A 57,671-nucleotide genomic window follows, 5' to 3' on the forward strand; every position below is an offset into this window, starting at 1 on the left:
AGTACCACCAACTCTTGATCAAACCGCCGCTAAGTACACCCAACTGCCCCGGAACCGCCGCCGCGCGGCGTGGGGCCGGGCGAGTTGGTAGTGGGTAAGTGCTGGATGATCTTGGGTTGGTGGTACTTGCAGACGCCGTGACAAACAGTCCACAGAGGACTGTTGTCGAACGGCGAGGTCTCCGTTCGACAACGGCGTTCGACGCCGTTCGACACCCTTGCTTGACGCTCGGGAAGCCGCCGATGCAGACTCCGGAAAGCGTTTTCCAGCCGACGGGGTCAGGGGTTCATGAGCGCGTTAGACGAACTGCGTCAGCTGCGCCATGGCGGTGCCCAGGTGCGCAAGCGCGACAACAAGGCGGCCTTCTGGTTCCTGGCGCCGTGGTTCGCCGGACTGGTCTTCATCACGGTCGGCCCGGTGCTCGCGTCCTTCGGGCTGGGCTTCACGAAGTACAACCTGATCCAGCCGCCGAAGTTCATCGGGTTCGACAACTTCGCCCGCATCTTCAGCGACGAGCGGCTGCACAACGCGCTCGGCGTCACGTTCACCTACGTGCTCGTGTCGGTGCCGCTGCAGCTGGCGTGCGCGCTGGGGGTGGCGCTGCTGCTCGACCGCGGGCTGCGCGGCCTGGCGTTCTACCGCTCGGCCTTCTACCTGCCCTCACTGCTCGGCTCGAGCGTGGCGATCGCGGTGCTGTGGACCCAGGTCTTCGGCGCCGAAGGGTTGCTGAACCGCGTGCTGGGCTTCTTCGGCATCGAGGGCAGGGGCTGGATCTCCGACCCGGACACCGCGCTGTCGACGCTCATCGTGCTGAACGTGTGGACGTTCGGCTCACCGATGATCATCTTTCTGGCCGGGCTGCGGCAGATCCCGGCGGTCTACTACGAGGCCGCGGCGATCGACGGCGCGAGCAAGTGGTCGCAGTTCTGGCGGATCACCCTGCCGCTGCTGTCGCCGATCCTGTTCTTCAACCTGGTGCTGCAGATCATCCACGCGTTCCAGTCGTTCACACAGGCGTTCGTCGTCTCCGGCGGCACGGGCGGTCCGTCCGACTCGACCATGTTCTACACGCTCTACCTGTACCAGCAGGGATTCAGCCGGTTCGACATGGGTTACGCGTCCGCGCTGGCGTGGTTCCTGCTGCTGATCATCGCGGCGTTCACCGCGATCAACTTCTGGGCGGCGAAGTACTGGGTGTTCTATGACGACTGATCTGCACCGAGCAACGACGTCCCCGCGCCCCGCACCGCCGGTGACGCCACCACCGGCCCGAATCTCTCTGCGGCGGCGCCTGGTCGTGCCGGCCAAACACGCCGGCCTGATCCTCATCGGGTTCGTGATGCTGTACCCGGTGCTGTGGATGATCGCGAGCTCGCTGCGTCCCGGCGACGAGATCTTCCGCAGCCCCGGCCTGATCCTCGACACCCTGAAGACCGAGAACTACACCGAGGGCTGGTACGCGCTCAGCCCGTCGTTCGGCACCTACCTGCTCAACTCCGCGATCCTGGTGCTGGGCTGCATCGTCGGCAACCTGGTGTCGTGCTCGATGGCGGCCTACGCGTTCGCCCGCCTGCACTTCAGCGGCAAGCGGTGGTGGTTCGGCATCATGCTCGGCACGATCATGCTGCCGGTGCACGTGATCATCGTGCCGCAGTACGTGCTGTTCTCCCAGATCGGCTGGGTGAACACGTTCCTGCCGCTGATCGTGCCGAAGATCCTCGCCACGGACGCGTTCTTCGTGTTCCTGATGGTGCAGTTCATCCGCGGGCTGCCCCGCGAGCTCGACGAGGCGGCGCGCATCGACGGCTGCGGCCACCCGCGGATCTTCGCGCAGATCATCCTGCCGCTGATGAAACCCGCGCTCGCGACCACCACGATCTTCACGTTCATCTGGACGTGGAACGACTTCTTCACCCAGCTGATCTATTTGACGGACCCGGACATGTACACGGTGCCCGTCGCGCTGCGCTCGTTCGTCGACTCGACGGTCGCCACGTCCTGGGGTTCCCAGTTCGCGATGAGCGTCGTGTCGATCATCCCGATCTTCCTCGCCTTCCTCATCGGCCAGCGGTACCTCGTCAAGGGGATCGCCACGACCGGTGGCAAGTAGCCGAAAGGAACGGACATGCCTGTTCGCCGCCGCACCGCGTTAACGGTTCTGGTGTCGCTCACCGCGTCCCTGCTCGCCGCCTGCGGTTCCGGTTCGGACGCGGGTGGTGATCTCACCGCGGAACCGGTGACGCTGCGGTTCACCTGGTGGGGCGCGGACGACCGGCACAAGCGGACCCAGCAGGTCATCGAGATGTTCCAGAAGAAGCACCCGAACATCACCGTCAAAGGTGAGTTCAAGGAGTGGAACGGCTACTGGGACAGCCTCGCCACGACCATGGCGGCGAACGACGCGCCGGACATCATGCAGATGGACGAGCTGTACATCGCTTCTTACGCCGAACGCGGCGCGTTGCTGGACCTGAACGAGGCCAAGAAACACCTGGACACGGCCGACTTCGACCAGAAGGCGCTCGCGACCGGTGCGGTCGACGGCAAGCAGTACGGGCTCCCGGTCGGTCTCGGCATGTACTCGATCATGGTCAACACGGATCTGCTGGCGAAGTACAACATCCCGCTGCCCGACGACACGAAGTGGTCGTGGGACGACCTGAAGGCGATCGGCGAGCAGGTGTCGAAGGCGGGCGGCGGTCAGGTGTTCGGCGTGCAGTCGCCGGGCATCAACGACACCGCGGGGCTGAGCATCCGGGCGCGGCAGCAGGGCAAGGCGCTGTTCGACGCGGCCGGCAAGGTCGTGCTGCCGCCCGAGATCGCGACGCAGTACTGGCAGTACATCTCCGACCTCGCGAAGACCGGGATCGCGGCGCCGCCGTCGGTGACCGTGGAGAAGGCTTCCGCGGGGCTGAACCAGTCGGCGACCGCGACCAACACCGCGGTGTTCGGCTTCTGGTGGAACACCCAGCTGACCGCGCTGACCGCCGCGAGCGGTGCGAAGTTGAAGCTGTTGCGCCTGCCCGGTGAGTCGCAGGGCAAGCCCGGCGCGTACTACAAGCCGTCGATGTTCTGGTCCGTGTCGGCCCGGTCGAAGCACCCCGCGGAGGCGGCGGCGTTCGTGAACTTCCTCGCCAACGACGAGGAAGCCGCGAAGATCCTGCTGACCGAACGCGGTGTGCCCGCGAACCAGAAGATCCGCGCGGCGATCTCCGGGCAGCTCAAGGAGACCGACAAGGCAGCCAAGGAGTATCTCGACACCGTGCCGGTCGGCGACCCGCCCCGGATCACGCCGAACGGTGCCAGCACGATCGACGCGATCCTCAAGCGGCACACCGAGGACGTCCTGTTCGGACGGGCCACGCCCGAGCAGGCCGCCGCCTCGTACATCAAGGAAGTACAGGCCGAAGTGGACGCGGCGAAGTGAGGCGCGCGGCCATTGTCGGCACCGGCGCGATCGCCTCTGCCCACGCCGAGGCGTTGCGAGCCGCGGGAGACCGGATCGAACTGGTCGCCGTCGTGGACGTCGACGAGCAACGTGCCCGGGAGTTCGCCGCGGAGTGGGGTGTGCCGCGCGTGCACTCCAGGCTGGCGGCGTTGCTCGACACCGAAGACCTGGACGTCGTGCACATCTGCACTCCGCCGCGGGCGCACGTGCCGTTGGCGCTCGAGTGCCTCGCCGCGGATGTGAACGTGCTCGTGGAGAAGCCGCCCGCGTTGTCGTTGAGCGAGGTCGACACGTTGATCGCGGCGGAACGCGGGTCGGCCGGGCGGGTGGCCACAGTGTTCCAGCACCGCTTCGGCCCGGCGGCGATCCGGTTGCGGCGCATGGTCTCCGAGGGCGTGCTGGGCAGGTCTTTCGTGGCGAAGTGCGACACGCTCTGGTACCGGGGTGACGCCTACTTCGACGTGCCGTGGCGGGGTTCCTGGGACAGCGAGGGCGGTGGCCCGACGATGGGCCACGGGATCCACCAGTTCGACCTGCTGCTGTCGGTGCTGGGGCCCTGGCAGGAGGTCCGGGCGGTGGCGGCCCGGCAGGCGCGGGACGTCGCGACCGAGGACGTGTCGATGGCGCTGGTGACGTTCGCGGACGGCACGGTGGCCTCGGTGATCAACTCGGTGCTGTCGCCGCGCGAAACTTCGGAGCTGCGGTTCGACTTCGAGCGTGCCACGGTGGAGGTCGAGCACCTCTACGGCTACACCGACGCGCATTGGACCGTGACGCCTGCACCGGGCCACGACGAGGTGGCGGCGCTGTGGCGGGAGGAGCAGTCGGCGGTGGTGAGCGGTCACGGGTGCCAGCTGACGGCGTTCCTCGACGCCCTCGATTCCGGCGAGATGCCACCGGTGACGCTGGCGGACACCCGCAACACCATGGAGTTCATCGCCGCGCTGTACGCCTCGGCGTTCACCGGCACCGTGGTGAAGGCCGGCCAGATCGGCCCGGACAGCCCGTTCTACGCGACGATGGAAGGAATCGGTGCCCCATGGGCGAACGCCCGGTGATCACGCGGCAGGACGACGAGGCGCTCGTCGTGTCGGTGGGCGACGTCGAGCTCTTCACCTACGTGCACCAGCCGGCGACACCCGCGTTCGAGGGCCCGAAGCCGTACCTGCATCCCGTGCGGACGCTGGCCGGTGACGTGGTGACGGCGTTCCGGCCGCACGACCACCGGTGGCACAAGGGCGTGCAGATGACCGCGACCGACGTGTCCGGCGAGAACTTCTGGGGCGGCGTCACGTACGTGCGCGACCAGGGGTACGTGGTGCTGCCGAACGTCGGCACCATGCGGCACGAGGACTTCGCCGTCAACGAGTCCGACGGTGAGGTGCGCGTCGGTGAGCTGCTGTCGTGGTTCACCGAGGCCGGGCAGCACTGGGTGCACGAGATGCGCGAGCTCACCGTGCGCGACGTCGAGTCCGGCGCGTGGACGCTGGAGTTCGCCACGACGCTGACGAACCTGCGCTCGGAGCCGCTGATCTTCGGCAGCCCGACGACGAACGGCCGTGAGCTCGCGGGCTACACGGGGTTCTTCTGGCGTGGCCCGCGTTCGTTCACCGAGGGCACGGTCATCGCGGCCGACGGCGGATCGGGCCAGGAGATGATGGGCAAGGCCGCGCGGTGGCTCGCGTTCGTCGGCCAGCACGACGAGGTGGACAGGTCGTCGACGCTGCTGTTCGTCGATCATCCGGACAACAAGGGCACGCACTGGTTCGTGCGCAGCACCCCGTTCGCGGCGGTGAACCCGTCGTTCGCCTTCCACGACACGGTCGAAGTGGCGCCGGGCGAGTCGCTGAGCCTGCGCTACCGGCTCGTCGTCGCTGACGGCGCGTGGGACCGGGACCAGCTGGAGTCCTATGTGGAGGCTCACCCGTGGTGACGCCGTTTCCCGGCGGCGTGGGCATCTCCGGCCTGCGTGTGTACGACTGGCCTACCGTGGACGGAGTGTGCGGAGGCTCGCCGCACGTCCACCTCACCTGCGCGGAGTGCTACTACGTGATCGGCGGGCAGGGCAGCGTGCAGACCCTGACCCGCCGCGGGTTCGCCTCGACACCGTTGCGCGAGGGCACCGTCGCGTGGTTCACGCCCGGCACGATCCACCGCCTGGTCAACGACGGCGACCTGCGGATCCTCGTCGTGATGCAGAACAGCGGCCTGCCCGAGGCGGGAGACGCGGTGTTCACCTTCCCGCCCGCCGTTCTGTCCGACGCGGACTCCTATGCCGCGCACGCTCAGGCTTCCGACGAGTCCTCGGCCCGCCAGCGTCGTGACCTCGCCCTCGAAGGGTTTCTGGAGCTGCGGAAGCGCGTCGAGGCGGGCGAGGACGCGCTGGACGGCTTCTACCGGTCCGCCGTGCGCCTGAAGCAGGGCGTGCTGGACGACTGGGAGAAGCGGTGGCGTTCCGGTGCGCTGGCGTCGGCCGAACGCACCGGCGAGCACCTGGACCTGTTGCGGGGTGGCGACATCGGGCACCTGGCCGACGCGGACATCCACGTGATGCGTGCGGAGGGGCCGCAACGGTTCGGCATGTGCGGTCGGCTGGACGTGCACGACCCGGCCGACGGGCAGTCACCGCACTAAGGACAGAGGCAGAACGCAACTACGGCGCCGATCAGGGCGGCGACGAGCACCGTCGTCGCCATGACGAGCAGGCGCCGGCGCCGTGCCGCCCGCGCCAGGCGGGGCAGCACCGTGGCCGGCAGGGCGGCGCCGGGTTCGAGCGACTCCACCGCCCACTCGGCGGGCACGCGGGACAGGAGACCCGCCGTGCCCGCCAGCCGGCCCACCTCGTGTTCGCACGGAGGGCATGCGGACAGATGGCGTTCGTAGGCCTGACGGTCGCCGGGGGACAGCGACCCCAGCACGTAGGCCACGTCCCACTCGCGGAACGGGCATGTCACCGCCCGGTCACCCCGTTCTCCTCCAGCGCCAGCCGCAGCGCGCGCAGGCCGTAGTGCAGGCGCGACTTCACCGTTCCCGGCGGGACGCCCAGCGCCTCGGCCAGTTCCGGGATGGACTCACCGCGGTAGTAGGCGCGCACGATCACCACTCTGTGCTCGGGTTTGAGCTGGGACAACGCGTCGGCGATCAGCCAGGTGTCCAGCGTCTTGTCGGTGTGATCGCACCGGGAGCGTTCTGGCAGGCTGGCTGACCCGATCTCCCAGCGGGCGCGGGCGCTGCGGGCCTCGTCGATGGCGAAGTTGCGGGCCACCGCGTAGAGCCACGCCTTCGAGGCCGTGATGCCCTGTTCGAGGATGTCCGGATGGCGCCAGGCCCGCAGCAACGCCTCCTGGACGACGTCCTGGGCCAGCTCCTTGTCGCCGGTGAGGCGCAGGGCATAGCGCCAGAGCGCCTCGGCGTGGCCGTCGTGCAGGGCGCGGAGCAGGGTGCTGTGGTCGGCGTTGATGGTGCACCCCTAGGTCCGGAAATCGGGCGTCCGCTTGGCCAGGAACGCCGCTGTGCCCTCGCGCATGTCGGCGGTCGTGAACGCCTGGCGAAACGCTTCGAGTTCCACTCGCAGGCCGTCTTCGACACCAAGGCCGTCGACGGTGTTGATCACGGACTTGCAGATCGTGACCGCGGTGGGGGAGTTGGCGGCGATGTCGGCGAGCACGAGCCGGGCGGCGGCGAACATCTCCTCGCGGCTGTCGAACACCTCGTTCACGAGCCCGAGTCGATGCGCCTCGACGGCGTCCACGCGGCGGCCGGAGTAGATCAGCTCGCGTGCCTTGGCCACGCCGACCCGGCGGAACAACCGGACGCACCCGCCGAAGCCCGGGATGAGACCCAGCAACACCTCGGGCTGGCCGAACACGGCCTTGCGGGTGGCGTAGATGAAGTCGCACGCCATGGCCATCTCGCAGCCGCCGCCGAGCGCGTAGCCGTCGACGCAGGCGATGACGGGCACGGGCAGCTGTTCGAGCAGCCTGGTCACCTCCTGGCCCAGCGCCCCGAACCTCTCACCCTCGTCCGGAGACATCGCCGCCATCTCGCGGATGTCCGCCCCGGCGATGAACGCGGGACCCTCCGAACCCGTGAGGAGGATGGCGCGCGGTCCCGTGACATGGGTGAGGAGGTGGCGCAGTTCGATGAGTGTCTGCTGGGACAACGCATTTCGTGCGGGCGGCCGGTGCACTGTCACCGTGAGGACGCCGTCGTGCTCGTCGAGTACGAGTGTCTGATAGTCCATCGTGGTCTCCTCACGAGTCCCAGATCGCGCCGTAGGCCGGAATACCCCGGGATTCCATCTCCTCGACCACCTGCCAGGTGGTGGGCTTGTTCGAGATGCAGATGACCGCCTCCGCGTCGAAGCGCTTCCACGCGTCGTACGCGAGCGCGACCAGATCCGGTTTGCCCCGGCTCTCGGTGTCCCAGACGACGGCGTCGGGCTGCACGCCGAGGATCTCGTCGACCAGCGCGTCCCCATAGGTGCGACGCGGGTTGCGGGTCGACCACACCAGCACCGAGGGCGTGTCCCCGGCCAGCAGGTGGGGCAGGCACGGGCCGATGCCGCTGCCGGTCGCGACCCACACCACCCTGGTGAACAGCTTGTCGATGTTGCCGACGCCGGCGGTCGGGATGCCCTTGACCCACACGTGACTCGGCTGGTCCGCGATGAACTTCGCGGTCCAGTCACCCGCGCGGGAGATCGTGAGCCGGAAGCCGCTGCGGCCCGGCGCCGGGACGTTGGCGAAGGAATGCCACTCCAGCAACGGGTTGCGGCTCACCGTCGTCGACGAGCCCGCGAACGGCGTGACGCCGTGGTCGAACGACACGAGCGCGACGTGCGGTGACGGGCTGACGATGTGCACCGGAACCCGCCGCAGCCTCAGCCACGGCAACGCCACGCTGGCCACCACGAGGGCGAGGGGCCAGAGGAAGACGGGGTTCTGGACGGCGGAGAGCACGCCGAAGAGCACGAGCACGGACCACCCGCCGAACCGGTGCGTGCGCTCGAACAGGTCGTGGTGCTTGGCGCGCAGACGGGGGAGCGCGAGCACGATGAGGGCACCGAGCAGAGCCATGATCGTCCAGGTCAGCGCCAGGACGAGCGGAGGTCCGGTGGTCGTGGTGGCGAGCACGAGGAACCACGCGGTGGCGCAGATCGCGGCACCGACGTGCAGTCCGCCGAAGTGGTAGACCTTGCCCAGCGTCCAGCGGACTTTCAGCGGCCAGTGAGTCGGGACGCTGGTGGCGAGCCGGAAGAGCAGGTTGATCACGAGCTGCTGGCGGATGAGGGCGGCCAGCGTGAGGTTGGCGACGACCAGGGCGGTCAGCCTGTCGGCGTCGAACGAGCCCACGAAGCAGAGGTTCGCCAGCACGACGGCGGCGACCAGCCGGTTGTGGTGGTGGAACGGCCTGCGCCGCAGGACCGTGCGCCAGGAGCGGTCGGCGGGCGGCAGCTGGACGGCGTGAACTGAGGTCATGCCACGGTTTCCTTCTGTCCGTCCAAACGCGACAGCAGCGCCCGGCGGTCGACCTTGCCGCGATCTGTGGTCGGCAGCGTGTCGACCGGCACGATCAACGTGGGCACGCAGTAGTAGGGCAGCCGCTCCGCCACGGCCCGGCGTGCCTGCTCCGGTGCGGCGCACGCCGGGCTGATGAACCCGACGAGCTTGCCGTTGTGCAGCAACGTGGTGGCCCGTTCGCAGTCCATCGCGCGTTCCAGCGCCGATGTTACGGCGTCCAGCTCCACCCGGAACCCGCGCACCTTGACCTGGTCGTCGGTGCGGCCGTGGTGTTCCAGCTGGCCGTCGCGCGTCCACCGCCCGAGGTCGCGGGTGCGGAACATCAGGTGATCGCCGCCCAGGAACGGGTCGGGGCGGTAGCGCTCGGCCGTCAGCTCCGGATCACCCAGATAGCCCGCCGTCACGCACTCGCCGCCCGCCCACATCTCGCCGACCTCACCGATCCGGCACGGCCGCAGGTCCGCGTCGAGCACGTACACGGTCGTGTTGGGCACGGGCCTGCCGATGGTCAGCGGACCACCGCGTTCGTAGCGCTGCACGGTGTTGACGATGGTGACCTCGGTGGGCCCGCACGAGTTGTGGAAGACGGCCTGGCGGGCCCAGGCGTCGGCCAGCGGCTGCGGGCAGCGTTCACCGGCGACCGCGACCGTGCGAACCCCGTGGCACACCTCGGGATCCAGTCCTGCCAGCACACTCGGCGTGGCGATGACGACGTCCACCGTGCTCGCGGTCTGCTCGATGTCGCTGCCGCGGATCACGAGCGTGCCGCCGTGCGCCAGCGTGCCGAGGATCTCCCACATCGCCATGTCGAAGGCGATGTTGAGCAGCTGCGACACCCTGGTTCCCGGTGTCACGCCGAGACATCCGGGGGCGGTCAGCAGGACGTTGCACAGGTTGGCGTGCGAGACCTGCACTCCGTTGGGACGCCCGGTGGTGCCGGAGGTGAAGATGACGGCCGCGATGTCGGAGTCCGCGGCCGGGGTGCGGCAGAACGACGTGGCGTCCGGCACCTCGTCGATCGCGATGACCGTGCCGAGGTGGCCGGGCAACCGGTGTTCGCTCGTGGTGAGCACGAAGTTGATGCGAGCGGTGCGGACGATGTGTCGCAAGTGGACTTCGGGTGCGATGCGCACGTCCTGCGGCACATAAGCCGCGCCTGCTTTGAGGACGCCGAGAATGCCGACGACCATCGAGAGCGACCGGGTCAGGAACAGCCCGACGCGTTCGCCGGGACGTACTCCCGCGCGGGTCAGGAACTCGGCCAGCAGTTCCGCCCTGCGGTTCAGCTCGGCGTAGGTCATCGACTCGCCGAGATGCTCCAGCGCGACGAGGTCCGGATGGCGCGCGGCCTGTTTCTCGACCGCGTGGTGGATGTGGTGGAACGGCGGGACCCTGGTCGGCCCGGCGCCGAACGACTGGAACAACGCGCGGTCCAGCGGTGGCAGGTCGCGCAGGGCGGAATCGTGGAACACGGCTTTCACTGCAGGGCGCCCTTTCGGCAGCGTTGCGCGGTCACCCGTTCCTAACGAGACGGACCCTCACATCGTTCACGTCGAATCGAACTCGCTGTCGAATCGACGAAGCCGTTGCACCACAGCAACTTTGTGCTTCACAGTGTGAAAAATGAGAATCGCAGTGACTGTACTCGCCCTCTTGACGGCCTTCGCGAACACCGCGTATGCGGCGACTTGGGAGGACGTTGTCGGTACCGGCTCCTTCGGCAGTTACGGAGCCCTGGAGTCGGAGTGGAACTACCGCTACCCGTGGGGTTCGGACCACAAGGGCTCGGCCCGCGTGTACGCGAGCTCCAGCGACCACAACCACGTCTCGCTGTCGGGCGGCGTGCTGACGGTGAAGGCGACCCGCATCTCGTGGGACGAGGGCAACAGCGGCGCCAGCCCGCACCTGCCGATCCGCTACCACTCCGGCGCGATCCACGCCAAGGAACACGTCGTGGTCACCGACCAGTTCCCCAACTGGGAGGTGAAGGGCGACTTCCAAGCCCCTTCTACCCGCGGCACCTGGCCCGCGTTCTGGCTGACCGGCGTGAACAGCTGGCCGCCGGAAAGCGACATCCTGGAGTTCAAGGGGGACAACCGGAACTGGTTCAACACCTTCCGGACGTCCAGTGACGTCTCGACCAGCACGGTCGCGGTGTCCTCGCCCGGCTCGTGGCACACCTACCGGGCCTGGATGACCAAGGTGAACAACACCGACGTCGACATCCACTACTACCTCGACGGCAAGTGGATCGCCAAGCACAGCGCGAGGAACTTCGTCGGAAGACCGCTGTGGGTGATCACCAACCTGCGGATGGAGGGTTCGTCCGGCAGCCCGGGGCCGACCGCGGACACCGTCTACCGGGCTCGCAACGTCTACATCGGACGGACGCGCGCGTGAAAAAGAGGGGGCCCCGGACGACGCCGGGGCCACCTCCTCCGGTCAGGCTCCCGCCGGTTTGCCCGACCAGGCCTCCTGCGACGTCAGCGGCCGCAGCGTGAGGGTGTACTCGTAGGTGCTGTCAGGACGTACCTGGCTGCGCGGCCGCACCGGGTTCGGCGTGTCACCGACACCGGTCACCGCGTGGTCCGCGTGCAGCGTGAAGTAACCCTTGTTGCGCTGCAGCATGAACGGGTACGCGGCCCGCTCGAGGTCGTCGTACTGCGTGACGCTGACCTCGGGGACGCCCGACACCAGCAGACCGGACGTGCGGCCGTCGGTGAGCAGCGCCCACCGGGTGTCGGTGTGGTTGCCGTGGTCCTGCGGACGGTGGTACTCGACGTACTGGTCGGCCACCGAGCTGGAGTGCACCCCGATCGGCGTGCCGTCCTTGCGGTCGACGTAGCTCTCCGCCTTCCTGCCGTACCAGGAGAACTCGGAGTACCGGTCGGGCACGGACAGCTGGACGCCGATGCGCGGCAGGTACGGCAGCGTCCGCATCGAGCCCTGCGGCGTCACGCGATGTCCGAGCCGCAGCACACCGGACGAGTCGACCGCGTAGACCATCGTCTGGTCGAACCACGCCCCGCTGACACCGGGAGCGGCGACCTTGCTGTCCACGACGATCCGGGTGGCCTTCAGACCGTCCTTCTCGACGCGCACGCCGGTCACGGTCGTCTCCAGCCGGTCGAGGCCCGCCCTGCGCCAGTCCTCGCCCTCTGCGCGGCCCCACGTGTAGGTCTCGTTGCTGATCGGCGCGCGCCACGCGTCCAGCTTCGGCCCGCTGGCGAGCAGCTCCCGGCCCCACGACTTGATCGACGTCAGCGCACCGGACTTCTTGTCGACCGTGTAGGTGGCACCGGCCGCGGTCGCGGTGACCTTGGCGGCGTCGTCCTGGGTGAAGACCAGACCCCAGTCGAGAGGCGCCTTGTCCAGACCCGGCACCCGGCTGCCGCCTAGCGAGAACTGGTCATGGGCAAGCACGTGGTCGGACGTAACCGCTTCGACGGTCAGGAACCGTTCACGGTCGGCGGCGTTGACCGGCACGGGCAGCGTGATCTGCGCGGTCGAAGCGCTTGCGACCCGCAACGGCTGCTCGCCGCTCTTCACCGTCCGCGAGCCCTCGGTGACCTTCCACCGCAGCGTGAGGTCGTCGGTGCCGGTGAACTGCCGCTCGTTGGTCACCGACAGCACGCCACCGGAGTAGGCGTACCGGATCGGCTGGTGCACCCACGCCAGCTGCGTGGTCTCGGGCTGGAGCGTCCGGTCGGTGTTGATCAGACCGTCCACACCGGACAAGGTGGATCCGTACGCGAAGTGCGTGCCCTTCTCCTGCACGCGGTCGAAGTCCAGCGCCAGTACGGCTCCACCGGCCGGCGTCGAAGCGTTCAACTCGGCGGCCGACAGCGCGCGGTCGTAGATCCGCACGTCGTCGACATCCCCGCTGGCGAGCCGCCCGACGGTCGACGGGTCGTTCCACGACATCTCGAAGTCACGGCCGATGTTCACGTCCGCTGCCGAGTAGTCGATCGCGCCGGTGAACGGCAGGCCGGCGACCTCGGCGCCGTCGATGTACAGCTTCACCGCGGTGCCGTCGTACGTACCGCTGACCCGGTGCCACTTGCCGTAGAAGTCGGCGGGCACCTTCGCCTGCACCGCGCGCCACGTGCCGCTGTAGATGAAGAACTCGAGCGTGGTCTCGTTCTTCATCTTGAGCGTCCACTGGTGGTCGCCCTTCGCGATGATCGGGAACTGCCCGGTCCACTTGCCGGGCTTCACCCACGCGTCGAGCGTCAGCGCCGTGCCGGTGATGTCGAGCTTGCGGTCGCGGTAGACCTCCACGAAGTCGTCCAGCCCCGACAACGACAACGCCTTGCCGCGGTGCCCGTCGACGAGCTTCGGCGCACCGGAGAGCAGCGCGGCGATGTTGTTGCCAGAGGAGTCCGGGGTGAGGCGCGTCTTCTCCTTGATGTTCTGCTCGGCCCAGTCCCAGATGAACCCGCCCTGGGTCTGCGGGTTGGCGCGGATGATGTCCCAGAACTCGCGGAAGTTGCCGAGGCTGTTGCCCATCGCGTGCGCGTACTCACCAAAGATCAACGGCTTGGTCGTGCTCTTCGCCTGCTCCGCGAACCTCTCCGGCGACGGGTAGCGCGGTCCCCACACGTCGGCGAACGGCGCGTCGCCGTCGGGGTTGTTCGACTGGTGGTAGACCGGGCGGGACGGGTCGTAGGCCTTGACCCACTTCGCCATCTCGTAGTGGTGCGCGCCGAGCCCGGCCTCGTTGCCGGTGTCCCACATGAACACGCTCGGGTGGTTCTTGTCGCGCTCGACCATGGCGATCATGCGGTCCATGAACGCGTCGCGCCACTCCGGCTGGTTCGCCTCGCACCACCGGGCGCAGTTCTCGTGGTTGTGGGTCTCGATGTCGACCTCGTCGTCGATCCAGATGCCGTGCTGGTCGGCGAGGTCGTAGAAGTACGGGTCGCTCGGGTAGTGCGAGGTGCGGACGGCGTTGACGTTGAGCTGCTCCATCAGCGCGACGTCGCGTTCCTGCGCCTTGCGGGGCACGTGCCGGCCGTGCTCGGGATCGGTCTCCGCGCGGTTGACGCCCTTGAACAGCACGCGCTTCCCGTTGACGAGCAAGGTCCTGTCCTTGATCTCGATCTTCCGGAAACCGGTGGTGTCGCTGACGACGTGCTTGGTGCCGTCGGGCGCGGTGAGTGTCACGACCACGGTGTAGAGGTTCGGCGTCTCGTCGGTCCACTTGGCGGGGTTGCGCACCGGCAACGTCAGACGTGCCGTGCTGCCCTCGGTTTCCGTGCTCGTCGAACCGACTTCCTCGCCCTTGGCGTCACGCAGGCTGGCGGTGATCCGGTGCGTGCCGGTGGTGCCTCGCGGTTTGTGGCCGAGTTCGACGTCCGCGGTGAGCGTCGCGTCGGTGTAGGTGGCGTCGAGATCGGTCTTGAGCGTGACGTCCTGGACGAACGTGGCCGGCGTCGAGTACAGCGAGACCGAGCGGAAGATGCCCGAGTACCGCCACTGGTCGTAGTCCTCCAGGTAGGCGCCGGCGCTCCAGCGGTGCACCTGCACGGCGATCTTGTTGCGGCCTGGCCGGAGCGCGGGGGAGATGTCGAACTCGGCGGGCGTGTAGCCGCCCTGGTCGTAGCCGACGTACTTCCCGTTGACCCACACGAAGTAGGCGGACGTCACGCCCTCGAAGCGCAGGAACGTCTCGCGCTTCGTCCAGTCGGCGGGCACGTCGAAGTCGCGGACGTACGCACCGGTCGGGTTGATGTCGCGGGGCACGCGGGGCGGGTCGTCCGGCTGGATCTCGGTCGCGATGTTGCGGAAGATCGGGTGGTCCAGGCCGTCTGTCTGCCACGTGTGCGGGACGTTCACCGTGCGCCAGCCGGACGTGTCGTAGTCCTCGGCGTAGAACCGCGCGGGCACTTCGGAAGGCTTGTCCGCCATGGCGATGCGCCACTTGCCGTCGAGCGTCTTCGTGAAGCCCGGCTGCTGGTCGAGCAACGCGTGGTGCGGCTCCTGCCCCTCTTCGACTCGGCGTGGATCTTCGAGATAGGTGTGCACGTCGGGAGGGGGATCGACGGCGGCGGCCACTGGTGTCATCGAACCAGCCGCAACCAACATGACTGTCGCAAGAACGATCGCGCGCCGCACGCTGAACCTCCATGTTCAGACAGAAGTGCACACAAGTGAACAGTTGGTGCTGAGAGGCGACAAGGGGCCACGAGGTCCGAGCCGTTCACACTGCGGCCGCTGTTATCGAACGAGGTGTCCCTTGCGTTCGATTTTGTTCGACATCACGCTGCCGGTCAGCACCCGAACCACGACCACTGGGGGATCCGTGAAGAGGACAGTCCTGACCTTGGTAAGCGCTTTCCTGCTCGCCTCGCCCGTCGTCGCGCAGGCGGACCCCGGCAGCTGCACGGCGACGCCGGGATCCGGTTCGGCTTCCAATGCCGGCACCGCGACGTGCCCGGCGCACGCGGGCGACTTCTGGTTCCGGGTCGCCGTGGACTGCTACGACGCGTACCCGTCGGGGTTGCGCTTCATCGGCGTCGGCTACGGGCCGTGGAAGTGGGCCGGTGGCGACACCACCACGACCTCGTCCGTGCCCTGCAACGGGGCCGTGCCCGGCTCGGGTGTCGCGTTCAACGGCCGCCTGGAAGTTCGCTGATCCCTCGACGAAGAGGAAGTGCAGATGAAACGCAAGACGGCGCCGGTCGTGCTGGCGACAGGAGTGCTGCTGGCGTCGCTGGCCGCACCCGCGACCGCGGCACCCCAGGCGGCACCGACGGCGAGCCTCGTGAGCGACACGTTGCTGGATTCCTCGGCGCTGTACTTCGTCTCCTACGACGGGGTGGTGAACAACAACTCGTTCCAGCAGGACGCGATCGTGACCTACCAGGGGCGTCAGTACGCCACCTGGTACACCGCGAGCCGCAACGCCGTGATCGCGCGCAGGAGCCTCGGCAGCACCAAGTGGGAGACCGTGGTGCTGCCGCACCAGCTCAGCGTCGACGACTCGCACAACGTGATCTCGCTCGGGATTTCCCCGCAGGACAACACGATTCACGTCGCGATGGACACGCACAACACGCGCTTGTTCTACTTCCGCTCCAAGCCCGGCCTCGCGATCGGCGCGCAACGGTGGAACGCGGAGTCGTTCGGCGAGGTGCAGCGGACACTCGGGAGCGCCGAGCTCGGGTCGATGACCTACCCGCAGTTCCTGGTGACGCCCGAGGGCAGGCTGCAGTTCAGCTACCGCACCGGCGGTTCCGGCAACGGCGTCAACGAACTGGCGGAGTACACCGGCGGCACGTGGCGCAAGCTCGGCGGCTGGTCGTCCGCGACCGGGTCGTACACAGGGCCGAACGGGGTCGTGTCGACCACGCGGAACATGTACCTGCACGGCCTCACGTACGACCGAAGTGGACGGTTGCACGCCGCTTTCACCTGGCGTGAGGGCAACTCCGGTGTGCTCTGCAACTCGGGCGGGCTCACCAACCACGACACCGGCTACGTATACAGCGACGACCGCGGCCGGACGTGGCGCAACGGCGCGGGAACCGTTGTCGGCACGACCGGGGGCACGCCCGTCAGCGTCACGTCGCCGGGACTGGTGGCGGACCCGCTCGACCCGAACCACGGCCTGATGAACCAGGAGAGCCAGGCGGTGGACACGAGCGGCCGGCCGCACGTGGTGATCAGCTACGTGCCCGGCCGCTTCACCCAGTGCGTCTCGAACTACGCCCAGCAGCGCGCGCAGTACGGCCGCACGTTCCACGTCTTCCGCGGCGCGGACGGGAAGTGGACCAAGATGGAGGTCCCGATCGCACCGAACCACACGCAGCGCACCAAGATCGTGCTCGACCGCAACGACAACGCGTACCTGGTGATGCCGCGCGGCAGGATCGTGGCGGCGAGCAGGGCCAGCGGGTGGACCGACTGGACCACCGTCTTCGACCGGCCGTCGTTGCAGGCGTTCGGCGAGGTCAACGTCGACACCTCCCGCGTCGCGTCGCAAGGAATTCTGTCGGTCCAGTACCAGCAGGCCTCCGCCGGCAGCACGCCTTCGCCCATCCGCGTCGCCGACTTCCGGCTCGGTTAAAGGAGGACTGACATGCGCTTGTCCCGACTCGGCGGTCTGGTGGTGGCCTTCGCGGCCACCTTCGCGCTGACCGTCCCTGCCCAGGCCGCGCCTGCCGAGGTGCAGGTGCAGGGCACCCTCTCCTGGCGGCTGGCGCGGGTGTCCAACCCCACGGCCGACCAGCAGCGGGCGTACGACCTGATCACGCGCGCGATGAACGCGGCCGTGGCCAGGTACAACAACCTCAGCGGCCTCAGCAAGAGCATCACCGCCCACTACGAGCCGGGAGTGCCGACCGCGGACGGCAGCATCAACGGCACGATTCGCTTCGGCGCCTTCGCCTCCATGAACGAACGCACGGCGCTGCACGAGATCGGGCACACGATCGGTGTCGGCACCAGCGGTAAGTGGGGATCGCTCGGCTGCGGCGGCACCTTCAAGGGTGCGAGGACCACGGCGCTCGTCAAGCAGTACGACGGTCAAGGCGCGTCGATCAAGTGCGACAGCCAGCACTTCTGGCCGTACGGGCTGAACTTCGACAGCGAGTTCTCGCAGACCAGCGCCGACCGGCACGTCAAGATCGTCGAGGCAATGGTGCGTGACGGACTGTGAGCATCAGACGTCGTTTGTCAGCGCTCGCCCTCTGCTGCTTGACGGGCCTGGGCACGGTCGCCACGGCAAGTGCGGATCCGGTGCCGCAGAACGGGATCACGGTCCGGGTCGACCCGTCGTACCAGCAACCCGAGTTCGAGGGCTGGGGTACGAGCCTGGTGTGGATGGCCAACGTCACCGGCGGCTACCCGGACCCGATCCGCCGCAAGCTCGCCGACATGCTGTTCGGCCAGGACGGGCTGCGGCTCAACATCGCGCGCTACAACATCGGCGGCGGCAACGCGCCGGACGTCCGCAAGGACTACATGAAGGTCGGCGCGACCATGGAGGGTTTCTGGAAGGCCCCGCCCGGCACGACGCGCACCGACGTGGACTGGTGGCGCGCGGACAACCCCGACCACTGGAACTTCGCCGCGGACGCCAACCAGCGCTGGTGGGTCGACCAGATCAAGCGCAAGGTCACCAAGTGGGAGGCGTTCAGCAACTCGCCGCCGTGGTTCCAGACCGTCAGCGGGTACGTCTCGGGCGGGTTCGACGCGAACACCGACCAGATCCGCCGTGATCGCGTCGACGACTTCGCCACGTACCTGGCACGCGTGGCGCAGCAGCTGGAACGCGCGCACGGCATCAAGTTCGACACCCTCGCGCCGCTGAACGAACCCAACACGAACTACTGGGGCACGCAGCTCGGCACCGACGGCCAGCCGACCGGTGGACGGCAGGAGGGCGCCCACGCCGGACCCGAACTGCAGCAGGAGGTTCTGCTCGCGGCACGTAAAGCGCTCGACGAGCTCAAGTCGAGGACCAAAGTGTCCGCAATGGACGAAACCAACCCGGGCACGTTCGTGCGCAACTGGAACGGCTACGGCCCGGCGCGTGACGTGATCGACCAGCTCAACGTGCACACCTACGGCACCGGCCAGCGCACCAGCGTCCGTGACATCGCCAAGGGAGCCGGCGAGAAGCTCTGGATGAGCGAGGTCGAGGGCACCTGGGGCAACGGCACCACGGACTACACCGGCATGGAACCCGGTCTGGGCATGGCGACCCGGATGCTCGAGGACATCCGTGAACTCGAACCGTCGGCATGGGTGTTCTGGCAGCCGATCGAGGACGCGATCCCGCAGCAGGCCGCGGGCAAGAACTGGGGCAGCATCCACATCCCGTTCAACTGCAAGTCCACCGACACGCTCGAGACCTGCCCGATCAAGACCAACTCCAAGTTCGACACCATCCGCAACTTCACCCACTTCGTCCGGCCAGGAGACAGGTTCGTCAAGACCGACGACCCGTCGACCGTCGCCGCGGTGAAACGCTTCGACCAGGGTGTCAGCGTCGTGCACGTCAACAACGGCTCGACGGCCCGCGCGGTCACCATTGACCTCACCCGGTTCCGAAACGTTTCGACGAACGCGCGGGTCACGCCGGTGGTGACCAGCGCGGACGGCGCTCTGGTGCGTGGCAAGCCGGTGAAGGTCTCCGGCGGGTCGGCAACGCTCGCGGTGCCGGCGAAGTCGGTCACCACGTTCGAGGTCGACGGCGTGTCCGGGGTGTCCAAGGACGCCGCCCTGGTCCAGTCCGGCCACGTGTACCGGCTGGCCATGGGCGAGAAGTCGCTGCAACCGTCCGACGACTGGTCGGGTGCGGTGGCACGCACGACCGACGTCACCAGCGGACGGCAGCTGTGGTCGGTGCGCAAGCTCGGTCACGGCAACGGGAACCGCGAGCACTACGAGATCGTCAACGCGGTGTCCGGCACCCGGCTCGCCGCCAGTGGTGACGCGGTGGTGTTGCAGTCCGCCAAGGACACCGCCGCGGAGTGGATCATGTCCACGACGGGTGACGGCAGCTGGACGTTCGTCAACGCGGCCACGGGGGCGTTGATCGACGCGGCCGGCGAGGTGGTCCAGGCGAAGACACCGACGTCGGGTGCGAGCCAGCGGTGGACCGTGACGGACCAGACCGTGCTGCGGGCTCAGGACGCCGCTGTGTTCACGGTTCCGAAGCTGCGTCCCGTGCTGCCGAACACGGTGACGCCGGTCTACCGCGACGGTGCGCGAGGCGCGCTGCCCGTGGTGTGGGACCTGCCGTCCGACTCGCGGTGGAACCAGCCCGGCACCGTCCGGGTCCGCGGCACGGCGACGGATCCGCTGGGGCACAAGCTGGACGCGCTGGCCGTCGTCACCGTCGACACGATCGCCTCGACGATTCCCGCTCGTGCCGGCACCTACGTCGGCGGGCGGCCGGATCTGCCCGCCACGGTGACGGGAGTCGGCAAGCGCGGTGGCACGGCTCAACTACCGGTCACGTGGGACGCCGCGGTGTTCGACAAGATCGGCACGGTGACGGTGACCGGGCGCGCCCAGGTCGTCGACGGCAGCACGGTCGCGGCCACGGCGGTCGTGGAGGTCACCGAACCCGTCGAGGTCAACGTGGCGCCGGAGTCAGCGGTCACCGCGACCTACACCGAGCCGGGCTACTCCGCGGACCGCCTGCGCAACGGCGTCACCGACGAGAAGGCGTGGTCGAACTGGAAGTCCGGCACCAAGAACACGTCCGACACGATCACGTTCACCTTTCCGAAAGCACGTGACCTCACGAAGATCGCCGTGCACTCCTACCGCGACGGTGACGGCGGTGTCGCCCAGAGCGTCAAGGTGCAGGTGCTCAAAGCCGACGGCACGTGGGTCGACGCGAGCGGTGAGGTCGCGGTGACCGCGCCGAGGACGGAAGTCGCGCTGAACCCGTCTCCTCCGGCGACCGCTGTCCGCGTCGTCCTGACCGCCAAGCCCTCCGGATATCTCACTCTCGGCGAAATAGAGGTGTTCGCGAAGTCGAATCGAGTCGAAACGTAAGTCCTGTTTGAGTTTCTGCGCGCATGAGAGCGACCATCGCTGAAATCGGCGAGAAGGGAATTCTCAATGCGGAGAGTCCTCGCAGGCGCATTGGCGGCGGTGACGACGGCCGCGCTCGTCGTGGTGGCACACACGACGAGCGCGAGTCCCGCGGCGGCCGCGTCCTACTCGTGGGGCAACGTCGACATCGCCGGTGGCGGGTTCGTGCCCGGCATCGTGTTCAACCAGAGCGAGCCGAACCTGGTCTACGCGCGCACGGACATCGGCGGCGCGTACCGGCTGAACCCGCAGACGAACAGATGGATCCCACTGCTCGATCACGTCGGCCTCGACAACTGGGGGCTCAACGGCGTGGCGAGCCTCGCCACCGACGCCGTCGACCCGAACCGCGTGTACGTGGCGGCGGGCATGTACACGAACGGCTGGGATCCCAACAACGGCGCGATCCTGCGTTCCACCGACCGCGGCAGCACGTGGCAGACCACGCCGCTGCCGTTCAAGATCGGCGGCAACATGCCCGGCCGCGGCATGGGGGAGCGGCTCGCGATCGACCCCAACCGCAACAGCGTCCTGTACTTCGGCGCCCCGAGCGGCAACGGCCTGTGGCGCAGCACGGACTTCGGTGCCACCTGGAGCAAGGTCACGGCGTTCCCGAACCCCGGCAACTACGTCCAGGACCCGAGCGATCCCAACGGCTATCTCAACGACAACCAGGGCGTGCTGTGGGTGACGTTCGACCCGCGCACCGGAAACGCTTCGACGGCCACCCAGACGATCTACGTGGGCGTCGCGGACAAGGAGAACAACGTCTACCGCAGCACCAACGGCGGTACGACGTGGGAACGGGTGGCCGGGCAACCGACGGGTTTCCTGCCGCACAAGGGAGTCCTCCAAGGCGACACGCTCTACCTCGCCACGAGCGACACCGGCGGTCCGTACGACGGCGCCAAAGGTGACGTCTGGAAGCTGAACACCGCGACCGGCGCGTGGACGCGGATCAGCCCGGTGCCGTCGACCAGCACCGACAACACGTTCGGCTACAGCGGCCTGACCGTCGACCGCAAGAAGCCCGGCACGCTTATGGTCGCCACGCAGATCGCATGGTGGCCGGACGTGGTGTTCTTCCGCAGCACGGACTACGGCGCCACCTGGACGCGTGTCTGGGACTGGACGAGCTACCCGAACCGCAGCTTCCGCTACAAGATGGACATCAGCGCGTCGCCGTGGCTCGACCTCGGCGCGAACCCCGCACCGCCGGAGGTCTCCCCGAAGCTCGGCTGGATGACCGAGTCGCTCGAGATCGACCCGTTCAACTCCGACCGGATGATGTACGGCACGGGCGCCACGCTCTACGGCACCACCGACCTCACCGCGTGGGATCGCGGCACCCAGTTCACCATCAGGCCGATGGCCGCCGGGCTCGAGGAAACCGCGGTGACGGACCTGATCAGCCCGCCGGCCGGGCCACCGCTGATCAGCGCGCTCGGTGACATCGGCGGGTTCCGGCACGACCGGCTGGACGCGGTACCGGCCAGGACGTTCAACCAGCCGTACTTCACGTCGACGCGCAGCCTGGACTACGCCGAGCTCAGCCCAGCGACGATCGTGCGCGTCGGTGACTTCGACAAGACCAGCAGGCCCAACGACAACCGCGTGGCGTTCTCGACCGATGGCGGCGCGAACTGGTTCCAGGGCCAGGAACCGGGTGGTGTCACCGGCGGCGGCACGGTGGCCGCGGCGGCCGACGGCAGCAGGTTCGTCTGGAGCCCGGCGGGAACCGGTGTCCACCAGGCGACCGGCTTCGGCAACTCGTGGACGGCGTCGACCGGCATCCCGGCGGGCGCGGTCGTCGAGTCGGACCGGGTCAACCCGATGAAGTTCTACGGGTTCTCCGCCGGGAAGTTCTACGTGAGCGCCAACGGCGGTGCGAGCTTCACCGCGACGGCCGCGACCGGTCTGCCCAGCGAGGCGCGCTTCAAAGCCGTGGCAGGTAAGGAAGGCGACGTCTGGCTCGCGGGCACCGGCGGACTGTGGCACTCCACGGACTCCGGCACGAGCTTCGCGAAGGTCACCGGTGTGGCGAGCTCGCTCAACATCGGATTCGGCAAGGCGGCCGCGGGACGGACCTACCCGGCGCTGTACCTGATCGGCGAAACCGGTGGTGTCAAAGGCGTCTTCAGGTCCGACGACACGGGTGCGAACTGGGTGCGGATCAACGACGACCGCCACCAGTACGGCAACATCGGCGACGCCATCACGGGCGATCCGCGCGTGTACGGCCGCGTCTACCTCGGCACCAACGGACGCGGCATCGTGCTCGGCGAGATGACCGGAACCCCGCCCACCACAACGACCACAACCACCACGACGACCACCACCACCACCACCACGACCACGACGAACCCGCCGGGAACCGGGTGCTCGGTGAAGTACACCGTGCAGAACCAGTGGCAGGGCGGGTTCCAGGCAGCCGTCGACGTCACCAACACCGGTTCGACGGCCGTCAACGGCTGGACGGTCAAGTGGTCGTTCGCCAACGGCCAGGTGATCAACCAGCTGTGGAACGGCACGCTCACCCAGACCGGCGGCGCGGTGACCGTCACCGACCAGGGCTACAACAAGGAGATCAAGCCGAACGCCACAGCCGGCTTCGGGTTCACCGCGAGCTGGACGGGCACGAACGCGAAACCCGTCTCGTTCACGCTCAACGATCGGCCGTGCTCGGTGCCGTGACCGTGCTGCCCCGATCGGTGAGCGCAGGGGCGAGCAGCCTGACCTCGGCCGGCTGCTCGCCCGCCAGCCCGCGCATCAGCATCTCCACCGCGATCGCGCCGACCTCGTCCGCCGGGATCGCGATCGACGTGAGCGGCACCGGCTGGGTGGCGGCGACGGGGTCCGGGCACAGCGCGATGACGGAGATGTCCTCCGGCACCCGCTTGTTCCGCCGCCGCAGCTCCAGCACCACGTCCGCGAGCACCGCCTCGTTGTGCACGACCAGCCCGGTGATGCCGAGCTCGGGCCGCAGCAAGCTGTCCAGGTTCTCGCTGAGCGCCGCGTAGGTGGGCGCACACGGGCTGATGTGGACGGTGACGCCGCGCTTGCGGGCGCTCTTGGTGACACCGGACCGGAACCGCGTCGCGTAGCCGGTCCTGCGCTCGTAGACGGGCGGCGGGGAACCGATGAGCCCGACCGAGCGGTGCCCGAGGCCGGCCAGGTGCTCCACGGTCCGCGCGCCGCTGGCGGTGAAGTCGAGGTCGACGCAGCTGAGCCCGGTGGGGTCGGCGGGCACCCCGATCAGCACCACCGGCACGTCCAGCTCGCGCAGAGCGGGCAGGCGCGGGTCGCGGGCCTCCACGTCCATCACGATCACCGCGTCGGCGCGCGCGGACGCGGTCACCCGGTGCACCTCGTCGGCCTCGGACTCCTTGGTGAGCAAGAGGACGTGGTAGTCGTGCGCACGTGCGGCCGTGACGATCGACGCCACGAACTCCATGATCACCGGCAGGTTGAGATCGGTCCTGAGTGGAACGACGAGCGCGAGGACGTTCGTGCGGCTGCTCGCCAGGGCTCTCGCCCCGGCGTTGGGGTGGAAGCCCAGCTCGTGGATGCTGTGGCGCACGCGCTGCGAGGTCGCCGTCGAGATCGGCCTCTTGCCGCTGAGCACGTAGGACACCGTGCTGACGGAGACGCCGGCGTGCTTGGCGACGTCCTTGATGGTGATCAAGCGGCCTCCCGGGGCACGTGTCGTTGTGCCCGCAACCTTAGCGCCGGGGTCTGACAGTCCCGGTCGTCCACGTCGAACACAGGTCGAAGGATTGCGCGCGCCGCATTCGATTTATTCGACGCTAATATTCCTGGAGGTGAAACGTTTCAATTTCTCGGAAGGAATGGTCCATGAACAAGTTCACGCGAGCGCTGGTGGTGGCATTGGCCGCCACACTGGTGTTCCCGCTGGGCGTGCAGACCGCTTTCGGTGCGGACTGGACGTCATCGGTCTCGGGCGGTTGATGCGAGATGAAGCGGACAACGATGTCAGCACTGCTCGCGGCGATCCTGGTCGCGGGCGGCGTTCCCGCAGTCGCGCAACCGGCGGCCACCGCGGACCGCGGGCTCGTCAGCATCCGGTCGGTCCACGGTGACGGCAACTTCGTGTCGTGGCGGCTGCTCGGCTCCGACGCCCCTGACGTGGCGTTCGACGTCTACCGCGACGGGGTGAAGGTCAACCGCGCGCCGGTGACGACGGCGACGAGCTACCTCGACGCGGGTGCGCCCGCGACCGCGTCCTACTCGGTGCGCCAGGTGGGCGGAGGCGTGGAATCGGCGGCCACGCGATCCGTCGGCACCCTGGCGACGAGCAAGGACGTGCCGATCCAGAGCCCTGGTTCCGGCTACGTGGCGAACGACGCGTCGGTCGGGGATCTCGACGGCGACGGCGAGTACGAGATCGTCCTGAAATGGGATCCCGCGGATGCAAAGGACAACTCGCAGAAGGGCCGCACGGGCATCGTGTACCTGGACGCGTACAAGCTCAACGGCACCCGGTTGTGGCGCATCGACCTCGGCCGCAACATCCGCGCGGGCGCGCACTACACGCAGTTCCAGGTCTTCGACTACGACGGTGACGGCAAGGCCGAGATCGCCGTGAAGACCGCGGACGGCACGCGGTCGGGCACCGGGCAGGTGATCGGCAACGCGAACGCCGACCACCGCAACGCCGACGGGTATGTGTTGTCCGGCCCGGAGTTCCTCTCGGTGTTCCGCGGCACGGACGGCGCGGTGCTCGACACCGAGAACTACGTGCCACCACGCGGAAACGTCTCGTCGTGGGGGGACAGCTACGGCAATCGGGTGGACCGCTTCCTGGCGGGAACGGCCTATCTGGACGGTTCTCGGCCGAGCATCGTGATGGCGCGCGGGTACTACACCCGGAGCGTGATCTCGGCGTGGGACTTCCGCGGTGGCCAGCTGACGCAGCGCTGGACGTTCGACTCGGCGTCCCAGTCGAACCGGTCGGCGTGGGAGGGCAAGGGCAACCACAACCTCTCGATCGCCGACGTGGACTCCGACGGCCGCGACGAGATCATCTACGGCTCGATGGCCATCGACGACAACGGCCGCGGCCTGTGGCAGAACGGCACCCACCACGGCGACGCGCTGCACGTCGGCGACTTCATCCCGTCGAGGCCGGGCCTGGAGGTGTTCAAGCCGTCGGAGCACACGAACGAGGTCGCGCACTGGATGGGCGACGCCCGCACCGGCCAGATCCTGTGGAGCGCGCCGTCATGCGGCTGCGACAACGGCCGGGCGGTCGCCGCGGACATCTGGGCGGGCAACCCCGGCGCCGAGGCGTGGTCGGCCGCGGTCGGTGGATTGAGGTCCGCTGCCACGGGCGCGCAGGTCGCCGCGCGCAAGCCGGGTTCGACCAACTTCGTGATCTGGTGGGACGGCGACGCGCAGCGCGAGTTGCTGAACGGCACCACGATCGACAAGTACGGCCCCAACGGTGACACGCGGCTGCTCACCGGTTCGGGCGTGGCCTCCAACAACGGCACCAAGTCCACGCCGGCGTTGCAGGCGGACATCCTCGGCGACTGGCGCGAGGAGGTCATCTGGCGCACCTCGGACAGCCGGGCGCTGCGCATCTACTCCACCACCGAACCGACCTTGATCCGGCGGGCCTCGCTGATGGAGGACCGGCAGTACCGGGAAGCCGTGGCGTGGCAGAACACGGCCTACAACCAGCCGCCGCACCCGAGCTTCGCCAGCCCCTGATTCCCGCGGGGCACAACTGAAGATCGAATCCGCGGACGCGCCCGTCCGCGGATTCGGCATGCGCCCGTTTCGGTTCGTTTTCTATTTGTGAATTGCACGCTTTTCATCGTTGTGAATCTTTTTGGGCTTCGTTGCGTTTCTCGAAGTTGGTGCGTTAGTTTGCGTGGGAGCGCTCCCGGAAATCCTTTCGCACCCAGGGAGAAAATGATGAAGTCCATAGGTGTGGCGTTGGCCGTCGTCCTGGCGTTGCCATTACCCGCGTCCGCTGCCGACAGCGTGTTGTACGCGTCGCCTTCCGGCCGTGACGGAGCGACCGGCACGATCTCCGACCCGACCACGCTGACCTCGGCGATCACCCGGATCGCGGCGGGCGGCACGATCTTCGTGCGTGGCGGCACGTACAACCTCGCGAAGACGGTGACGATCGCTCCCGGCAACAACGGCACGGCGAGCGCCCGCAAGAAGCTGACCTCCTACCAGGGCGAGAAGCCGGTGCTGAACTTCTCGGCGCAGACCGAGGACCCTGCCAACCGCGGCCTGGCCGTGAACGGTTCGTACTGGCACGTCTACGGCCTGATCGTGGAACGGGCCGGTGACAACGGCATCTTCGTCGGCGGCAGCAACAACATCCTCGAACGCACCATCACCCGGTACAACCGCGACACCGGCCTGCAGCTCTCGCGGATCGCGTCCAGCACACCGAAGAACCAGTGGCCGGCCAACAACCTCGTGCTGAGCGCCGAGTCCCACGACAACCGCGACTCCGACGGTGAGGACGCCGACGGTTTCGCCGCCAAGCTGACCGTCGGCTCGGGCAACGTCTTCCGGTACGCGGTGTCGCACAACAACATCGACGACGGCTGGGACCTCTACACCAAGTCCGACACCGGCGCGATCGGCGCGGTGACCATCGAGGACTCCCTGTCGTACAAGAACGGCACGCTGAGCAACGGCGGCCAGGCGGGCAACGGCGACCGCAACGGCTTCAAGCTCGGCGGCGAGGACATCGCCGTGCCGCACGTCGTCCGCCGCACCATCGCGTTCGACAACGGCAAGCACGGCTTCACCTACAACCGCAACCCCGGCGCCATGACCGTGTCGAACAACCTCAGCATCGACAACGACGAGCGCAACTTCTCGTTCGACGCGGGCAGCACGGTGTACCGCGGCAACACGTCGTGCCGCAGCAGCAAGGGTTCCAACGACAAGACCGTCGGCAACGCGGACAGCTCGAACCAGTTCTGGCTGGGCACCAACGGTTCTCGTTGCTCCAGCTATTCCGGTGCCCTCGGCTGGTCGTTCGCCTCGGACGGCAAGCTGCTCGTGACGCTGGGCGGCAAGCCGGTCACGCTGTAGCCCTGACCACGTCTGCAAGTACCACCAACTCACGAGTTGGTGGTACTTGCAGGACTCTGCAGGCGAATCCGCGCCTCGTCGTTTTGTTTGGCGCGATAGGCACGTTCGTACGAACTAGCCGTACCAACGTGCCATTCCAGACAGATGCAGAGCACCTGGACTCTAGATCTTCGCGGCCACGATCGGCGCCAGGCGGTCGGCGATCTTGCGGTGGCCCTGGTCGTTGGGGTGCACGTTGTCGGTCGTGTCAGTCGACTCGTTGATCCAGCCGGTGGTGTCGACGAAGTACACGTTGCCGTCGTTGACATCCTTGACCGCCGCCTGCGTCTCCGGCAGGAACCGCTTGCGGAACGTGCCCAGCGCGAAGATCGCGGCGGTCGGGTACTTCTCCCGTGCCCGCTTGAGCAGCGTGACGTAGGAGGCGTGGAACTGGTCCTTGGTGACACTGTGCCCGACGTCGTTGGTGCCGAGGTTGATCACGACGGCGTTCGCCTTGTACCGGCCGAAGTTCCACGCGGGCGCGTTCAACGCGAGTCCGGTGCGCAGGAAACCCTCGCGCATGCTCAGGCAGCCGTCCGCCGCGGGGTGCAGGCACGCGCCGCCCACCGCGATCTGCGTGTGGCCGGCCTTGAGCTTCTCGCCCGTGAGCCAGCCGTACGCCGTGAGCGCCTGCTTCGACGACTGCTGGCCCACGGTGATGGAGTCGCCGACGAACTCGATGATCTTCGACGGCACGCTCGGAGCGAACGTCTTCGCGCCGGTGTCGAGCTCGATGCCCTGGTACACCGCGTCACCCTTGTACGAGCCCGCGATCGGGCGGTAGGACACGCGGAGGGTGTGGTTGCCCGCGGCCAGTGGCGCCGGGGTGAGGTTCACGGTGCCGGTCTTGTTCACATAGGACACATCGGGCCCGCCGTCGATGCTGACGAAGAAGTCGATCGCACGGCGCTGCTTGAGCTTCACCGTCCGGCCGGTGAAGCCGACGACGAGGTAGGCGCCTGCCCACTCGGAGACGTAGGCGCTCGACGTGCTGGTGTTCCAGCGGCCGAAGTACTTGACGTTCGGGTCGGTCGGCGTGCTCGCGGCCGACGCCGATGGGGTTATGACGACGCTGCTGACGAGGACTGTTGCTGCGACCAGGAGTTTCACGGTGCGTCCTTCCGGTGCGAGGGCAGGGGAACGCGCGTCCAGTCGACGTCCGAGGCGAAGTAGAAGCCAGGGTACGACGGCTGGTTGTAGGTGGTCTGCTGGCGGGCGACCTCGACGCGGTACTGACGGTCGTGCATGAGCGTGTACATCTTGTGGCTGGTCGGTTCGGTGCTGAGGTAGAAGCGCAACGCGGTGCTGTCCTGGGTGCGCATGACGAGTTCCTCGCGCCAGTCGCCGAACACGTCGGCCACGAGCGAGGGGTTGCCCTTGGTGCCGTTGTTGGCGCGGGTGCCGGTGGCGGTGAGCACCGTGCCGCGCCGCCAGTCGTCGATGGTGGGCGTGACGTCCTGGGCGCCGTTCACGATCTGGGTGGTCAGGTCGCCGGCCCAGCGGATGCTCATGTTCGTGCCGGGAGAACGGTCCTCGAGCCTGCGGCCGTCCGCGCTCCAGAGACCGCCGGAGTCCGAGCCGTTCGGCATGGACGACCACGTCTCGATGCCGGGCACGTCCGGGCGGACGTCGCCGATCATGCCCCGGCCGGTGTCCATGCCGGAGTACGCGCCGTAGATCGTCTGACCGGTTCCGGCGTCGCGCAGCGCGTAGCCGTACGGGGCGTAGCGGGCGCCTTCGTGGACCATGAAGATCTCGAGGCCGGGGCGGGCCGGGTCGATGTCGGTGACGTGCAGGGCATCACCGTGCCCGACCCGGACCGCGGCTCCCGGCTCGACGCTGCCCGGTGGCAGGACGCCGGACGAGCTGTACTTGAGCGAGCCGTCGTCGTCGAGGGTCGCACCACCGTAAATGATCTCCTGGCGGCCGTCGTGGTCCACGTCGGCGACGCTCAGCGAGTGGGCGCCCTGCGTGGTGAGCTCGGCGTGGCTCGGGTTCGTGCCGTCGCGGCCGTGCGGGGTGTCGCGGAACGGGTTCGTCATCGGCACCCAGCCGCTGTCGACGAGCCAGCGCTTCTTCAGGTGCCTGCCGTCCCAGTCGTAGGTGGCGACGGCGGAGCGGGTGTAGTAGCCGCGGGCGAAGATCGCGGACGGACGTTTGCCGTCCAGGTACGCGACCCCGGACAGGAAGCGGTCCACCCGGTTGCCCGGTTCGATGCGAGGCATGGCGTAGTCGCCCCACATCAGGCCGTCGTCGGTGCGGCCGGGCTCGTAGCGGACGGTCTGCAGTTCGTGGCCCGTGGCGCCGTCGAACACCGTCAGGTACTCCGGTCCGTCGACGATGAAGCCCGCGAACTGACGCAGCTTGTTGTTGGCGCTGCGGGAAGGCGCGTAGACGTCGAGGAAGTGGTCGACGAGCTCGGCGGCGTGCTCTGCGGACAACGGGTAGGTGTAGCGCGGCTCGATGCCGAACGCCTGCTCCAGCGTCGCGGGCCAATGCCCGGCCACGACCTCGGGATGCCGGTCCCAGCCGCGAAACGTTTCGACGAGGTGGGTGCGGTAGCCCTCTGGGCTGAGACGGTAGTCGTCGGTGTTCTTGAACCCGGCGCGCACGTCCTCGCGCGGCATCGTGATGTACCGCTGGCGGCCGTCACGGGTGCCCGGCGCGGTCTTCGTCATCAGCTCCGCACGGCCGTCGCCGTCGAAGTCGTAGACGAGGAACTGGGTGTAGTGCGCGCCCGCCCGGATGTTCACACCCAGGTCGATCCGGTGCAGCAGCGTGCCGTCGAAGCGGTACGTGTCGAGGTAGACCGGACCGGTGTAGCCGACCTGCGAGACGTCCTTGGAGTTGCTGGGATCCCACTTGACGACGTACTCGTACTGCCCGTCGCCGTCCATGTCCCCGACGCTGACGTCGTTGGCTGAGTAGGTGTAGCGCTCGCCGGCCGGAGTCACGCCGTCCGCGGGTTTCCGCAGCGGCAGGTCGTAGTGCGACGCCGTCCACGCCGTCACGGGCTTGCTCCGTCCCAAGGCGACACCGCGACGCACGGGTGCCACCTGGTAGCGCGCGCCCGGAATTGGCTTCGCGTCGACGAACGTAGTGCTGTCCGTGACGGTCGCGATGCGCTTTCCGTTGCGGTAGACGGCGAAGTCGGGCCCGGCGAGGCCGGTGGGAGTCGCGCCGGTGGCCTCCTGACCGAGCAGGCGCCAGCTCAGGTGCACGCCGTCGCTGACAGTGGCCGCGACGAGCCCGCGGTCCAGGCGCTCACCGGGCAACGGGTGCGCGGAAGCGGGCAGCCCTCCGGCGAGGACGAGGGTGGCCGCCAAGGGGAGCAGAACGCATCGTCGCAGGTCCACGGCGGCTACGATGGACCGTTCCGGCACGTGACGCAAGGGTCAAATGTGTTGCGGCGCAATGTGGAAAGCGTTTTCCTAATCGAGACGTCGAATCGGGCGCGGCGTTCGACAGAAAAAGTGTCGAACAAGTCGAAACGGGCTTACTCCTTCTTGACGCCCAATGTGAGTCGTGCCACGTTCACGTCGTCCGGTCGAAGCGATTCGATTCACCCTCGGTGACCAAGAAGGGCGCGCCTTGAGCATCGAGACACCCAATGGGGAACTACCTTTCCGGAATCGGGACCTGCCGCTGCGGGAACGGGTCGCCGATCTGCTGGAGCGGCTGGCCATCGCCGAGAAGATCGCGTTGCTGCACCAGTGGCAGGCCGCCGTCCCCAGGCTCGGGCTCGGGGCGTTCCGCACCGGCACCGAGGCGTTGCACGGGGTCGCGTGGCTGGGGCGCGCGACGGTGTTCCCACAGGCGATCGGCCTCGCGAGCACGTGGAACCCGGACCTCGTCCAGGCGGTCGGCGACGTGACCGGCACCGAGGCGCGCGGCTTTCACCACAAGGACCCGGTGGCGCACGGGCTCAACGTGTGGGCGCCGGTGGTGAACCCGCTGCGCGACCCGCGCTGGGGCCGCAACGAGGAGGGCTACTCCGAGGACCCGCTGCTGACCTCGGTGATGGGCACGGCCTACGCGAAAGGGCTGCGCGGCGACCACCCGGTGTACCTGAAGACCGCGCCGACGTTGAAGCACTTCCTGGGCTACAACCACGAGACCGACCGGTGCGCGACCTCGTCCGTCATGCGGGCCCGTGTGCTGCACGAGTACGAGTTCCCGTGCTTCCGCGGCCCGATCGCGGCGGACGCGGCAGTGGCCGTCATGTCGTCGTACAACCTCGTCAACGGCAGGCCGGCGCACCTGACCCCGTACCTCGAGGACCACCTGCGCTGCTGGACCGGCAACGAGATCGCGGTCGTCAGCGATGCCTGGGCGCCGTCCAACGTGGCCGGTCTGCAGAACTACCACGAGGACGACGTCGCCGGGCACGCCGCGATGCTGCGGGCAGGAGTCGACAGCTTCACCGACCACGACGCCGATCCCGCCGCCACGATCGCGAGCGTGACCGAGGCGCTGGCCCGCGGGCTGATCACCGAGGAGCACGTGGACCGGGCGGTCACGCGGCTGCTGACGCTGAGGATGCGGCTCGGCGAGTTCGACCCGCCGGAGCTCAACCCCTACGCGGTGATCACCGAGGACGTGATCGACGCGCCCGAACACCGAGTGCTCGCCCTGGAGGCGGCCCGGCAGTCGATCGTGCTGCTCAAGAACGACGGCCTGTTGCCGCTCGACCCCCGTGGCAGCGGGAAGATCGCGGTCATCGGCACGCACGCGGACGCCCTGTTCGAGGACTGGTACTGCGGCACGTTCCCGTACTCGGTCACTCCGCTCGACGGGATCAAGCAGCTCCACAGCGGACAGACCACGTTCACCGAGGGGATCGACCGGATCTCGCTGACCACCGCGGACGGTCGCTTTCTCGCCTTCTCCCCGGAAGGCGAGGCCGTGCTGGAGGAGCACTGGAGCGACGGCTCGGCGTTCGACCTGTTCGAGTGGGGCCAGGACGCGATCACCCTGCGCTGCGTGCTCACCGGCAAGTACATGGCGGCGACGAGAGAAGGCGCGCTCGTCACCGAACGAGACATGCCGGGCGGATGGGACGTCCTGGAACTGTTCGAGCTCGTCCGGGTCAGCGATGACGTCTGCCTGCTGCGCAACACGGTGCTGGACAAGTACGTGGCGGCGCACCAGGACGGCATCCGGTTCGCCGACGCGGACTGCCAGGCGGCGCGGTGGCGGCTGGAGGTCGACCGCTCCGGCATCGCCCAGGCCGTCGCGCAGGCCGCGGCGGCGGACGTCGCGATCGTGGTGGTGGGCAACGACCCGCACATCAACGGCCGCGAGACCCAGGACCGCGTGGACCTGGACCTGCCGCCGGGGCAGGTGGACCTGATCCGGGCGGTGCGGCACGTCAACCCGCGCACCGTGCTCGTCGTGGTCAGCAGCTACCCGTACGCGCTGGTGTGGGAGGACGAGCACGTCCCGGCGATCCTGTGGTCGTCGCACGGCGGCCAGGAGTTCGGACGCGCGCTCGCCGAGGTGCTCTTCGGCGAGATCTCGCCGTCCGGCAAGCTCACCCAGACCTGGTACCGCGGCGTCGAAGCGCTTCCGGACCTGCTCGACTACGACATCATCTCCTCGGGTGGCACGTACCTGTACTTCGAGGGCGATCCGCTCTACGCGTTCGGGCACGGGCTGAGCTACACCAGGTTCTCCTATGGCCCGTTGGCCGTGTCCTCGCAGTCTGTGTGGCAGCACGACGAGTTCGAGGTGTCGGTCGAGGTCACCAACACCGGTGACCGGCCAGGTGCCGAGGTCGTGCAGCTCTACGGTGCGCAACGTGATTCACGCGTGGCGCAGCCGTTGCGCGAACTGCTCGCCTTCGAACGCGTGGAGCTCGCCCCGGGAGAGCGCCAGGTCGTCCGGTTCCCGTTGCACGGCAGGGATTTCTGGCACTGGGACGTGGTGAGCGACCGCCGGGTCGTCGAAACGTCCGTGCACGAGCTGTGGGCCGGGTCGTCGTCGGACCGCCGGGCACGCGGGGAGGTGCTGGTCATCGGTGAGGGGATCGCGTTGCGAGGCCCCGTCATCCGCGCGGAGGGGTTCGACGACTACGCGGGGGTCACCCTCGTGGACGAGACCCGCGAGCGCGGCACCGTCGTCGAGAGCACCGATGCCGGTGGCTGGATCCTGCTCGGCGACGTGCGGGCCGACGCGAGCGTCACCCGCTGCAGGGCCCGTGTCGCCGGGCGGGCAGGAGACGTCGAGGTGCGCGTCGGCAACGACGGCGCAAGGTTGTGCACGTTCACAGTCGCGCAGGACCGCGGACGCCACGACTGGCGTGAGGTGAGCATGCCGATGACGTGGGGCGGCGGTGCACATGACCTGCTCATCGTGTTCGGGGAGCCGGGCATGCGGCTGGCCAGCATCGAGTTCGACTGTCAATCGTGAATGTGCACGTTCCCACCAACAGGGGTGAGCAAGGGGCATTCGCCGCCCGTAAAGTTGTCGAAACGCTTCAATTCGGAGGTGCCGACGTGGTCACCATCGCGGATGTGGCGAGGCATGCCGGCGTGGCGCCGAGCACCGTCTCGTACGTGCTGACGGGTAAGCGGTCGATCTCGCCGCAGACCCGCACCAAGGTCAGGGAGAGCATCCGGCTGCTGGGCTACCACCCGCACGCCGGTGCCCGCGCGCTCGCGACGAGCAGGGCGAACGTGGTGGCACTCGTGCTGCCGCTGCGTCCCGGCGTGCACCTGCCCGTCGTCATGCGGTTCGTGACGGCGGCGGTCACCACCGCCCGCAGACACGACATGGACGTGCTGCTGGTGACGGCGGACCAGGGCGCGCAGGGCCTGCGCCGGGTGGCGGGCAGCGCCCAGGTCGACGGTTTCCTGGTGATGGACGTGGAACTGGACGACGACCGCGTGCCGCTGCTGAGGCAGATGGCACAGCCGTCCGTCCTCATCGGACGTCCCGCCGCGGTCAAGGGACTGACCTGTGTGGACCTCGACTTCGAGTCCGCCGGGGCGCGGTGCGTCGACCACCTGGCCGACCTCGGCCACCGCTACATCGGGTTCCTCGGCGCCCCGAGCGTCGTGTACCAGCGCAACACCGGCTACGCGCAACGCACGATGGCCGGGTTCGGCGCGGCGGCCATGCGGCGGGGCATCGCGTCCACAGCCTTGCCCGCCGAGGACGACTACGAGTCGGTGCTGGCGTCCGTGCGGTCGTTGCTGCGCACACAACCGGCGATGACCGCGCTCGTCGTGCACAACGAGGCGGCGCTCGGCTGGGTCGCGGGCAGCCTGCGGGCGTTGGGCCGCAGGGTTCCCGACGACGTGGCCGTCGTGGCCATCTGCCCGGACGAGCTCGCCGAGCAGATGCAGCTGACCTCGGTGCAGCTGCCCGCCGAGGAGCTGGGACGGCAGGCGATGGAGCTGCTCGTGGCCAGGCTGAACGGCCATCCGACGGCGCCGCTGACCCTGCTGCCGCCGAAACTCGCCGGCCGCGCGAGCACCGCCCCGCGTCTGCGCCGCGCCTGATCCTCGCCGAATTTCCCGCGGTGGCACAGCTGGGCCGGCTGTCGGAACGCGACGCTCGCGGTGAAGATGACCGTGGTCGTCATCGCGAGCATGCCGGTGCTGTTCGTGTACCCGTTCGTGCAGAAGCACTTCACCAAGGGCGTCATCCTCGGCGCCGTCAAGGGATGACACATGCGCAAGCTGTCCGACGTCACGCGCGGCCGCCTGGTCTACGGAGGCGACTACAACCCGGAGCAGTGGCCGGAGGCGGTGTGGCTGGAGGACGTCGCGCTGATGCGGGAGGCCGGGGTCAACCTGGTCACGGTCGGCGTGTTCTCGTGGGGCAGGCTGGAACCTTCACCGGGCTCGTTCGACTTCGGCTGGCTCGACCGGGTGCTGGACCTGTTGCACGAGAACGAGATCGGCGTGAGCCTCGCGACCCCGACGGCCTCACCGCCGCCGTGGATGAGCCTGCGTCACCCGGACACGCTGATGGTGACGGCCGACGGTGTCAGGATGTCGCACGGTTCCCGCAACCACTACTGCCCCTCGTCGCCGGTCTACCGCCAGTACGCGCGGGCGATCGTCACCGCGATGGCCCGGCGCTACGCCGAACATCCTGCGCTGACGTTGTGGCACATCAACAACGAGTACTGCGAGGTCTGCTACTGCGACGGCACCGCGCAGCACTTCCGCCGCTGGCTGCGGGAGAGGTACGAGACGCTCGGCGCGCTGAACGAGGCGTGGGCGACGGCGTTCTGGAGCCAGCACTACGGCGAGTGGGCCGAGATCCTGCCGCCCCGCGCGGCCCCGTACCTGCGCAACCCCACCCAGGTGCTGGACTTCAAGCGGTTCAGCTCCGAGTCGCTGTTGCAGTGCCTGCGGGCCGAGCGCGAGATCCTGCACAACACCACGCCGTTCGTGCCGGTCACGTCGAACTTCATGGGGTTGTTCGCCCCGCTGGACTACTGGCAGGCGGCGGCGGAGCAGGACTTCGTGTCGCACGACTGGTATCCGGACCTGACGGATCCGGCCGCGCACGTCGAGACGGCGATGAGCTACGACCTGATGCGCGGGCTGGCCGGGCGCAAGCCGTGGTTCCTGATGGAGCAGTCCGCGAGCGGTTCGCACGGCGTGCGGCGGCCGCCCGGCCATCTGCGCACCCAGTCGTTGCAGGCGATCGCGCGCGGTTCGGACGCGGTCTGCTTCTTCCAGTGGCGGGCTTCCCGTGCGGGAGCGGAGAAGTTCCACTCCGGCATGGTGCCGCACCGCGGTCCGCACAGCCGGGTGTTCCGCGAGGTCGCCGCGCTCGGCCGGGATCTCGCGGAACTGTCGGAGGTCGTCGGAGAACACGTTCCGGCCCAGGTGGCGATCCTGATGGACTGGGACAACTGGTGGGCGGTCAGCGGCGCGCACCTGCCGGCGGAGATCGACCTGCTCGCCCGGCTGCGCGACTTCTACGAACCGTTGTGGCGACTGGGGATCGTCGTCGACTTCGTGCGGCCCCGCGACGGCCTGACGAAGTACCCGGTGGTGATCGCCCCGAACCTCTACCTGCTCACCGCCTGCGACGCCGACCGCATCACGTCCTATGTGGACGACGGCGGCACGTTCGTGATGGGCTTCTTCTCCGGTGTGGTCGATGAGCACGACCACGTCCGGGTGGGTGGCTGTCCGGCACTGCTGGCCGACCTGATGGGCCTGCGGATCGACGAGTTCCTGCCCCAGCGCGACACGTTGACGTGCACGTCGGAGCTGCTCGGCGAGTTCACCGCGGACTTCTGGGCCGACGAGCTCACCCCGTCGACCGCGGAGGTGGTCGCCGAGGTGGCCTGCGGTGAGCTCGCCGGCACCCCGGTGGTGCTGCGCAACGGCTTCGGCGATGGCACGGCCTGGTACGTGGCGACCAGGCCGGAACCCGCCGCGATGGGGACGTTGCTGGCGCACATCGCGGAGCAGGCGGGTGTGACCGCGTCACCTCAGCCCGAGGGCGTGGAGGTGGTGCGCCGCGGCGACCTGCTGTTCGTGATCAACCACCGGCCAGAGCCCGCGAAGGTCGTGGTGGACGGCGCGCGCGTCGACCTGCTCAGCGGTGAACGGGTCAGCGGCGTCACGGAACTGCCCCGCTACGGCGTGCGGGTGCTGAGGTGAGCGTCAGACCTGCTCACCCAGTTCGAGGGGCGGTGGTCGGCGAGCGATTCGGTTCCTTGAGCGCGGTCGTGGCTGACGGACGACGCGGCGATCGTGCTGCTCGGCAGCGAGTCGGCCGTCAGTGCGGTCGGGGTGGCGCAGGCGAGTGCGGCCGCTCAGGAGCACCTCAAAGCCGGTGACCTGGTGTTCTCGATCAGCCAGACGTACCTCGGCACGTTCCTCACCGACGTGATGATGCTGCTCCTGGCCGTGGGTTTGTTCGCCGCTTTGCTGGCATTGCACAACTCCGCGGCCCGCTACATGTTCGCGCTGGGCCGGGCACGGGTGCTGCCCCCGGCGCTCGGCCGCACGAACCCGCGCAACGGCGCACCGCACGTGGCGAGCGGCGTGCAGATCGGGTTCGCCACGCTGATCGCCGCCGTCTACGCCGCGGCCGGGCTCGACCCGCTCGCCGGCCTCACCGCCGGCATGACCGGCATCGGCGCGCTGGTCGTGATCACGTCGCAGGCCATGGCCTGCAACGCCGTGGTCGCCTACTTCCGGCACCGCCGCGACCCGCGGATCTGGCGCACCGCCGTCGCACCCGGCCTCGGTGGACCGGGCCTGGTCGCCGTCACCGTGCCGGCGGTGGCGAACTTCCCGACGCTCGCGGGCTCGCGGTCGGGCTCGGTGTCTCGTACCGGTTGAAGTCCAGTCGTCCGCAGGTTTGTGCCGCACTGGACCAGCTGTCCACTGTGGAGGCTACTCGCCCGACGGCGCGGCGAGCTGGGTGCCGAGGCGGACCGGGGTGCCGAAGTTCGGTGTCCCGTCCGCGTTCCAGCCGAACTTCTGCGCGCGGGCGGAGCGGTTCATGTCGCAACCGCCCGACGCGCTGGAGTTGGCGTGGTAGACGATCCAGTCCTCGGTGCCGTCGGGCGACTTGAAGAACCCGTTGTGGCCGGGTGCGAAGACACCGTTGCCGTCGTTGCGCTGGAACACCGGGTTCGGCGACTTCGTCCAGTGCGCCCGGTTGAGCGGGTCGGACCCGGTGAGCGTGAGCAGCCCGAGCTTGTAGTCGGGGCCCCAGCACGCGCTGGCCGAGTACACGATCATGACGCGACCGTTGTGGTACAGGGCTTCCGCGCCCTCGTTGACCGCGCCGGTCTGCCGTTCCCACGCCAGCGTGGGCAGGGAGATGGTCCGCCGCGGGCCGCTGATCGTGTAGGGGTTGGACAGCGGGGTGATGGTGAGGCTCTGGGTGCCGTCGATCGCGCTGCCCATGAGGTAGAGCTTCCCGTTGTGCCGCAGGATGCTCGGGTCCAGCTCCCAGGTGGAGCCCAGGTCGGCCTTGAACGTGTAGGGGCCCATCGGGTCGGTGCCCGCGCTTTCCAGCACGTGCAGGCGCTGGGTCGGGTTGTAGTCCGGCACGTTCCGCCCGGCCACGTAGTACAGGTACCAGCGGCCGTTGATCAGGTGGAACTCCGGCGCCCACATGTTGCAGCACCCGTTGGGCCTGCCGGACAGGTTGAACACCACGGTGTCCGCGGCGCTCGCCAGACCGGCAAGCGTGCGGGACTTGCGCATGGTGATCGTGGAGTTCCACGTCGTCGTCGCGAGGTAGTAGTAGCCGTTGTGGTACTGCATCCACGGGTCGGGGCCGTTGCGTTTGATCGGGTTGGTGAAGGTGGCAGCCGCTGCGGGAGCCGCCGTCGTCACGGCCAGCACCACGGCGGCGAGCAAGGCGGTGATGCTCCTGAGGATCGTCACGTCCTTCTCCCTATTCCAGCACGAAGGTCGCGTCGGCCCGTCCCTGTGCATCGGACACCGCCTGCAGGTTGACGAGTCCGTTGCTGTGCCGGACGTAGCGGCCGGGCAGGTTGAGCGACTCGAACGACGCCGCGGAACTGCTGGCGAGTCCCGCGCGTTGCGTGAAGCTCGCGTCATTGCGGAACTGGGTGCCGCCGTCACTGCGGTCGACCCACAGCTCCATGTCGCGGTGCCGCAGGTAGTAACCGGGGAAGTTGGCCGACTCCAGCGACACCGTTCCGGAGCCCGCCAGCCCCGGCACCACCTTGAACTGCGAGTCGGCCAGCGGGGACACGGCTGCTTCGAGCTTGGCGCGGTACTCCCAGTGCCGCACGAACCGGTCGGGGGTGTTGTACGACCTCAGCCGGACCGGCGTGGGGCCGTCGGCCACCGGGATGCCGAAGTCCGGCGTGCCGTCGGCCTGGTAGTAGACCTTCTGCACGCGGGTGCGGCGGTTCGGGTCGTTGAGCGGGTCGCCGCTGATGTCGCGGTAGTTGCGGTCGTGGTAGACCATGACGTCGCTCTGGCCGTCCTCGGAGACCGTGAACGAGTTGTGGCCCGGCCCGTACTGACCGGTCGTGGCGTTGGTCGCGAACACGGGGTTCGGGCTCTTGGTCCACGACGCCGCGTTGAGCAGGTTCGCCGAAGCCGGCGCCGTGAGCATGCCCAGGCAGTAGTTCGCGTCGGTGGCGCTGGCCGAGTAGGTCAGGAAGATCTTTCCGTTGCGCTGCAGGACTGCCGGCCCTTCCGCGACCTTGTACCCGCGGGTCTCCCAGGACAGCGTCGGCACGGTCAGCCGGGTGGTCGCGCCGGTGATCGTCCACGGGTTCGCGCCCATGCGGGCGATGTAGACGTTGGAGTTCGTGGAGATGCCCGGTTCCTGCTGTGCCCAGATCAGGTAGCGCACGCCGTTGTTGACGAACGTGGACGCGTCCAGCGAGAAGGTGTCCCACGGGGTCGTGATGCGGCCGCGTTCGGTCCAGCTTCCGGTCACCGGGTTGGCGCTGGAGCTCTCCAGCACGTACATCCGGATGCGCCAGATGTCGTCACTGCGGCCCGCGGCGAAGTAGACGTACCACTTGCCGTTGATGAAGTGGATCTCCGGCGCCCAGATGTGGGCGGCCATCTCGCCACTGGAGTGCTTGCGCCAGATGACGGTTTCCGGTGCCGTGGCCAGGCCCTGGATCGTGGTCGCGCGGCGCAGGACGATCCGGTCGTACTCCGGGACGGTCGCGGTGAAGTAGTAGAAACCGTCCGTGTGCTTGAAGATGTGCGGGTCGGCGCGCTTTTCCGCGATCGGGTTCGTGTACCGCACGGCCGATGAGGCGGACGCCTGCGGCACGGGCAGGGTCAGGACGCAGGTGACGACGGCGAGCAGCAGTACGGCGAGACGGGACTTCATCGACTGTCCTTTCAGACCAGTTGCGGCCAGCCGGCCGAGTCGTAGGTCAGGCGGTTGATGCCCAGCAACGACACGCCGTTGTCGGCGTAGTAGTGGTAGACGAGCAGATCACCGCCGGTGTCGGTGAGCACGGCCTGATGGCCCGGCCCGTGGATGCCGCCGTGCCCTGCCAGCACTTCCGTGCCGCCGCCCGAGGTCATGGACTTGCCGGCGCGGTCGAAGTAGGGGCCGGTGACGCTGGTGGAACGCCCGACCATCACGCGGTAGGTGCTGGACGCGCCCTTGCAGCACAGGTCGAACGAGACGTACTGGTAGAAGTACTGGCCGTGCTTGACGATGTACGGCGCCTCGATCGCGCCGCCGTTCCGTCCGGCGACGGCGGTCATGCCGCCGCCGAGCCGCAGTCCGGTGGCGGGGTCGAGCTGGGTCCACGTGCCGGAGCTCCCGCTGGTGCTCGTGGCCAGGAAGATCGCCGAGCGGTTCGACTCGAACGTGGACGCCGAGTAGTACAGGTAGTAGAGGCCGTCGCGGTAGGAGATGTCCGGCGCCCACAGGGTGCGGCTGCCGTTGGTGTACGTCGTGGTCCACGGTGCACCGTTGGGGAAAACCGTGCCCGCGTTGCGGAAGTTGACGCGGTCGGTGGACGTCTTCAGCGCGATGTCGTCTCCGGTGTGCGCCAGCAGATAGCTGCCGTCCGGTCGTTTCACCACGGCCGGGTCGTGCACTCGGATGTCACCGGTGACGCGGGCGGGGTTCGGATAAGCCGCGGCGTCCGCGGGGGGTGCGACGATCAGCGCTGTCACGAGCAGGAGTGCGGTGATTCGAGCGATCGACATGGACGCCTCCGCTGGGCAACTGTTATCGCTAACAAGACTGGCGGTGGCGGCTCGCTCCTTCGACGCACGTTAACGCACTGTTTTCTTTCCTGGCAAGGTTTGTCGAACGCCGTGTCGAATGCGGTGAACGCTCACATGTCTGTCAATTTCGGCAGCCGAACGCAGGCTGGCACGGACCGGGAGACGCTCGGCAGCATGCGTGCGCATGACGGTCCAACCGAAGGCGCTCCGGGCGATCCTGCCGCTGGGAGCGCTCACCCTGTCCCTGATCGCCGTCCCTCCGATCGCGACCGCCGCGGTCACCAACCTGGCGCTGAACAGACCCGCCACGGGCTCGGCCGCGTGCGCGAGCTCCGAAGGCCCCGAGAAAGCGGTCAACGGCAGCGTTTCCGGCGGCAACAGCGACAAGTGGTGCTCACCGGCGAGCACCAAGTACCTGCAGGTCGACCTCGGCGTGCCGGCGTCGATCACCAGCTTCACCGTCAAGCACGCGGGCGCGGGCGGTGAAGCCGCCACCTACAACACCAAGGCGTTCGCCATCCAGCTCTCGACCGACGGCAGCACCTGGACCACCCCGGTGACAGTCACGAACAACACCGCGAACACGACCACCCACCCGATCGCCGCGACCACCGCCCGTTACGCCAAACTCGTTGTCACCACACCGACTCAGACGACCGACGCGGCCGCGCGGATCTACGAGTTCGAGGTGCACGGCACCAGCAGCGGCACGCCCGGCGGCGGCACCATCCCGGTGTTCGACCACATCCCGCAGTTCGGCATCTACACGAGCAACGACCCGGTCGGCTACACCCCGCCCGCCGGCGTGCTGATGTGGAACCGCGGCACCGAGTTCGCGCGGAAGCTGACCGACGCGGAGAAGGCGTTGATCGGCGACGACCTGCGGGTGCGGGTGAGCTACCACGCGCAGTGCGACAACTACGACCGGATCGGCACGGTGTTCTACGTCGCCGTGCCGAAGGGAACCACCCCGACCGCGACCACGCCGAGGGTGACGCTGCAGGACTTCATCACGCCGTTCAGCAACTACTGGCGCGGCGCCAAGGCGAACTACACCTTCCCGGACGCCGACCTCGGCCCGTACGCCGGCGCGCTCGCCGACCCGGCCAAGGACGTCTACCTCGGCATCGGCGGCGGCTCCAACCCGTACCGCGGTGACGCGTGCGAGTCGCATGCCGAGGTCACGCCGGAGTTCCGGGCGATCGGCTTCAAGTACTCGCTGTCGCTGATCTCCACGGCCGCGCTGACCGCACGCGACCACGACGTCGCCGGGATGATCTCCGGCGTCCGCGAGACCACCAACAAGATCACCGCGGGCCCGGTCGCGCACACCGCGGCCGGAAACCGCGGTGACATCGCGCTGGTGATCGCCGGTTACGGCTCGGCGGCGGGCGGCGAGGAGTACTCCAACACCACCGTCACCGTGGCGGTCAACGGGACGCAGGTCGGCTCGTTCTCCACGGCGGTCGACTGCGCGAGCCTGGAGCAGTACAGCCCGGACGGCAACCCGGGAATCTTCCGCAACAACACCACCGGCAACCCGCGCAGCTGGTGTCCCGGCGGGCTGGTCCCGAGCCGCTACTTCCCGGCCGGGGACATCGCCGGGAAGGACGTCACCGTCACGGTCGGCATCGGCCGCTCGGTGCCGTACGTCGGCGACTCCGGTTACCGCACCAGCGTTTCCCTGCTGGAGCACTGATTCAGAGATCGAGCACCAGCCGGTCGGAGCGGGCCCGGGACACGCAGATCATCATCACGTCTCCCGCGGCCCGTTCCTCGTCGGTCAGCAGGGAGTCGCGGTGATCGGGCGTACCGGACAGCACCGGCGTCTCGCACGTGCCGCACGTTCCCTCCTGACACGACGACAGCACGGGCACACCGGACCGTTCGACCACATCGAGAATCGAACGGTCGGCGGGCACTCGCAGCACGCCGCCGGTCCGCGCCAGCTCGACCTCGAACTCCTGGCGCGGACCGTCGGCCGCCCCTGCTTTCGGCGTGAAGCGTTCGACGTGCAGCTTGCCTCTGGTGTGGTGCTTCTCCACCGCCGCCAGAAGAGGTTCAGGCCCGCAGCAGTACACGGCGGTGTCGTCGTCGACGTCCGCGAGCAACGCCGGCAGGTCGAGCAGACCGTGCTCGTCCTGCGGCTGGATCAGCACGTTGCCGCGGTGCTGGAGCTCCTCGCGGAAGGCCATGGACGACCGGGTCCTGCCGCCGTAGACCAGCCGCCAGTCCCGCGCCGCGACCTCCGCGAGCATCGGCAGGATCGGCGTGATGCCGATACCGCCCGCGATGAACAGGTAGCGCGCGGCGTCGACGAGCGGGAAGTGGTTGCGCGGCCCGCGAATCTCGACCGTGTGCCCGATGGCGAGCACGTCGTGCACGTACCGCGAGCCGCCGCGGCCGGTGTCCTCGCGCAGGACGGCGACGCGGAGGACCGAGGTGTCGTCCGGGTCTCCGCACAGCGAGTACTGGCGGACCAGGCCGTCGCCGAGCACCAGGTCGACGTGGGCTCCCGGCGTCCAGGAGGGCAGCTGGTGCCCACCTGGATGCCTCAGGGTCAGCAACACCACACCGTCGGCGATGGACTCCTTGCCGTCGAGCAGAAGTTTCACGGCGTGTGCCCCGTTGGATGAGCGAGCAGCCACTCCCACAGCTCGACCGGATCCTCGAACTCGCGTTCCGCGCGGCAGTGGCACACCGCGCGGAGCCGGTCGGTGCCCAGCACCCAGTGGATGCGGAACACGCGGTTGCCGGAGAGCGCGTTCACGACTTCTCGCGCATGCGCTGGAGCATCCGCCGCGCGGCGAGCCCGCCCGTGTCGATGTTGACCGACAGCTCCTGATACCCCTCCGGTTCGGCGGCGATGACCTGTTCGAGCACGTTCAGCGCGGCGACGTCCTGCAGCACCACGGTGCGGTTGCTCTCGGCCAGGAACGCCGAGACCTCCTCGTCGCCGAGCGCGAAGTCCCTTGCCACGCACCAGAAGTTGTGCGTCGAATGCTCGGTCTCCGGCACGATCGCGTAGACGACCTCGACGTGGAACGCGTCCGGGTCGGACCCGTCCGGATTCGGCACGGATCCGACCGGCGCGATGCGGGCGTGCAGTTTGTACAGACACGGCGGCGTGTACTCGATGTCCTGCCAGCGCGCGATCCTGCCCTGCAGTCCGGTCGACTTCGCGTAGAACGGCGGGCATTCCGCGTCGTCCATGTGCCGGGAGACGTAGACGATGCCCGCGTCCTCGTCGACCTCGGTGGTGATCGGCGTCGCGGCCACCTCGGGCGTGCCGATGTACCCGCTGTGCAGATAGGTCTCGTGGGAGAGGTCCAGCAGGTTGTCGACGAGCAGCTCGTACCTGGCGCGCAACGGTTCCATGCCGTTGAGCGTCGTGTAGTCCGGCGAGACCAGCCACGGCGCCCGCGGGATCCGGGACGCGTCGGCGTTCTCCCGGTCGCCGATGAAGACCCACACGAACGAGTCCTGCTCGACCACCGGGTACGCCGAAAGCCTTGCCGTGCGCGGAATCCGGGTCTGGCCCGGCACCGCGACGCACTGGCCGCCCGCGTCGTAGGTGAACCCGTGGTAGCCGCAGACCACCTGGTCGTCGACCAGCCGGGAAGGCGGTTGCGACAACGGGAAACGCCGGTGCACGCACCTGTCCGCCATGGCCGTCACCGCGCCGGCACGGGTGCGCCAGAACAGGATCGGCTCGCCGCACACGGTGCGGGTGAACAGGTCGTGCCCGATCTCGGAACCGTACGCGGCTACGTACCACTGGTCGCGCGGGAAGCCGGTCATCGGCCGCTCCTTCTCCGTGGTGGGGAGTCACAGCGTGGCCGAGAGCACCACCCGTGCCGTAGCGGGCTTTCCGGAAAATGGAAGCTGTTAGGCCGAGAGGGCGCGCGAGATCGCCTGCCCGCTGGTGCGCACGAGCGGTGCCAGCGCGTGCGCCGTGGTGCTGCCGTGCCGCACCACCAGCGACACCGCGGCGATGACCGCGCCGTGCCGGTCGCGGATCGGCGCGCCCACCGACAAGGAGTCCATCGTGACCTGACGGTCGCTGATCGAGAAGCCGTTCGACCTGGTGTCGGCGAGCATCCGGCGCAGCCGCGAGGGATCGGTGACGGTGTTCGCGGTGTACCGGTCGATCGGGCTGCCCAGCACGTCCTCCTGCACCTCGGCGGGCGCGTGCGCGAGCAGGACCAGGCCGACTCCGGTGGCGGTGAGCGCGAACCTGCCGCCGACCCTGGTGAGCACCGGTACCGCGCCGGAACCCGCGATCCGCTCGACGAAGACGACCTCCGTGCCCTCCCGGACGGCGAGCTGCACGTTCTCCCGCGTGATCAGCGACAGGTCCTCGAGGAACGGCAACGCGGTCTCCCGCAGCCCGGGACCGCGCGGTGCGAGCGAGCCGAGCTCCCACAGCCGCAGACCGATCCGGTACAGCCCTTTGTCGTTGCGCTCCACGGCACCCCACGCGCAGAACTCGTTCAACAGCCGGTGCGCGGTGGACAGCGGCATGTCGGCACGCCGCGCGAGCTCGCTCAACGTCAGCTCGCGGCGTTCGGCGTCGAACGCGTCGAGCAGCCGGAGCGCACGGCCGATCACCGGGCCCGTCGGACCTGCGGGCCGTCCTCGCCTCGACACGTTCACCCAGCCATCTTGCCCTCCCTCGTCGACGAACTGTCGACGAACTGTCGACGGGCCTCGCCATGGTGATCCGCAGAGGGCGGCCTTCAGGCGCCCAGGTTCAGGGGAGGTACCCGAATGAGAAAGTGGATCGCCTCGTCGGCGTTCGCCGTGACGACCGCCGTGGCCGGTTTGGTGGCCACGGCGGCGCCGGCGCTCGCCGACGACCACTTCGACGTGACCGTCCGGAGCACGGTGAGCGGCAAGTGCCTGGCGCCGCAGGGCAACTCGTCCGCCGACGGCGTGCCGATCGTGCAGACCACCTGCAACGGCAGCCCGTTCCAGCGGTGGGACTTCGTCGACCACGACAACTCCAACTTCCAGATCCGCAACGCGGTCACGCTGAAGTGCATGGACGCGCTGGGTGGCGCCACCAACGGCACGCCGGTGGTCCAGTGGCCGTGCGCCAACATCAGCAACCAGCGGTTCCACGCGAACCGGAGCCTGCCCGACTTCGTGGAGCTCCGGTCGCGGGTCGCCGGCTCGAACACCCACTGCCTCGACGTTCCCGGTGGACGGTCCGACGAGAACCTCGCGTTGCAGCTCTGGGTGTGCAACAACACCGCCGCGCAGCGCTACGGCGTGTTCCCCGTCTAACCGCAAGCGGCAGTTTGCCCGCCTCCGCGTCTTCGCCCGTATCCCCGTGCCCGATGATTGCTCTCTCATTGCGGCGCATCAGGGACGGGCGGAGGCCGGATGGCGGAGCGATGGATGCCGGACGACGGTGTTCGCGTGCTCGGGCCGTTCGAGGTCGAAGCCGGTGGACGGCTGCTCGATCCCGGCGGCCCGAGGTTGCGGGCGATGCTGGCGCTGCTCGCGGCGTATGCGGGCAGGCCGGTGAGCATCGCGACGTTCGTCTCGGAACTGTGGGGCCCGCAGGCGCCCCCGGACGCCGAGCGGACAGTTCGGACATATTCGTCCAGGCTCCGCAAGGGTGTCGGCCCGTTGGCGGTGCTGGTCGCCACGCGTGCGCCGGGGTACGTGTTGCTGGAACCGGACATTGTGGACGTCGTGCGGTTTCAGCGGCTCGCCAGGGAGGGACACGCGGCGCTGGCCGACGGAACCGTTGTGGTCGCTCGCGAACGGCTGACCTCCGCGCTGGAACTCTGGCGGGGCAGGCCGTTCGACGAGTTCGACGGGGTCGCCGCGCTCGAGGCGGAACGGATCCGGCTGGCCGGGGTGCGCCTCGACGTCGTGCAGGACCGTCGACGTCGTGCAGGACCGCGTCGACGCCGACCTGGCCGCCGGGTCCGGTGCGGAGCTGGTGACCGAACTTTCGGACCTCACCGCCGCGCATCCCGGCCACGAACGGCTGTGGGGCCAGCTGATGACAGCCCTGTACCGGGCTGGCCGCCAAGCCGAGGCCCTCGAAGCGTTTCAACGGGCACGGCGGCGACTCGTCGAACATGTTGGTGTCGAGCCGTCTCCAGCACTGGCGGAGATCCAGGAACGAGTTCTCGCACACGACCCGCGGCTGCTGGTCGCGCCGCAGCCGGTCAGGGTCGTGGACCCGCGTCCGGCACAGCTGCCGCCGCTGGTGCCGGGCTTCACCGGTCGTCAGGCCGAGCTCGCCGCCGTCGACACCGCGGTCGCCGCGGCGCGGGACACGATCGCCGTCGTCGCGGTGTGCGGCACGGCGGGCGTGGGCAAGACGGCTTTGGCCGTGCGGTGGGCACATCGCGTCGCCGACCGGTTCCCCGACGGGCAGCTGTACGTCAACCTGCGCGGGTTCGATCCGGAAGGAGCCCTGCCGCCGGAAGAAGCGTTGTACGGATTCCTCGCCGCACTCGGGGTCACCGCGGACCGCATGCCAGGCGTCCTGTCCGCCCAGGTCGCGCTCTACCGGAGCCTGACTGCCGGAAAACGTGTTCTCGTGGTGCTCGACAACGCGCGCGACGCTGCCCACGTCCGTCCGTTGCTGCCCGCCGAGAGGGGCAGCGTCGTCGTGATCACCAGTCGCGACGACCTCGTCGGGCTCGTGGCACGCGACGGCGCGCATCGGGTCGGGCTGGACGTGCTCGGTCCCGTCGAAGCGGTTCAACTGCTGCGCCTGCTCGTCGGCGACGAGGTGGCCACCGCCGGCGAACTCGAAGATCTCGCGGTGCACTGTGCCCGGCTGCCACTCGCACTGCGGGTCGCGGCCGAGCTCGTCGCCCGGCGCGGGCGGGTCGGTCTCGACGACCTCGCCGACGAACGGCACCGGCTGGACCTGCTGGAGGCCGGGGCCGACGCGGACACCGCCGTGCGGGCGGTGTTCTCCTGGTCGGAACGACACCTGCCACCCGCGGCGAACCGCCTGTTCTGGTTGCTGGGACTGCATCCGGGCCGCGACACCGATGCCGCCGCGGTTGCCGCGCTCGCTGGTGTGGACGTGCGCGCAGGCCGGGATCTGCTCGACGTGCTCCACCACGCCCACCTCGTGGAGAGTGCGGGCGAGGGCCGCTGGACGATGCACGACCTCCTGCGCGCTTTCGCCCGTGAGCGTGCGGAACAGTTGCCGGAGTCCGACCGTCAGGACGCGCTGAGGAATCTCTACGAGCACCACCTGACCGGCGCGCTGGACGCGATGGACGCCCTCTACCCGTACACAAGACGGTGGCGTCGCGGCGAATCCGGGCTGGACCGGCAGCCGGCGATGACCGCGGCCGCCGCGAAAACGTGGCTGGACACCGAACGGCTCACGCTCGTCGCGATCACCGGCACCGCCGGCGGTGACCTGGCGGGATACGCGGTCAAGATCGCGCGGGTGATCGACCAGCACCTCAACGTGGGCTACCACAACGCCGACGCGTTCTCGGTGCACCAGAACGCGCTCTCCGCGGCCGAGGACCTCGGTGACGCGGCAGGCCGGGCGCGGTCGTTGCTGGAACTGGGGCGTTCCCACGCCCGTTCCGGTGCGTACAGCGAGGCCGACGAGCACTACCGCCGGGCGCTGCGGCTGTACCGGCGGCTCGGCGATCTGGCGGGAGAGGCGCGGACGCTGCACGCGTTGGGGAACAACGAAGGCAGGGCTCGCCGCTACCACGACGCGCTCGCCTCCTACAGCCTCGCGCTGACGCTGAGCCGGGAAGCGGGCGACCGCGGTCAGCAAGCCGTCGAGCTGGCCAGCATCGGACAGGTGCAGCACAGCCTCGGGCGGCACGAGGCGGCCATGGGGTGCTACCGGCAGGCGGCCGAGATCTACGCGGAGATCGGCCAGCGGGTCGGGCAGGGGCGGATCCTCAACGACCTCGGCAGCGCCCTGCAGAGCTACGGGCGGCTGGAGGAGGCGCACGACCACCACCGGCGAGCGTTGCAGATCCTGCACGACGTCGGCGACCGCGCGGCCGAAGCGATCGCGCACACCGATCTCGGCCGGATCTGCTCGCGGTGGGGACGGCACTCCGAAGCACTTGAGCACCACCGGCAGGCCATCGAGGTGTTCCGCGAGATCGGCGACCCCGTCGGCGAGGCCGAGGTGCTGATCAACCTCGGCACCGCCCACGAGCGCATGGGGCAGTACCGGAAGGCGGCCGGCCTGCATCAACAGGCCGAGACGGTCGCGGTGAAACTGGGCGACCGCCTGCTCGAGTGCGCGGCGCTCAACGGGCGCGGCCGGGCGGTCCGTGCGGACGGCCGCCACGCAGAAGCACTGGCGTGCCACCGGGACGCGCTGATGCACGCCCAGGAGATGGAAGATCGCGAGCAGGTGGCCCGGTCGCTGGACGACCTCGCGGCGGCGCGGGCGGACATCGGCGAGGTCGCTGAGGCACGCCGGCTGTGGGAGGCCGCTCTGCCGATCTACGACTCGTTGCACATGCCGGAGGTCGACGTGGTGCGGCAGCGGCTCGCCGAACTGCTTGTGGGGGATGGGGGACCGTGAGCTGGAGGCCTGGTGGCTGGGCGAGTTGAGGGGATGTGCGGGAGGGCGCCGTCGAGTTCCGCTGTTGTGGGTGATGGTGCTTTGCCACCTACGACTTACTGGGCGGGTTGGAGCTCAGGTGGTGCGGCAGCGGCTCGCCGAAACACCCGCGAAGCGTTGACGCAACTCGGCGTGCCGCCTATGTTAGCGCTCACAATTTGAGCGTGAGGAGCAGGCGCATGGCGGACGGGTTCGCACGGCGGGACTTCCTCAAGGTGACCTCCCTGGCCGCCGCAGTGCCGCTGCTCGGCACGGTGGAAGGTGAGGCCTTCGCGGCTCCGAACGCCGTCGCGCCGGGAAGCCTGAGCCCGTTCGCGCTGTCCGAGGTCGCACTGTCCGAGGGTGTGTTCTCGAAGAAGCGCGACCTCGTCCTGGCCTACGCCCGCGGTTACGACGTGAACCGGCTGCTCCAGGTGTTCCGGGCCAACGCGGGCCTGGACACGTTGGGCGCCATCGCACCTGGGGGCTGGGAAGGCCTCGACGGCGAGGCGAACGGCAACCTCCGCGGCCATTACACCGGGCACTTCCTGTCGATGCTGTCCCAGGCGTACGGCAGCACCGGCGACGCCGTGTTCCTGGAGAAGATCCGCACGATGCTCGGCGCGCTCACCGAGTGCCGGGCCGCGTTGCGCCGTGATCCGCAGGTGTTGAGCGTGCCGGGGAAGTCCGGCCGGGCGGTGGAACAGGTGCGCGGTTCGTACCAGTTCGTCGAGCTGCCGGCCGAGCCGCTGCCCGCGATGTTCACGCTAACAGCGCGGGTGCGGCCGTCGCACCACGCGAACTGGGCGCGGATCTTCGACTTCGGCAACGACACCACCCGCTACCTGTACCTGGCCGCCCGCAACGGCGACGGTGTGCCCCGCTTCGCCATCACGACGAACGGGCCAGGAGCCGAGCAGGGCATCAACGGCACCGCGCCGTTGCCGTTGAACGAGTGGAGCCATGTCGCGGTGACGATCGCGGGCACCACCGGCACGCTGTACGTCAACGGCGTGCAGGCCGGCGTGAACACCGCGATGTCGTTGAACCCCGCCGCGCTGGGCACGTTGGCGCACCACTGGCTGGGGCGGTCGCACTTCGGTGGCGACCCGGTGTTCGCGGGAGCGCTGGACGAGGTGAACCTGTTCTCCCGTGCGCTGACCGCGGAGGAGATCAGCCTGCCGCTCAAGGGAGATCTGGCTTCCTACGCGTTCGACGAGACGACCGGCGGGACGTTCGCCGACGCGTCCGGACGTGGGCGGCACGCCACCCTGCGGCGCACCTGGGGCGGTCCGAGCCATCCCGGTTTCCTGGCCGCCTACCCGGAAACGCAGTTCATCACGCTGGAAACGATGACCCGCTCGGACTACCTCACCGTGTGGGCGCCCTACTACACCGCGCACAAGATCCTCAAAGGCCTGGTCGACGCCTACCGCAACACCCAGGACGCGCGAGCGCTGGATCTCGCGGACGGGCTGTGCGACTGGATGTTCTCGCGGCTGGGCAAGCTGCCCGCCGAGGTGCGGCAGCGGATGTGGGGCATCTTCTCGAGCGGCGAGTACGGCGGCATCGTCGAGACGATCATGGACCTGCACGCGATCAACGGGAAGCACCTGGAGCTCGCCCGGCTGTTCGACCTCGACTCGTTGATCACCGCGTGCGCCGAGAACCGGGACGTGCTGGACGGGTTGCACGCCAACCAGCACATCCCGATCTTCACCGGGCTGGTCCGGTTGTACGAGGCAACCGGCGAGCAGCGGTACTGGCTCGCGGCGAAGAACTTCTGGGGCATGGTCGTACCGCCGCGCATGTTCAGCATCGGCGGGACCAGCACGGGCGAGTTCTGGAAGGCGCGCGGTGTCGTCGCGGGCTCGCTGACCGACGCCACGGCCGAGACCTGCTGTGCGCACAACATGCTCAAGCTCAGCCGGCAGCTCTTCCTGCACGAGCAGTCGCCGAAGTACTTCGACTACTACGAACGCGCGCTCTACAACCAGATCCTGGGGTCCAAACAGGACCGTGCCGACGCCGAGCTGCCGTTGATGACGTACTTCATCGGCCTCACGCCGGGTGCCGTGCGGGACTTCACGCCGAAGCAGGGCACGACGTGCTGCGAGGGCACGGGCATGGAGAGCGCGACGAAGTACCAGGACTCGGTGTACTTCCGCGCGGCCGACGACTCGCGGCTGTACGTGAACCTCTACAGCCCGTCGGTGCTGAAGTGGAAGGGCGTCACGCTCACCCAGACCACCGGGTTCCCGTTCGAACAGGGCACCACCCTGCGGATCACCGGCCGGGCGCGGTTCGACCTGTCGCTGCGGGTGCCGGCGTGGGCGGGGGAGTTCACCGTGACGGTCAACGGCGAACGGCAGCGGCTCAACGCCCTGCCCGGCACCTACGTCACGTTGTCCCGGTGGTGGCGCGACGGAGATGTTGTGCGCGTGCGCATGCCGTTCGCGTTGCAGGCGGAGCGGACACCGGACCAGCCGCTCGTGCAGTCGCTGAGGTACGGCCCGATCAACCTGGTGGCGCGGGACGCCCGGCGCGAGTTCCTGGAGTTCGGCCTGCTCGGTCGCGCGGCGCTGTCCGGTGACCTGGCGGCCAACCTCCAGCCGATCGCGGGCAGCCCGCTGCACTTCCGGCTCGGCGAGGTCGAGCTGGCGCCGTTCTTCGAGGGCACCGAGCACGCCTTCCACTCGTACTTCCGCCGCGCGGAGCCGAAGATCGTGTTCGCCGGCGTGGACTCCGGCGTCGCGAACCCGGTGCGCGCGAACGGGTCGACGTTCCTCGACGAGGTGTGGGTGGCCGCGCCGTTCTCGGCCAGGAGCGTGTTCCTGGACCGGGTGACCGCGGTGGCGCGGCAGTGGGTGGGGGAGGGGCTGATGTCCGTCGCCGACCACGACCGCGTGATCCGCACGGCCCGCAACGCGCCGATCCGCTAGTCGCGAACCAGTCCGTCCAGAACCCGGTCCAGTACCCACGCGAACGCCTGTGCTGGAACGGCTTCGAAGCATTTGCGGCGTTTCTCGACCCGCTCGCGTTACTGCTGCACGGACGCACCGCCTGGCTCGGCGTCACAGCGGCGGTCGTGCAGGTCGTCGGCCTGCTCAGACGGCCGCTGGTGGTGCCGCACCTGACCGACCGGGCCACGCTCAACCTCGTGCTGGGCGTCGTGATCGGCGAGACGCTCGGCTACCTGTTCACCGCGGTCTGGACGGTGGCGATCGTCCGCGCCCTGCGCATCGCCCCGTGGCTCGGCCGGCCCGCCGCGATGATGATCGCGACGGGCGTGCTGACCCCCGTTGGACGTGCCGGGCGCGGACGTCGTCAACTTCGCCGGCCATCTCCTGTGGAGCGTCTGGGTGGTGATGGCCGGCGTTCGGTCACTTGGGAGCGAAGATCGCACCCAGGCGGTCGACCTCGTCTCCTGATCGGCCGGTGAACCCGGCGATGCGCCACCCGGCGGGCGCGGTGACGGTGAGCGTCTCACCGGTCTGCTGCCCCGCCGAGAGCGTGCGTCCGCGGTCCGTGGTGAACGCCGCCAAAAACACCCGAGTGCGGCCGTCGTACTTGCCCTGGCTCAGTTTCGCGGAGACGAGGTGCTCGCCGGGCTCGAGCGTCAGGGTCGACGCGCTGCCGCCGTTGCCACCGTGGCTGAACGTCCTGCCGTTGGCGAGCGTGAACGCGATCTGGTCGAGTCTGCTGCCACCACGCAATGTGAGCGTGCGCACGGCGCCCAGATCAACCGCCGAGAGGTCGGTGAACGGGCTTCCGTGCGGGCCACCGATCTCGTCGCTGAGCTTGATGCCGTCGTCGGCCGTCCAGTCGAACTTCGTGGCGATCGGGAAGTGGTCGGAGAGCGGTTTGCCCTGGGCGTCCAGGAAAGCCGCGTTCTCGTTGCGGTAGTCGCGGGCGGTCAGGGTGATCTGCCGGTTGCCCCGGTAGAGGATCTTGTCGACCACCTCGCACGAGTCGGTGGGCGCGGCCTGGTCGCACACCAGTGCAGGGTCACCCGCCGCCGGCGGCTGGCCGCCGCGTTCCAGCTGCACCCAGGCGTCGGTGAGACCGTTGGTGCTGACCAGTTCGCGGATGTTGTCGTCCGCACGGGTGTAGCGGGTGTTGGTGTCGCCCATGACGATGACCGCGTTGCCCGCCGAGTTCGCCGCGATGAACTGCGACAGCTGGCTGATGTTCGACCGGCGTGCGGCGAGGTCGGCGGTTTCCGTGCCGGCGTTGGGGTGCAGGTTGTAGAGGTCGACGTACACACCGTCGGCCAGCCTGATCCGCTTGTACGAGAATCCCTTGGGCGTCAGGCAGTCCGTGCCGTTGCAGGATGACCACTTCGTGCGTTCGAGGTCGTTGTAGGGCAGGTGGGACAGCGTGTTCAGGCCGCTGCCGAACGGCACCCCGCCGCTCGTGGGTGTGCGGTAGGCGTGGTTGTCGCCCGCGTAGAGGGCCGCGTGGTAGTTGAAGTCCTCCTGGACGTTGATGACGGCGTAGGGCGCCAGCCGAGGGCTGATCAACGGCGTGTTCACCGCGGGATGGCCTGAGGACAGACCTTCTGGCAAGCCAGCCACGTTGTAGGTCAGCACTTCGAAGCTGCCGCCGGTGGCCGCGCTGGCCACCGGCGTCGCCAGGGTCGCCAGTACGGCCGGGATGACGAGCAGAGTGGATCGTCGCATGCTGCTCCTCGCAGGGTCGGAGCGTCCGCAAACGGGAACGCGGCATGATGATCCACGCTTTGTGAGCGTTAACATAGACCCTTTCGAATTCGTGACCTCGACGCAAGCTGCTGGTTGCCTGCGGCTCAATTGACAGTCAGGTGTGACTGTGAAATGGTCCGGCCCATGTCATCAGGCGTGCGGGCGGCGCAGCGGGAAGCGACGCGCCAGCGGATCGTGCAGACCGCGGTGGATCTCCTGGTCGAGCGCGGGCTGGCCGCGACGACGACGGTCGAGGTGCAGCGGGCCGGTGGGTTCAGCCGGGGTGCTCTGCTGCACCACTTCCCGACCAGGGAGGCGATGCTGGGTGCCACCATCCGGTTGTTGATGGAGCACAACGAGGCAGCGGTGCGGCAGGCCGAGGCCGAGGTGCCCGCCGGGCCGGACCGGATCGAGCGGGCGATCCGGGTGCTGTGCGCGTCGATGGTGCGGCCGGCGTTCGTCGCCGAGCTGGAGCTGTGGGCCGCCGCCCGGACAGACCCCGCGTTGCGAGAGGTGTTGCGCGACGAGGAGAAGCGGGCGCGCACAGACCTCTACCGGGTGATCGACGGGGTCTTCGGCGCGGACCTCGTGGCCCACGAGCGCTATCCCGTGGTGGCGGCGCTGACCGTGCAGTTCCTGCGCGGTCTCGCGATCTCCGACGTGCTGCGCGGCGAGCGCGGCACCGAGCGCCTGATCACCGACTGGGCCGCGGTCGTCAAGGCCGTGCTGGAGGGAGAGAACCGTGAGTGACGTCATCGGCTACGAGGTGCGCGACCGCAAGGCGTACCTGACGTTGAACCGGCCGGATCGCCTGAACGCGATCACGACCGAGGTGGCCCGCCGGTTGCGCGAGCTGGTCGAGCGGGCCAACGAGGACCCCGCGGTGCACGTGATCGTGCTGCAGGGCAACGGACGTGCGTTCAGCTCCGGCTACGACCTCAAGCAGTACGCGGAGGACGGCGAGCTGACGCAGCCACCGGTGTGGGACCCGATCAGGGACTACCAGCTGATGAAGCGCAACACCGACGACTTCTTCAGCCTCTGGCGCTCGTTGAAGCCGACCATCGCGAAGGTGCAGGGGTACGCGGTCGCGGGTGGTAGTGACATCGCGTTGTCCTGCGACCTGGTGGTGATGGCGGAGGACGCTCGCATCGGCTACATGCCCGCACGGGTGTGGGGCTGCCCGACCACCGCGATGTGGGTCTACCGGCTCGGTGCCGAACGGGCCAAGCGGATGCTGCTGACCGGGGACACCATCGACGGCACGACGGCCGCCGCCTGGGGTCTGGTGCTCCAGGCCGTCCCCGCCGCCGAGCTCGACGACGCGGTGGAGGCGCTCGCCGATCGCATCGCGGGGGTCCCGGTGAACCAGCTGGCGATGCAGAAGCTGATGATCAACCAGGCCTACGACAACATGGGCCTGCACGGGACCCAGATCCTCGCCACGCTCTTCGACGGGATCACCCGGCACTCGCCTGAGGGCCGGTGGTTCCAGGAGTTCGCCGCGCAGCACGGGTTTCCGGCCGCGGTGCAGTGGCGTGACTCGGGCAAACCGATCCCCGACGGCGGCGGACCGATTCCCGCCGCGGCGGAACTGGGCGGGGAGAAGTCGTGAACCAGGCTCATTGGCCGGCGGACACGAGCAGCGCCGTTCTGGAACTGTCCACAGGGGACCTGCTGCGTGCGGCCGCTCTGGACTCGGGTGACCAGATCGCGCTGGTCGAGGTCGCGCCGCCGGGCTCGCCGTCACTCGCGGGCGCGGACCGGACGGATCGGCAGTGGAGCTACCGGCAACTGCTGGCGGAGGCCGAGCAGTGCGCACACTGGTTGCTGACCAGGTTCTCGCCTGGCGAGCGGATCACCGTGTGGGCGCCTAACATCCCCGAGTGGATCATCCTGCAGTACGGCGCCGCGTTGGCCGGGGTCGTCCTCGTCACCGCGAACCCCGCCCTGCGCGCGGCGGAACTGCGTTACGTGCTGGAGCAGTCCCGTTCCGCCGGGTTGTTCCACACCGCGGAGTTCCGCGGCAGCGACATGTCGGCGATCGCCAGGCAGGCAGGCGAAGGGTTGCCGGAGCTGCGTTCGACGTTCTGCTTCGCGGACTGGCAGGAGACCGTGCGTGCTCATCGCGACGGCGGCGAGCTGCCCACCGTCTCGCCAGGCGATCCCGCGCAGATCCAGTACACCTCCGGCACCACCGGTTTTCCCAAGGGAGCCTTGCTGCACCACCGGGGCCTGGTGACCAACGCCCGGTTCATGATCGACCGGTCGCAGCTGCCGCAGCAGGGCACCCTGGTCTCGGCGATGCCGTTGTTCCACACCGCCGGATGCGCGATCGGCGTGCTCGGGTCCGCGCACCAGCGGGCCACCTACGTGTTGTGTCAGCTGTTCGAGCCCGCACTCGTGCTGGGCGCGGTCCAGGATCACCGCGGCGACCTGCTGGCAGGGGTGCCCACGATGCTGATCGCGATGCTGGGGCATCCCGGCTTCGACAACGTCGACCTGGCTCACCTGTCGACGGTGCTCTCCGGCGGCAGCCCGATTCCCCCGGAGCTCGTGCACCGGGTCGAACAGCGCTTCGGTGCCCGGTTCACGGCCGTCTACGGCCAGACCGAACTGTCGCCGGTGGTCTCGCAGACCAGCCCGGACGACTCGCTCGACGACAAGGCCACGACCGCCGGACGTCCCCTGCCGCAGCTCGAGGTCGCCATTCGCGATCCGGCCAGCGGGCGGACTGTGCCCATCGGGCAGCAGGGCGAGATCTGCGCCCGCGGCTACCAGACCATGATCGGCTATTTCGACCTGCCGGAACGCACCGCCGAAACCGTTGACGCGGACGGCTGGCTGCACACCGGTGACCTCGGCACCATGGACGACCGCGGCTACCTGCGGGTCACCGGCAGGCTGAAGGACATGATCATCCGGGGCGGGGAGAACATCTACGCGACCGAGATCGAGCAGGTGTTGTTCACCCACCCCGGCGTTCGCGACGTCACCGTGCTGGGGCTCCCCGATCCCACGTGGGGTGAGATCGTCGCCGCGGTGATCGTGCCCAACGGGCCC

Annotated in this window: 43 protein-coding genes and 2 pseudogenes (1 of these 45 running past the window's edge); 28 read left to right on the forward strand and 17 right to left on the reverse strand. The window is 68.7% G+C overall.

Annotated elements, in window-relative coordinates; translation table 11 throughout:
• The first annotated feature begins 288 nt into the window (after positions 1-288).
• From UK23_RS17230 to UK23_RS17255, 6 genes are read left to right on the forward strand one after another with little or no spacing between them, the layout of a single operon-like run.
• On the forward strand, positions 289-1,212 hold the full coding sequence (locus tag UK23_RS17230) for a carbohydrate ABC transporter permease (protein WP_045312565.1): 924 nt from the start codon (positions 289-291) through the stop codon (positions 1,210-1,212).
• Positions 1,202-2,110, forward strand: a complete 909-nt coding sequence (locus tag UK23_RS17235; RefSeq protein ID WP_082114730.1) for a carbohydrate ABC transporter permease — start codon at positions 1,202-1,204, stop codon at positions 2,108-2,110. Before UK23_RS17230 ends, UK23_RS17235 begins: the two co-directional genes overlap by 11 nt.
• 15 nt (positions 2,111-2,125) lie before the next feature.
• On the forward strand, positions 2,126-3,427 hold the full coding sequence (locus tag UK23_RS17240; protein ID WP_045312566.1) for an ABC transporter substrate-binding protein: 1,302 nt from the start codon (positions 2,126-2,128) through the stop codon (positions 3,425-3,427).
• Positions 3,424-4,506, forward strand: a complete 1,083-nt coding sequence (locus UK23_RS17245; protein ID WP_045312567.1) for a Gfo/Idh/MocA family protein — start codon at positions 3,424-3,426, stop codon at positions 4,504-4,506. Before UK23_RS17240 ends, UK23_RS17245 begins: the two co-directional genes overlap by 4 nt.
• Entirely contained in the window at positions 4,488-5,381 is an 894-nt protein-coding gene (locus UK23_RS17250) for a PmoA family protein (RefSeq protein WP_052684749.1), read from the forward strand. The genes UK23_RS17245 and UK23_RS17250 overlap by 19 nt, the downstream gene beginning before the upstream one ends.
• Positions 5,375-6,082 (forward strand): cupin domain-containing protein, encoded by a 708-nt coding sequence (locus UK23_RS17255; RefSeq protein WP_231114534.1) that lies wholly within the window; start codon positions 5,375-5,377, stop codon positions 6,080-6,082. Before UK23_RS17250 ends, UK23_RS17255 begins: the two co-directional genes overlap by 7 nt.
• Here the strand turns inward: UK23_RS17255 and UK23_RS17260 are convergent.
• From UK23_RS17260 to UK23_RS17280, 5 genes are read right to left on the reverse strand one after another with little or no spacing between them, the layout of a single operon-like run.
• Positions 6,079-6,402, reverse strand: coding sequence for an anti-sigma factor family protein (locus tag UK23_RS17260; RefSeq protein WP_052684750.1), 324 nt, complete (start codon positions 6,400-6,402; stop codon positions 6,079-6,081). The two genes, UK23_RS17255 and UK23_RS17260, sit on opposite strands and share 4 nt — an antisense overlap.
• Complete coding sequence (locus UK23_RS17265) at positions 6,399-6,908, reverse strand: sigma-70 family RNA polymerase sigma factor (RefSeq protein ID WP_045312568.1); 510 nt, start codon at positions 6,906-6,908, stop codon at positions 6,399-6,401. The genes UK23_RS17260 and UK23_RS17265 overlap by 4 nt, the downstream gene beginning before the upstream one ends.
• Positions 6,909-6,917: 9 nt before the next feature.
• The gene (locus tag UK23_RS17270) at positions 6,918-7,691 is read right to left on the reverse strand and encodes an enoyl-CoA hydratase/isomerase family protein (protein WP_045312569.1); all 774 of its coding nucleotides are present in this window, start codon (positions 7,689-7,691) and stop codon (positions 6,918-6,920) included.
• Between the two features lie 10 nt (positions 7,692-7,701).
• Positions 7,702-8,928 (reverse strand): membrane protein, encoded by a 1,227-nt coding sequence (locus UK23_RS17275; RefSeq protein WP_045312570.1) that lies wholly within the window; start codon positions 8,926-8,928, stop codon positions 7,702-7,704.
• The gene (locus UK23_RS17280) at positions 8,925-10,442 is read right to left on the reverse strand and encodes an amino acid adenylation domain-containing protein (protein ID WP_231114535.1); all 1,518 of its coding nucleotides are present in this window, start codon (positions 10,440-10,442) and stop codon (positions 8,925-8,927) included. The genes UK23_RS17275 and UK23_RS17280 overlap by 4 nt, the downstream gene beginning before the upstream one ends.
• A gap of 151 nt (positions 10,443-10,593) precedes the next feature.
• Here UK23_RS17280 and UK23_RS17285 point away from each other — a divergent pair, with 151 nt between their 5' ends.
• Entirely contained in the window at positions 10,594-11,370 is a 777-nt protein-coding gene (locus tag UK23_RS17285; protein ID WP_052684751.1) for a family 16 glycosylhydrolase, read from the forward strand.
• A gap of 42 nt (positions 11,371-11,412) precedes the next feature.
• On the opposite strand, the gene UK23_RS17290 is transcribed toward UK23_RS17285, so the two are convergent.
• A complete protein-coding gene (locus tag UK23_RS17290; protein WP_231114536.1) occupies positions 11,413-15,036 on the reverse strand; it encodes a glycoside hydrolase family 2 TIM barrel-domain containing protein in 3,624 nt (1,207 codons plus the stop codon).
• Between the two features lie 238 nt (positions 15,037-15,274).
• Here UK23_RS17290 and UK23_RS17295 point away from each other — a divergent pair, with 238 nt between their 5' ends.
• The 5 genes from UK23_RS17295 to UK23_RS17315 all read left to right on the forward strand — a co-directional run bounded on the left by UK23_RS17295 (position 15,275) and on the right by UK23_RS17315 (position 23,220).
• Complete coding sequence (locus UK23_RS17295; RefSeq protein WP_156213175.1) at positions 15,275-15,607, forward strand: hypothetical protein; 333 nt, start codon at positions 15,275-15,277, stop codon at positions 15,605-15,607.
• A 24-nt stretch (positions 15,608-15,631) separates the two neighbouring features.
• A complete protein-coding gene (locus tag UK23_RS17300) occupies positions 15,632-17,041 on the forward strand; it encodes a BNR repeat-containing protein (RefSeq protein WP_045312573.1) in 1,410 nt (469 codons plus the stop codon).
• Between the two features lie 12 nt (positions 17,042-17,053).
• Complete coding sequence (locus UK23_RS17305) at positions 17,054-17,632, forward strand: hypothetical protein (RefSeq protein WP_045312574.1); 579 nt, start codon at positions 17,054-17,056, stop codon at positions 17,630-17,632.
• Positions 17,629-20,487 (forward strand): glycoside hydrolase, encoded by a 2,859-nt coding sequence (locus UK23_RS17310; protein WP_082114731.1) that lies wholly within the window; start codon positions 17,629-17,631, stop codon positions 20,485-20,487. The genes UK23_RS17305 and UK23_RS17310 overlap by 4 nt, the downstream gene beginning before the upstream one ends.
• 66 nt (positions 20,488-20,553) lie before the next feature.
• Positions 20,554-23,220: a cellulose binding domain-containing protein gene (locus tag UK23_RS17315; RefSeq protein ID WP_045312575.1), complete on the forward strand. Its 2,667-nt coding sequence runs from the start codon at positions 20,554-20,556 to the stop codon at positions 23,218-23,220.
• Here UK23_RS17315 and UK23_RS17320 read toward each other — a convergent pair.
• Complete coding sequence (locus tag UK23_RS17320) at positions 23,192-24,211, reverse strand: LacI family DNA-binding transcriptional regulator (RefSeq protein WP_045312576.1); 1,020 nt, start codon at positions 24,209-24,211, stop codon at positions 23,192-23,194. The two genes, UK23_RS17315 and UK23_RS17320, sit on opposite strands and share 29 nt — an antisense overlap.
• Positions 24,212-24,516: 305 nt before the next feature.
• Here UK23_RS17320 and UK23_RS17325 point away from each other — a divergent pair, with 305 nt between their 5' ends.
• Positions 24,517-26,259 (forward strand): rhamnogalacturonan lyase, encoded by a 1,743-nt coding sequence (locus tag UK23_RS17325; protein ID WP_231114537.1) that lies wholly within the window; start codon positions 24,517-24,519, stop codon positions 26,257-26,259.
• Between the two features lie 207 nt (positions 26,260-26,466).
• Positions 26,467-27,615, forward strand: a complete 1,149-nt coding sequence (locus UK23_RS17330) for a right-handed parallel beta-helix repeat-containing protein (protein ID WP_082114736.1) — start codon at positions 26,467-26,469, stop codon at positions 27,613-27,615.
• Positions 27,616-27,777: 162 nt separating this feature from the next.
• Here UK23_RS17330 and UK23_RS17335 read toward each other — a convergent pair whose 3' ends face one another.
• Together UK23_RS17335 and UK23_RS17340 are read right to left on the reverse strand one after the other, a co-directional pair.
• Positions 27,778-28,764 (reverse strand): SGNH/GDSL hydrolase family protein, encoded by a 987-nt coding sequence (locus tag UK23_RS17335; RefSeq protein WP_045312578.1) that lies wholly within the window; start codon positions 28,762-28,764, stop codon positions 27,778-27,780.
• Entirely contained in the window at positions 28,761-31,010 is a 2,250-nt protein-coding gene (locus UK23_RS17340; RefSeq protein WP_196777776.1) for a rhamnogalacturonan lyase, read from the reverse strand. Before UK23_RS17340 ends, UK23_RS17335 begins: the two co-directional genes overlap by 4 nt.
• Before the next feature lie 235 nt (positions 31,011-31,245).
• Between UK23_RS17340 and UK23_RS17345 the strand changes: the two genes are divergently transcribed.
• The 4 genes from UK23_RS17345 to UK23_RS17360 all read left to right on the forward strand — a co-directional run bounded on the left by UK23_RS17345 (position 31,246) and on the right by UK23_RS17360 (position 37,976).
• Positions 31,246-34,065 (forward strand): glycoside hydrolase family 3 C-terminal domain-containing protein, encoded by a 2,820-nt coding sequence (locus UK23_RS17345; RefSeq protein WP_196777777.1) that lies wholly within the window; start codon positions 31,246-31,248, stop codon positions 34,063-34,065.
• An 86-nt stretch (positions 34,066-34,151) separates the two neighbouring features.
• Entirely contained in the window at positions 34,152-35,159 is a 1,008-nt protein-coding gene (locus UK23_RS17350; RefSeq protein WP_045312580.1) for a LacI family DNA-binding transcriptional regulator, read from the forward strand.
• A gap of 171 nt (positions 35,160-35,330) precedes the next feature.
• Positions 35,331-37,289: a beta-galactosidase gene (locus tag UK23_RS17355; RefSeq protein WP_045312581.1), complete on the forward strand. Its 1,959-nt coding sequence runs from the start codon at positions 35,331-35,333 to the stop codon at positions 37,287-37,289.
• Between the two features lie 93 nt (positions 37,290-37,382).
• Positions 37,383-37,976, forward strand: a complete 594-nt coding sequence (locus UK23_RS17360) for an amino acid permease (RefSeq protein ID WP_052684753.1) — start codon at positions 37,383-37,385, stop codon at positions 37,974-37,976.
• Between the two features lie 54 nt (positions 37,977-38,030).
• Here UK23_RS17360 and UK23_RS17365 read toward each other — a convergent pair whose 3' ends face one another.
• Genes UK23_RS17365 through UK23_RS17375 form a run of 3 tightly spaced genes read right to left on the reverse strand, consistent with a single transcriptional unit; the run spans position 38,031 to position 41,312 of the window.
• Positions 38,031-39,035 carry a family 43 glycosylhydrolase gene (locus UK23_RS17365; RefSeq protein WP_231114538.1) on the reverse strand — a complete coding sequence of 335 codons (1,005 nt, stop codon included), beginning with the start codon at positions 39,033-39,035 and terminating at the stop codon, positions 38,031-38,033.
• 10 nt (positions 39,036-39,045) lie between these two features.
• Entirely contained in the window at positions 39,046-40,476 is a 1,431-nt protein-coding gene (locus UK23_RS17370; RefSeq protein WP_082114733.1) for a family 43 glycosylhydrolase, read from the reverse strand.
• Positions 40,477-40,487: 11 nt separating this feature from the next.
• Positions 40,488-41,312 (reverse strand): arabinan endo-1,5-alpha-L-arabinosidase, encoded by an 825-nt coding sequence (locus UK23_RS17375; protein WP_045312582.1) that lies wholly within the window; start codon positions 41,310-41,312, stop codon positions 40,488-40,490.
• Between the two features lie 205 nt (positions 41,313-41,517).
• Between UK23_RS17375 and UK23_RS17380 the strand changes: the two genes are divergently transcribed.
• The gene (locus UK23_RS17380; protein WP_045312583.1) at positions 41,518-43,032 is read left to right on the forward strand and encodes a discoidin domain-containing protein; all 1,515 of its coding nucleotides are present in this window, start codon (positions 41,518-41,520) and stop codon (positions 43,030-43,032) included.
• 1 nt (position 43,033) lies between these two features.
• Here UK23_RS17380 and UK23_RS17385 read toward each other — a convergent pair whose 3' ends face one another.
• The 4 genes from UK23_RS17385 to UK23_RS17395 form a co-directional block, all read right to left on the reverse strand.
• A complete protein-coding gene (locus UK23_RS17385) occupies positions 43,034-43,948 on the reverse strand; it encodes a PDR/VanB family oxidoreductase (RefSeq protein ID WP_045312584.1) in 915 nt (304 codons plus the stop codon).
• On the reverse strand, positions 43,945-44,103 hold the full coding sequence (locus UK23_RS51655; protein ID WP_156213177.1) for a hypothetical protein: 159 nt from the start codon (positions 44,101-44,103) through the stop codon (positions 43,945-43,947). Before UK23_RS51655 ends, UK23_RS17385 begins: the two co-directional genes overlap by 4 nt.
• Positions 44,100-45,134 (reverse strand): aromatic ring-hydroxylating dioxygenase subunit alpha, encoded by a 1,035-nt coding sequence (locus UK23_RS17390; protein WP_045312585.1) that lies wholly within the window; start codon positions 45,132-45,134, stop codon positions 44,100-44,102. Before UK23_RS17390 ends, UK23_RS51655 begins: the two co-directional genes overlap by 4 nt.
• A gap of 87 nt (positions 45,135-45,221) precedes the next feature.
• Positions 45,222-45,989, reverse strand: coding sequence for an IclR family transcriptional regulator (locus tag UK23_RS17395; protein WP_419503885.1), 768 nt, complete (start codon positions 45,987-45,989; stop codon positions 45,222-45,224).
• Positions 45,990-46,103: 114 nt separating this feature from the next.
• On the opposite strand from UK23_RS17395, the gene UK23_RS17400 reads away from it, so the two are divergent.
• The 6 genes and pseudogenes from UK23_RS17400 to UK23_RS17415 all read left to right on the forward strand — a co-directional run bounded on the left by UK23_RS17400 (position 46,104) and on the right by UK23_RS17415 (position 53,347).
• Positions 46,104-46,622, forward strand: a complete 519-nt coding sequence (locus UK23_RS17400; RefSeq protein WP_045312586.1) for an RICIN domain-containing protein — start codon at positions 46,104-46,106, stop codon at positions 46,620-46,622.
• Positions 46,623-46,736: 114 nt separating this feature from the next.
• Positions 46,737-47,189: pseudogene (locus tag UK23_RS54605) on the forward strand (AfsR/SARP family transcriptional regulator); the annotation flags it as partial.
• Between the two features lie 43 nt (positions 47,190-47,232).
• Positions 47,233-49,200 (forward strand): annotated as a pseudogene (locus tag UK23_RS53790) (BTAD domain-containing putative transcriptional regulator); the annotation flags it as partial.
• Positions 49,177-49,887 carry a tetratricopeptide repeat protein gene (locus UK23_RS55020; protein ID WP_419503886.1) on the forward strand — a complete coding sequence of 237 codons (711 nt, stop codon included), beginning with the start codon at positions 49,177-49,179 and terminating at the stop codon, positions 49,885-49,887. The pseudogene UK23_RS53790 and the gene UK23_RS55020, both read left to right, overlap by 24 nt.
• A gap of 203 nt (positions 49,888-50,090) precedes the next feature.
• Positions 50,091-52,847 carry a beta-L-arabinofuranosidase domain-containing protein gene (locus UK23_RS17410; RefSeq protein WP_196777778.1) on the forward strand — a complete coding sequence of 919 codons (2,757 nt, stop codon included), beginning with the start codon at positions 50,091-50,093 and terminating at the stop codon, positions 52,845-52,847.
• Positions 52,848-52,993: 146 nt separating this feature from the next.
• Entirely contained in the window at positions 52,994-53,347 is a 354-nt protein-coding gene (locus tag UK23_RS17415; protein WP_045312588.1) for a hypothetical protein, read from the forward strand.
• Here the strand turns inward: UK23_RS17415 and UK23_RS17420 are convergent.
• On the reverse strand, positions 53,289-54,587 hold the full coding sequence (locus tag UK23_RS17420) for a jacalin-like lectin (protein WP_045312589.1): 1,299 nt from the start codon (positions 54,585-54,587) through the stop codon (positions 53,289-53,291). The two genes, UK23_RS17415 and UK23_RS17420, sit on opposite strands and share 59 nt — an antisense overlap.
• 165 nt (positions 54,588-54,752) lie before the next feature.
• On the opposite strand from UK23_RS17420, the gene UK23_RS17425 reads away from it, so the two are divergent.
• The 3 genes in view from UK23_RS17425 to UK23_RS17435 are tightly spaced (each overlapping or abutting the next) and all read left to right on the forward strand, a layout consistent with a single transcriptional unit that may run on beyond the window.
• Positions 54,753-55,358, forward strand: coding sequence for a TetR/AcrR family transcriptional regulator (locus tag UK23_RS17425; RefSeq protein ID WP_045312590.1), 606 nt, complete (start codon positions 54,753-54,755; stop codon positions 55,356-55,358).
• Positions 55,351-56,223 carry a crotonase/enoyl-CoA hydratase family protein gene (locus UK23_RS17430; RefSeq protein ID WP_045312591.1) on the forward strand — a complete coding sequence of 291 codons (873 nt, stop codon included), beginning with the start codon at positions 55,351-55,353 and terminating at the stop codon, positions 56,221-56,223. Before UK23_RS17425 ends, UK23_RS17430 begins: the two co-directional genes overlap by 8 nt.
• A protein-coding gene (locus UK23_RS17435; protein WP_045312592.1) for an AMP-binding protein crosses the window boundary here: on the forward strand, positions 56,220-57,671 show its 5' portion. Its footprint extends 183 nt past the window's final position; 1,452 of the gene's 1,635 nt are visible here — the first part of the coding sequence; the start codon lies at positions 56,220-56,222; the stop codon falls past the right edge of the window. The genes UK23_RS17430 and UK23_RS17435 overlap by 4 nt, the downstream gene beginning before the upstream one ends.

It is taken from the genome of Lentzea aerocolonigenes (assembly GCF_000955955.1).
Taxonomy (GTDB): Bacteria; Actinomycetota; Actinomycetes; order Mycobacteriales; family Pseudonocardiaceae; genus Lentzea; species Lentzea aerocolonigenes_A.

Excerpts from the sequence above, each read along its gene's own strand:
- UK23_RS17230 (WP_045312565.1), top strand. The coding sequence starts at position 289 with ATGAGCGCGTTAGACGAACTGCGTCAGCTGCGCCATGGCGGTGCCCAG.
- UK23_RS17235 (WP_082114730.1), top strand. The coding sequence starts at position 1,202 with ATGACGACTGATCTGCACCGAGCAACGACGTCCCCGCGCCCCGCACCG.
- UK23_RS17240 (WP_045312566.1), top strand. The coding sequence starts at position 2,126 with ATGCCTGTTCGCCGCCGCACCGCGTTAACGGTTCTGGTGTCGCTCACC.
- UK23_RS17250 (WP_052684749.1), top strand. The coding sequence starts at position 4,488 with ATGGGCGAACGCCCGGTGATCACGCGGCAGGACGACGAGGCGCTCGTC.
- UK23_RS17270 (WP_045312569.1), bottom strand. The coding sequence starts at position 7,691 with ATGGACTATCAGACACTCGTACTCGACGAGCACGACGGCGTCCTCACG.
- UK23_RS17275 (WP_045312570.1), bottom strand. The coding sequence starts at position 8,928 with ATGACCTCAGTTCACGCCGTCCAGCTGCCGCCCGCCGACCGCTCCTGG.
- UK23_RS17285 (WP_052684751.1), top strand. The coding sequence starts at position 10,594 with ATGAGAATCGCAGTGACTGTACTCGCCCTCTTGACGGCCTTCGCGAAC.
- UK23_RS17290 (WP_231114536.1), bottom strand. The coding sequence starts at position 15,036 with ATGACACCAGTGGCCGCCGCCGTCGATCCCCCTCCCGACGTGCACACC.
- UK23_RS17300 (WP_045312573.1), top strand. The coding sequence starts at position 15,632 with ATGAAACGCAAGACGGCGCCGGTCGTGCTGGCGACAGGAGTGCTGCTG.
- UK23_RS17305 (WP_045312574.1), top strand. The coding sequence starts at position 17,054 with ATGCGCTTGTCCCGACTCGGCGGTCTGGTGGTGGCCTTCGCGGCCACC.
- UK23_RS17315 (WP_045312575.1), top strand. The coding sequence starts at position 20,554 with ATGCGGAGAGTCCTCGCAGGCGCATTGGCGGCGGTGACGACGGCCGCG.
- UK23_RS17325 (WP_231114537.1), top strand. The coding sequence starts at position 24,517 with ATGTCAGCACTGCTCGCGGCGATCCTGGTCGCGGGCGGCGTTCCCGCA.
- UK23_RS17330 (WP_082114736.1), top strand. The coding sequence starts at position 26,467 with ATGAAGTCCATAGGTGTGGCGTTGGCCGTCGTCCTGGCGTTGCCATTA.
- UK23_RS17355 (WP_045312581.1), top strand. The coding sequence starts at position 35,331 with ATGCGCAAGCTGTCCGACGTCACGCGCGGCCGCCTGGTCTACGGAGGC.
- UK23_RS17370 (WP_082114733.1), bottom strand. The coding sequence starts at position 40,476 with ATGAAGTCCCGTCTCGCCGTACTGCTGCTCGCCGTCGTCACCTGCGTC.
- UK23_RS17375 (WP_045312582.1), bottom strand. The coding sequence starts at position 41,312 with ATGTCGATCGCTCGAATCACCGCACTCCTGCTCGTGACAGCGCTGATC.
- UK23_RS17380 (WP_045312583.1), top strand. The coding sequence starts at position 41,518 with ATGACGGTCCAACCGAAGGCGCTCCGGGCGATCCTGCCGCTGGGAGCG.
- UK23_RS17390 (WP_045312585.1), bottom strand. The coding sequence starts at position 45,134 with ATGACCGGCTTCCCGCGCGACCAGTGGTACGTAGCCGCGTACGGTTCC.
- UK23_RS17400 (WP_045312586.1), top strand. The coding sequence starts at position 46,104 with ATGAGAAAGTGGATCGCCTCGTCGGCGTTCGCCGTGACGACCGCCGTG.
- UK23_RS55020 (WP_419503886.1), top strand. The coding sequence starts at position 49,177 with ATGGGGTGCTACCGGCAGGCGGCCGAGATCTACGCGGAGATCGGCCAG.
- UK23_RS17420 (WP_045312589.1), bottom strand. The coding sequence starts at position 54,587 with ATGCGACGATCCACTCTGCTCGTCATCCCGGCCGTACTGGCGACCCTG.
- UK23_RS17425 (WP_045312590.1), top strand. The coding sequence starts at position 54,753 with ATGTCATCAGGCGTGCGGGCGGCGCAGCGGGAAGCGACGCGCCAGCGG.